Source organism: Neobacillus sp. YIM B06451 (assembly GCF_032667185.1).
Lineage (GTDB): Bacteria > Bacillota > Bacilli > Bacillales > Cytobacillaceae > Bacillus_D.
On sequence record NZ_JAVFKJ010000004.1, the window covers coordinates 173,015 to 230,685 of the forward strand.

Consider the following 57,671-nt stretch of genomic DNA (forward strand, 5'->3'; position numbering starts at 1 on the left):
CCCGGCAGGTGAAAGTCCGTATCCAATTCCATTTCGAAAACAGCATTTGCCGAGATATCCTTTGGCATATCAATCACAACCGGTCCCGGCCTGCCAGTCGAAGCAATGTGGAAGGCTTCTTTAATGATTCTCGGAAGATCGGCAATAGACCGGACCTGGTAATTATGTTTTGTAATCGGGGTGGTAATGCCGATGATATCCGCTTCCTGGAAAGCATCGGTTCCAATCACGCTGGTAGCGACCTGTCCCGTAAAGACAATGAGCGGCAAGGAGTCCATCATCGCATCCGCGATCCCTGTGATAAGGTTCGTTGCGCCAGGGCCGGATGTAGCAAGGACGACGCCGGGCCTTCCGGTTACGCGGGCATATCCCTCGGCGGCATGGATGGAACCCTGCTCATGCCGGAACAATAGGTGCCTGATTTGGCCTTTTGCCCTGTAAATCGCATCATATATTGGCAGCACGGCTCCTCCCGGATACCCGAAGATTGTATCGACCCCTTCATTCACCAATGATTCAATCAGGACATCGGCACCCGTTTTTGGTGTAACAGCCTGCTCCATCGCCGGCATTGTCTCCACTTTCACGTCAATCCCTCCATTTTTTAAAAGTAAGGCATAAATAATTGCCAGTTTGGCATAATTAATAGCTTTTTTGGCATTCATACCGTCAAGTTCGGCATTAATACGGTCCAGTTAGGCATAAATCCCGCTTTGTCATACGGCCTGGTTTGGCATTAAATACAAGTGTAATCGGCATAATTACTTGGAACTCGGAATGTCATAAATGGGCGCGGGACCTTTTTTTCCAATAAAAAAACCTTTTCTCCCGCGAACATCCCGCCGCTTGAAAGCAGCAGGATATTCGGGGAGAAAAGGCATCAGTCTTTCCTCGGTACCACCCGGATTCACGGCAGTCTTGCAACTGCCGCCTCATGAAGCGGAAAAATCCGCTCCGTTTTAGTAACGAGTGCCGAAAACACCCGATTAAGCCTAGTAGGGAGGACCGTTCAGCTTAATACTCAGGGACGATGTCAGAATAAGTAGTATTGCCGGCTTCCAGCTGCCCCGGCTCTCTGTGAATACTAGGCTCTTATTCCTTTGTTCCCGTCAACGATTTATCGCTATAAATCTTTTAAAATTTCATGATTCCGCCTGTACTTGCCGAAGTGACAAGTTTGGCGTACTTGGCTAGGTATCCGGTTTTGATTTTTGGCTCAGGTTTTATCCAGTTTTTTTGTCTTTCTTCTAAAACGTCCCTGTCGACGATCAAGTTGATTGAGCGAGACTCAAGGTCAATCATGATCAGGTCTCCGTCTTCAACAAAAGCAATCGGGCCGCCCTCGGCTGCTTCCGGGGAAATGTGCCCAACCGATATGCCGCGGCTTGCACCGGAAAAGCGGCCATCGGTAATCAAGGCAACTTCCTTTTCCAGCCCCCGGCCGGCAATCGCGGCGGTAGGGGCGAGCATTTCAGGCATTCCCGGCCCGCCTTTTGGCCCCTCATAACGGATGACCACGACATGGCCAGGCTTTACTTCTCCGCTGTCGATTCCTGCCTGGGCTTCTTCCTGTGATTCGAAAACAATCGCTTCACCGGTGAACCTCTTTATCGATGGATCAACTGCTCCGACTTTGATGACACCGCCATCGGGGGCAAGATTACCAAAAAGGATGGACAATCCGCCGACCGGGCTGTAAGGGTTATCCTTTCTCCTGATAACCTGGTCGTTTGTGATTTCTGCATCCTTTACGGTTTCGTAAAGGGTTTCTCCGGTAATGGTGATCGCGTCCTTGTGAATCAGGCCGTCAATCTTGCACAATTCGTGGATAATTGCACTCACTCCGCCAGCATGATGCACATCTTCCATGGAATAGTCAGAAGCAGGGCTTATTTTTGAAAGATATGGCACTTTTTCTGCAATCTGGTTAATTTCATGCAGGTCATAATCGATTCCCGCCTCGTGGGCAATGGCTAATGTATGCAGTACTGTGTTGGTGGAGCCGCCCATTGCCATATCAAGCGCGAAGGCATTGTCAAACGCTTCTTTCGTCATAATATCGCGTGGCTTGATATCTTTTTTGACCAAGTCGATTAAGTGTTTCGCTGCCCGTCGGATCAACTCATGCCGCGTATCGGAAGTGGCAACAATCGTTCCGTTGCCTGGCACTGTCATGCCGAGTACTTCCATGAGGCAGTTCATTGAATTTGCGGTGAACATGCCGGAGCATGAACCGCAGGTAGGGCATGCATTCGTTTCAATATCGAGCAATTCCTGCTGGGTGATGGTGCCTTTGTTGTAAGCGCCGACCCCTTCAAAAACAGAAACGAGTGAGAGCGGCTTTCCGGTCGAGGAAACGCCTGCTTCCATCGGCCCTCCAGATACAAACACGGAAGGGACATTCGTCCTTGCCGCTGCCATCAGCATCCCGGGGGTAATCTTGTCACAGTTCGGGATGTAAAAAACTCCGTCGAACCAATGGGCGTTGATAACCGTTTCCGCGCTGTCCGCGATGATTTCCCGGCTCGGAAGTGAATAGCGCATCCCGATATGGCCCATTGCAATTCCGTCGTCAACGCCTATTGTGTTGAACTCGAACGGTACGCCGCCCGCTTCCCGAATCGCTTCTTTCACCACTTCGGCAAAAACATTGAGGTGCTTATGCCCGGGGATGATGTCGATATAGGAGTTGCAGACGCCAATGAAAGGCTTGTCCAGGTCGCTTGTTTTAACGCCGGTTGCATAAAGCAGGCTCCGGTGCGGGGCCCGGTCAAATCCTTTTTTGATCATATCGCTTCGCATGCTTGCCCTCCTTTAACCTACGAACGCTTTCTCTTTGGTTTCCGGATAGCACTTAACACCATCCTCGGTAACGAGCTTCCTGAATTCAGCTAGAAGATGGTTCGTGATTGGCCCAGGCTTGCCATTGCCAATTTTACGGGTATCCACATCGATGACCGCGATAACCTCGACCGCAGTTCCTGTCAAGAACACTTCGTCAGCGACATACACATCATGCCGGGTAAATGGCCGTTCCTTCACTTCATAGCCATTCTGCTTCGCCAGGTCGATAATTGCGTTGCGGGTGATTCCTTCCAACGCGCCAAGGTAGACTGGAGGAGTGTAAATGACGCCGTTTTTCACAATGAAAATGTTGTCGGCGGATCCTTCTGTCACATAGCCTTGGTCATTCAGCATGAGCGCTTCATCGACACCAGCCTGGCTTGCTTCAAGTTTAACAAGAATGTTGTTTAAATAGTTGAGTGATTTAATCTGCGGGCTAAGGACATCAGGACGGTTCCGCCTAGTTGCAACCGAACCGACTTTCAGGCCGCGTTCATACAGCTCTTTCGGATAAAGCGCCAGCGGTTCCGCAATAACAATGACCCGTGGCTGGGAACAGGATGCCGGATCAAGGCCTAGATTCCCTTTTCCCCTTGAAACAACCACGCGTATGTAGGCACTCGATAATTCATTTTTGCGTACCGTATCAACGATGATTTGGGTCATTTCTTCAAATGTATAAGGAATTTGAAGCATGATTGAGTGGGCTGATTCGTATAGCCTTTTCAAGTGTGCATCTAGCCTGAATACGTTGCCGCTGTAAACACGAATGCCTTCAAATACCCCGTCGCCGTAGAGGAAGCCGTGGTCATATACCGAAACAACCGCATCCTCCTTCTTCACAAACTCACCGCCAAGAAATATATACTGGCTTTCCAAAAAAATCACTCCTCCTAAAAAATTGCCCTGTTAAAAAGATTCTATCGAAAGAAAAAATTAAAAGGTTTGACTCGGAAAAGCCCAATTTTGTATTTTAAAAAAATAGTACGTGAAATAAAATACGAACTTTTCTGAGATTTCCGTTAATGATACTCCCGTTTAATTAAATATTCAAGGGTAAAATAATAAAAATCTGACAACTTTAAATATTCGGTCCATTTGGTAGCGTTTACAATGTTGATAATTCAAGGATAATAATTTTTATAAAAAATTTTAAGAAGTTGGTTATTTAGTTAGCGTAGTTTGGAGTTAATTTACAGTATTTTCTTTTAAATGGAAGTAATGGGGTTGGTTGGTTTTTGGGAACAGAAGACGGCAAATCGTTGTTTCATTTAAAGTGGCGTATACTACATTCAAGTGAATTTTTTGAAGGCAGGGAGGTACTTGCTCTGGATAGTGGTTTTCCGGCGCAATGAACTAGATGGACAAACATGAACGGACATTGAGTGAAATGGCAGTACAAACATTCAAGAACGCCTTTACGGTGAGAAAAAACCCTTTCCCTTGGAGAAAGGCTTTTTGTGCGGGCCTTGCGGCATCATTGCCGATTGTGATCGGATTGCTCCTAGGGAATTTTCACTATGGCATTGCGGCGGGGATGGGGGGATTCGCCTATTTATACGTATTCAACCAGCCTTATGCACAGCGGGCAAAATTGATATTTTTTGTTGCTGCCGGCCTGGCTTTGTCCATGTTCCTCGGCATCCTTCTCTCCCCTTATCCTTTTGGGGTGGCCATTGGGATGGGAATGATAGGAGCAATTGCGACGTTTATGTTTGGCGCGCTAAGGATTACTGGCCCATCGGCAATTTTCTTTATACTTTGTTTTTCAATTGCGACTGGGATTCCGGCTAATCCAGCGGATGCCCCTCTACGTGGCGGGCTGGTTTTATTGGGTGGCGCTCTATCATGGGTGATCGGTATGTTTGGCTGGTTTTTCAATCCTCATGGACCGGAAATAAATGCTGTTAAAAAGGTATATTCTCAATTGGCCGCATTTGCCGATTCCGCCGGGGGAGCAGATTTGAATAATGCCCGGCATGAAACAGTCGCCGTGATAAAGGAAGCGGAGGAAACCATCCTGGCTGGCTATTCTTCTAGGACAGACACGGAATTGTTTAAAAGGCTGTATTTGCTGAACGACCATGCCAACCGTCTGTTTATCGATATTCTTAAATTGGCTGAAGAAAAGAAGAACGGGCTTCCCCCTGAGCTTGGCGATTCATTGCGGGCGTTGGCCAACACAATCGGGTCATCCAGAAAGAACAAGGCAAAAATCCTTCAACCTGACACAGATGATCTAAAAATTGCCGATTTATTCAGGAAAATATACGATGCGGATGCTATCCTGAATGAGCCGGCAGGAAAAATCCACCGCGATGTGAAAATAGCAAAGCCTTCAATCCGGATCAAGCTTTTAGGAGCGTTTGATAAAAACTCGATTGTTTTTCTTTCAGCTGTCCGATTTGGGGTTATCCTAATGGCAGCGTCCCTGATTTCATATGCGTTTCCGTTTGAAAGGCCATACTGGGTCCCCCTTTCCTGTGCGGCGGTTATGCTTGGATCGACAGTCATCTCCACAATTCATCGGGCAATCCAACGGACAATCGGCACATTGGGGGGGCTTTTGATTGCCGGGCTAATTTTGATGAATGTCCATAACGGTTTTGTTGTGGCTTTACTCATTCTATCCCTTTCATTTCTTACAGAGCTGTTCATCGTCCGCAATTATGCGATTGCCGTCCTGTTTATCACTCCGTCCGCTATGATTATCTCGGAATATTCTGCGGAGATACATAACTTTCCCTTTTTCGCAGCGGCGAGGGCGACAGATATCATTGCGGGAAGCATTATCGGGCTTTTGGGAGTTTGGCTTATTTGGCGCAGGACAGCCTCTAGAATGCTCAATCATTATATTGTGAAAACCCTCCGGAGCCAAGGCCAATATGTACTAGGCCTGTTTTCCGAAAACAATGAGAAAATGGAGTTCCATGAGAGCTGGGAACGGAGGAAAATGCACACAAACCTTGTTAACCTCCTAGCGGTCTACACAACAGCTTTGGGAGAATTGCCGAGTAAAAAGAAAAAACTTGAATTGTTCCGGCCGGTTATTTTCTCGATTGAGCAGCTGGGTTTTTACATGGATGCAGCGTTAAAATATGAAAAAAGGCCAGTCCTAAAAGATGAAGAGCTTTCAAGGCTCCTATATATTTTCGAAACGATGGCGAGGGCCGCCGGGCAAAACGAGCCGCCAGCTGAAAAATCTGTACCTGATTTACCTGGTTTTGAAAAAATACAGAATGAAATCATTGCCCTTCAGGCTTCGCTTCGTTTTGGGGAGGGAGCCCGCTAAATACAGTGTTGCGTGCACGGTGAGTTGCCAATCCTGTGCGTGGGCCTGCCCGGCGGTTAGCCGGGCATTTTTCCAAAAAGAGTGGTTCATACTAATACGGGTGATGAAAATGCCGTGTGAGTCGAACGAGGAGTTGAATGCGCTTGTGGAGGAGGCGCGGCCTTTTACGAAGCAGGGGAAGGTCGCGGATTATATTCCGGCGCTCGGTAAAGCGAATGCCGCTGAATTGTCGATTGCGATCCATTATCCGAATGGCGATTGTGTTGCGGCGGGGGAGGTCGAAAGAAAGATTACGCTGCAAAGCATATCAAAGGTGATCAGCCTTGCTCTGGTGTTGATGGACCGGGGGTACGATTATGTTTTTGAGCGGGTCGGGATGGAGCCGACGGGGGACCCGTTCAATTCGATTGCCAAATTGGAGGCTTTGGGTGTGGCAAAGCCGTTGAATCCGATGATTAATGCGGGTGCGCTCGTTGTGACGCACATGATTAAGGGCAGTTCGGTTGGGGAGCGGCTCGGGCGGCTGTTGGCCTTTATTCGGGAGTTGGCGGACAATGAGACGGTTGGGTTTAATGGGGAAGTAGCCCAATCCGAGTTTGAAACAGCCCATTTGAACCGGGCTTTGTGCTATTTTTTGAAGCAGCATGGGGTGATTACAGAGGATGTCGACACGCTGATTGAGTTGTATTCGAAGCAGTGTGCGATTGAGATGGATTGCCGGGATTTGGCTGATATAGGGCTGGTGTTCGCGATGGACGGGGTACACCCGCAAACGGGTAAGCGTGTCATGCCTAAGGATGTAGCAAGGATTTGCAAAACGTTCATGGTAACATGCGGCATGTACAATGCATCCGGTGAGTTTGCCATCAAAATTGGCATTCCGGCAAAGAGCGGCGTTTCGGGCGGAATCATGGGGTCGGTGCCCGGCAAATTTGGCATCGGGATATTCGGCCCCGCATTGGATGCAAAGGGAAACAGCATCGGCGGCATCAAACTCCTCGAACTATTAGCCGAAAAATACTCGCTGAGTATGTTTTAAAAACGCGAACAGTGCCTGTCACGCCCCGAATTTTCTTGTTTCACAAGATGTTTCACAGTCGAAAGGGGTGGACCGCTTCCTGCTCGGTTTCGCGCCATTTCAAGACCAATCAAAATGAACCGTTTGGTCACAACGACCAGATGGTTTTTTTATTGGGAAAATTACGTGGCCCCAATTAAAAGGACGTGTTTTAACAAATGGATTTGCAAGAATAAGCATTTAAATTTATATGTTTTTTAGACCGAGAGTGGGGTAGAAGGGGAGTGGGCTACAAATTTACTGAGGAGGATGATGAATGACAAAGGAGAATCGCGTTCCGAATGTGAATCAAAAGCAGGAACAGCTGGAGCAGTTTACGGTTGATGATCGTGGGAAGAAACTGACAACCAATCAAGGTGTGAAGGTTTCGGAGGATGAGTTTTCCCTGAAAGCCGGAGTGCGCGGGCCGACGTTGATGGAAGACTTTCATTTCCGGGAGAAGATGACGCATTTTGACCATGAGAGGATTCCGGAAAGGGTTGTTCATGCCCGTGGGTTTGCGGCTCATGGGGAGTTTCAGGTTTACGAGTCGATGAAGGAGTACACGATGGCGAAGTTCCTGCATGACCCAGCCAAGAAGACGCCGGTGTTTGTCCGTTTTTCGACGGTCCAGGGTTCGAAAGGCTCAGCTGAAACGGTCCGGGATGTGCGTGGATTCGCGACGAAGTTTTATACGGAAGAAGGGAACTATGATCTCGTTGGGAATAATATCCCGGTATTTTTCATTCAGGATGCAATAAAGTTTCCCGACTTTGTGCATGCGGTGAAGCCGGAGCCTCATAACGAAATGCCGCAGGGGGCATCCGCCCATGATACGTTCTATGACTTCATCGCCAATAATCAGGAGTCGGCACATATGGTGTTGTGGCAAATGTCGGACCGGGCAATCCCACGCAGTTTCCGTATGATGGAAGGCTTTGGCGTACATACGTTCAGATTCGTGAACGAGCAGGGTAAGGCCCATTTTGTCAAATTCCACTGGAAACCGGTGCTGGGCGTCCACTCACTTGTGTGGGACGAGGCCCAGAAGATAGCCGGCAAGGATCCGGACTTCCATCGCCGCGATTTGTACGAATCCATTGAAAGCGGGAATTTCCCAGAGTATGAGCTCGGTGTCCAGATGATTCCCGAGGAAGAAGAGTTCAGGTTTGATTTTGATATCCTTGATCCTACCAAACTATGGCCTGAGGAGGAAGTTCCGGTTAGGATTATCGGAAAAATGACCTTGAATCGGAATGTAGACAACGTGTTTGCCGAGACAGAGCAAGTTGCTTTCCATCCTGGCCATGTTGTTCCCGGAATTGATTTTACGAATGATCCGCTGCTGCAGGGCAGGCTGTTCTCTTATACGGACACGCAGCTGTTGCGCCTTGGCGGGCCAAACTTCCACGAGCTGCCGATCAACCGGCCTGTTTGCCCGTTCCACAACAACCAGCGGGACGGGTTTGGCCGCCAGACGATCAACCGGGGCCAGGTTAGCTACCATCGAAATTCCCTTGCCGAAAATACGCCTGCGACAGCTACTGCGGAGGAAGGCGGTTATGTCCATTATCAGGAGAAGGTGGATGGCCGTAAAATCCGGGCTCGCAGTGAGAGCTTCAAGGATCATTTCTCCCAGGCGTCCATGTTCTGGAACAGCATGAGCCCGCCCGAAAAGCAGCATATTATTGATGCATTATCGTTTGAACTCGGCAAAGTGAAATCACCGGATGTTCGCCAGCAGGTTGTTGATATGTTTGCCAATGTGAGCATGGAACTCATCACCCCGGTTGCCGAGGTGATTGGAGCGAGGGTGCCGGAGCCGAGGGAGCCTGCATCTTTAAAGTCATCGCCGGCACTTAGCATGGCTAACACTGTGAAGACAGCGAAAACGCGTAAGGTCGGTGTGCTTGTGGCCGATGGTTTTAGCGGAAATGAAGTTAAAACGATACTGGATGCACTCAAGGCGGAAGGCGCAATTACCGAATTCATTAGTGAAAAACTCGGGTCCGTACGAGGAACTGACAATTTCGAACTGCCAGTCCATCATTCGTTCCTCACCGCCGATTCAGTCCTCTTGGATGCAATCTATGTGGTTGGAGGGGGAGAGAACACCCCAAAATTTAAGAAGACTGCTCTCTATTTCCTTCAGGAAGCATTCGAGCATTACAAACCGATTGGCGCAACTCACGCAGGGGCCGAAATAGCTCAACAAGCAGGTATCATCGGTGCGCCGGGCGTTGTAGTCGCCAGCACACCTGAGGAATTTTCCGGGCAATTTGTTCAAGCCATCGCCGCCCACCGCCATTGGGACAGGCAGGTGCAATAATCTTTAAAGCTGGAAAATATAAATTATTTAAAACAAGAATCCGCGAGGCGAAACAAGTCTGCGGGTTCTTGTTTTTAGTAGTACCTCGCAAGGCTGAAAATAAGAATCCGGAAAAATTGGCCTATATCAATTCGAGAGGCTCCAGGTTAACAACGGACTAGGTTACTTTTCTATATTGGTAATCCAGTCTGTTGGTTTGGTTTGTTTGGTTGGATTTTTTTTGATAAAAATTTATTGACAATAAAAATAAATTTATGGTATTATAGTCTATTTGATTAAATCATCCGTGTATGTTACGATTAGAAGGTTAGCATATATGGAGGCGATTATATGTTTCAAGTTGGCGATAACATTATTTATCCAATGCATGGTGCAGGTAGAATTGTGGCCATTGAAGAAAGAGAATTCTCTGGAAAAAAACAAGATTATTTTGTCATCAAAATGTCAATCAGTAACATGCAAGTGATGATTCCAACGCGTAAAATTTCAAATTCAAGAATAAGGCCGGTTACCGATATACTTGCATTAAAACACATTATACACATTTTTCAGCATGGAGAATCAGATCGTTTACTGCCATGGAAGCAAAGGTATAAAGTAAACACAGAAAAAATAAGAACGGGTGAAATGAAAGAAGGTGCAGAAGTTGTACGTGATTTAATGCGTATGAAGAAAGAAAAAGCACTAAATGCTAGCGAAAAGAAAATGTTGGCTGATGCGTATGAATTTTTGATTAGTGAATTGCACTTAATAAAAGGGATTACCGAAAATCAATTAAATAGTTTTGGTTTATCCTGAATTTTCGAAAGTAAATCATCTTAAAGGCATCCTATTTCTTCAACAAATAACCCTCTCTTTGTGATTTCCACCATCTATTCCATTTTTTAAAAAAACTCACTATAGCCAAATGAGAAAAGCTGCACTCTTTAATGAAGGCGCTGAAAAGTTAATCATACAAAAACAAAAGGTATAATTCCTCATTATGTGAGGGAGTTATACCTCTTTTGTTGTGAGCGCAAGAAATAATTTTGGATGGATGGATCTTTAATTCTTTGGCACACTTCTTGCACCGTTACAGGGTGTGTGAGTGGATCGGACTCACTTCCACAAATAGATTTGGGGGTGTGTGAAAAATGAATAAGGTAATTTCGAAAGAGGATGCGGCTACGTTTTTTCGGGATGGGATGACACTGATGGCAGGCGGTTTTATGGGGGTCGGAACGCCACAGGAGCTTGTTGAGGTAATGCTCGAAAAGAACGTTAAGGATATCACGCTGATTGCGAATGACACTGCTTTTATCGAAACCGGAGTTGGCCCATTGATTGTCAACCATCGGGTTAAAAAGGTAATTGCCTCCCACATCGGAACGAATCCTGAAACAGGCAGGCAAATGATTGCCGGAGAAATGGAAGTTGAACTCGTTCCGCAGGGGACTCTGGCCGAACGCGTCCGGGCAGGCGGTTCAGGGCTTGGCGGGGTGCTGACCCCAACTGGAATTGGAACAGTGGTCGAAGATGGGAAACAGAAAATTACTGTTGACGGGCGGGAATTTCTGCTTGAAAAGCCGCTCCGGGCAGAAGTGGCAATCCTAAAGGCATATAAAGCTGACAAAGCCGGCAATCTTGTATATCACCGCTCGGCCCGCAACTTCAACCCATTAATGGCGCTAGCCGCCGACGTTGTAATCGCCCAGGTTGAAATGGTGGTAGAAGTCGGAGAGATCGACCCGGATGACGTAATGACCCCGGGAGTCCTTGTAGATAAAATTTTGGTTCAAGGAGGCTGTAAATAATGACAGCAACACTTGTTAGCCCTAAACAGCTCATTGCTTCACGTGTCGCAAAGGAATTAAGGGACGGAGATGTCGTGAATCTTGGTATTGGGCTTCCGACAATGGTCCCAAATTATTTGCCTGATAATGTGAACGTCATTCTTCAATCAGAAAATGGATATGTTGGGCTGAAGCCACTTGAAGGGGAAATTGATCCCGACCTCGTAAATGCCGGCGGGCAGCCAGCTGGAATTATTCCGGGAGGAGCATTTTTTGACAGCCTTTTTTCGTTTGAACTGATCCGCGGGGGCCATGTCGATGTTACAGTGCTCGGTGGGCTTGAGGTGGACGAAAAAGGAAACCTTGCGAATTGGATGGTTCCCGGCAAAATGGTTCCTGGGATGGGCGGTGCCATGGATTTAGTGACCGGAGCGAAAAAGGTTATCGTTGCAATGGAGCATTGTGCAAAAAGCGGATCTTCTAAAATCCTTAAGGATTGCCGCCTGCCCCTTACCGGTAAAGGGGTAGTCGATATGGTTGTCACCGAGCTTGCCGTCTTCCGTGTAACGCCATCAGGACTTGTCCTTGAGGAGCTACAGGAAGGGGCGACATTGGAATTGGTACGTGAGAAAACCGAAGCCTCGTTTAGTGTGAACCTGCTGACATAACACAGAGGTTGGATATACGAAGGATTGCCTGTTGTTTTGAAAAGAATTCGCACCAACATTCAAATTAAAAAGAGACGGAAAATTCCGTTATTCCGGAAAACCCACTTTCAGTTTTCCGGAATTCCGGAAAATAAAATCAATTTTTTCGTTTAGTTAGTGGTAAAAAGGGTAAATAGGTAAGTGTTTATTCAAAATTATTCGAAAATTATGTTTTGGCACGAAACTTGCATTCTTAAAGAATGTAAGCTTTATTTTGTAAACGCTTTCCTATGGGGATGGGATGGGCTTACAAAAAATCAAAGGGGGATTTATATGGAGTTATTCAGTATTCTTTTGGCGCTGGGCCTATTGATGTTTGTTGCCTATCGCGGTTTTTCAGTCATTCTTTTCGCACCGATCTGTGCACTTCTAGCTGTAGTCCTGATTGACCCAAGCCATGTGCTGCCATTCTTTTCAGGGGTTTTCATGGAAAAGATGGTTGGATTTATTAAATCTTATTTTCCAGTCTTTTTACTCGGTGCAATTTTCGGAAAGGTCGTTGAAATGTCCGGAATTGCAGAATCTATTGCCAAGACAATTGTTAGCTGGCTTGGCGCCAAGCGGGCCATTCTAACTATTGTTTTGCTCGGCGCAATTCTAACTTACAGCGGAGTAAGCTTGTTCGTTGCAGTTTTCGCCATCTATCCATTTGCCGCCCAAATGTTCAGGCAGGCGAACATCCCTAAACGGCTTATTCCCGGTACAATCGCACTGGGGGCATTTACGTTTACGATGGATGCGTTACCGGGCACACCACAAATTCAGAACGTTATCCCTGCCCCATTCTTTAAGACGGATATATATGCTGCTCCAACCCTGGGAATCATCGGCGCCATTTTCGTCTTTGCAATGGGAATGCTTTACTTGGAGTGGAGGAGGAAGAAGGCAGCAGCAGCGGGTGAAGGCTATTTTGGATTTGATACAGAAAATGCCGCGGCGCTGGAACAGGCTGAAGCGGAGAAGAATGTTGCCGTTCCAAATATGTCACTTGAGCAATCAAGAGCAAAGCAATTATTGGCATTCGTTCCACTTATCCTTGTTGGCGTTACGAACAAGCTGTTTATTACCCTAATTCCAAAATGGTATCCGGAAGGCTTTGACTTTGCGAAAATTGGGCTTAATGCCTTTACAGTCGATGTTTCAGCAGTAATGGCCATCTGGGCAGTTGAAATGGCGCTCGTAGTCGGAATCATTGCTACGCTTGCTTATGACTGGAATAGAGTAACAATTAATTTCAAGGAAGGCCTGAACCTTAGCATTGCAGGCGCGCTTCTTGCCACGATGAATACAGGTGCCGAGTATGGATTCGGTGGAGTTATCGCCGCTCTTCCAGGTTTTGCGAAAATAAGCGATGGCATTTCCAGCACGTTTACGAACCCGCTTGTAAACGGAGCGGTGACAACAACTACCTTAGCAGGTATTACAGGTTCTGCTTCAGGCGGTATGGGGATTGCGCTCAGTGCGATGGCTGATAAATACAATGCGGCAATCGCGGCGGCCAATATTCCGCCAGAGGTCATGCATCGAGTCGTATCCATGGCTTCAGGAGGAATGGATACCCTTCCTCACAACGGAGCGGTCATCACCCTTCTGGCTGTTACTGGCTTGACTCATAAACAGTCCTACCGTGACATTTTTGCCATCACGATCATCAAAACACTTGCTGTATTCGTCATTATTGGCATCTACTCATTGTTTGGCTGGGTTTAAACAAAGAGAGACTGTTAATCCAATAGGGAGGCTAATCTATGAATCTGTTAGAAGGAAAAGTAGCGTTTATTACCGGTTCTGCAAGTGGGATAGGATTGGAAATCGCAAAGACATTTGCTAAAGAAGGGGCAAAGGTTGTCATCTCTGATCTAAACGAGGAAAAATGCGGCCAGGTTGCGGAAACGCTACGTGGAGAAGGCTATGAAGCATTATCAGCCCCTTGTGATGTAACGAATGAGGAAGCCTATAAAAATGCCATCGGTCTAGCCACTGAAAAGTTCGGTAGAATCGATATCCTGATCAACAATGCCGGGCTTCAGTACGTATCACCTATTGAAGAATTCCCAACGGAAAAATTCGAGCTGCTTGTAAAAGTTATGCTGACCGCACCGTTCATTGGCATTAAGAATGTTTTCCCGATGATGAAAAAGCAGGGCTTCGGCCGTATTATCAACATGGCTTCAATTAACGGGGTCATCGGGTTTGCCGGCAAGGCCGCCTACAATAGCGCCAAGCACGGCGTAATCGGCCTGACCAAGGTGGCCGCTCTTGAAGGTGCCGCCGAAGGAATTACTGTCAATGCGCTTTGTCCTGGTTATGTCGATACCCCGCTCGTCAGAGGGCAGCTTGGCGACCTGGCCAAGACGCGAAATGTCCCTTTGGAAAGCGTATTGGAAGAGGTTATTTATCCGCTTGTTCCGCAAAAAAGGCTTTTATCGGTATCGGAAATTGCCGATTACGCAGTCTTTTTGGCAAGCGACAAAGGAAGAGGGATTACCGGACAGGCTGTCATCCTTGATGGGGGCTATACCGTGCAGTAAAGAGGCTGTTTTAAAAAAATCAAGAAGTCCCGCCTTATTCCCGGCGGGGCTTTTTCTTTATTTGGAAATAGTCAGAAATCTCCGTACATTTACAAACAAAATACTGATATAATAATCTTTAGTATTCCAAAAAGGTGGGGAAATGGTGAACGCACGAATCGATGATATTCCTTTAAACTGGCTCGAGGAAATATTGAACCTTTCTGCCGAGCGGATTGTTGTCACCGACCGTGACGGCATCATCATTTATATTAACGAAGCTTATTGTGAATTTCTTGGCACCACTGTGGATAAAGCAATGAAAAGGCCTGTCCAGGAGGTAATTGAAAATACGAGGATGCATATTGTATCCCGGACCGGACAAGCTGAAATCGCCGCTGTCCACCATATCAACGGGAGTGAAATGATTGCCAACAGATTTCCTCTCATTGTTTCCGGAGAACTGGTCGGGGCAGTGGGAACAGTCATGTTCAAGAATCCCGAGGAGCTTCATTTGTATAAAAGCAAAATCCAAAATCTCGTAGAAGAGTTGAAATACTATAAAACGAGAGAAGAGAGTGAATTTACAAGCAAGTATAGCTTTTCAGACCTGATTGGGATGAGCCGGCCTTTTATGGAGGCAAAAGCGCTTGCCGAAAGGATTTCTGTCAGCCAGTCTGCTGTCCTCTTGCTGGGTGAATCCGGAACGGGAAAGGAATTGTTCGCCCATTCGATTCATGCTAACAGCCTCCGTTCGGCGTATCCGTTTGTACCGATAAATTGCGCATCCATTCCAGAACATTTGTTGGAATCCGAACTGTTTGGCTATGAGGACGGTGCATTCACAGGGGCGAAAAAAGGAGGAAAGAAGGGTCATTTCCAGCTTGCTAATCGGGGGACCATCTTCCTTGATGAAATAGGCGACATGCCGCTTGCCATGCAAAGCAAACTGCTCCGTGTATTGCAGGACAAGGAAATCCAAGCCGTCGGAGGGCAAAAATCGATACCGGTCGATGTAAGGATTATTACGGCTACCAACCGTGACCTTGAAAAGATGGTAGACGAGGGCAAATTCCGCCAGGACCTTTATTACAGGCTAAATGTCATAAAAATCGAAATCCCCCCGCTCCGGAAAAGAAAAGAAGACATCGAGCAAATTGCCCTGAAACTGGTGGAAAAGCTTGAAAAGAGATTCCACCGGAAATCCGTTCGGCTGTCCCAGGAAGTCATCCGTCTGCTGCAGCAGCACTCCTGGCCAGGCAATATACGGGAACTCGAAAATGTCCTTGAACGGTGCATCAATGTGTTGGATGGGAATGTCGTTATGCCTAACCATCTTCCCTTATATTTACGGGACCAGGAAACAGCGTCATTTGATTCCGTTCCTCAACCTGCAAATCCAGCCGGAACAAAGATAAAGCCGTTAAAGGAAACAATAGCCGAAGCCGAAAAGCAGGCCATCCTCGCAGCCCTTGCCGCTGCCGAGGGAAACCGCCAGGAAGCAGCCAAACTCCTCGATATCGGAAAAACAAGCCTTTATGAAAAATGCAGAATTTATTCAATCAAATAAGGTGCCAGGCTTGATGAATTTCTATGCCTGGCACCTTTTTATGCCAACCGTGGACATTAGTTTTCTGTCAGCTCTGGAATTGGTTTCCCATCAATAAAGTCCGGTATATCAATTTGCATAAATTTATATAATGTAGGGGCAATGTCCAAAGTTGTAATTTCTGATTCAATCTCTCCCTGGGTTATTCCTTTCCCGGCTGCCATAAAGATAGGGATTAACTCTTTTCGGGCTGGGTCGCCCCCATGGTTGCCAAGATCATTAACCGTCATAACTTTGTTGCCATCGCCCTGGGCCATATAATAGCCTTTTTGGGCGACTAATAGAACATCACCTGTGTTTTCATGGCTGTTGCGGATTTTGATGACCTTTTCATATGGTGAGACTAGTTGCTTCACAGGAGAGAATAGTACAGTATTTTTTATGGCCTTTACGGATTTGGAAAAATCTTCTTTAATCGTAGTATCGTTGTCCGATAATTGAGCGGATACGAAGGACAAATAATTCCCGAGTTTGATTTTCTTTTTTTCAACTTTCGCATTCTCAAAAATATCAGCGATCCTTTTTTGGAGAGAGTCATAATCCCTTTGTTCGACAATCCCCTCTTTTTCCCGTCCTTTTAAGTTTATATAAACCTGCGCGATCGACCCACTGGCAACAGCAAACGCTTTTGATTTTTTGTAATCAATTTCCCCATCGCCATCCTTTACGAGTAACCCTTCCTTTTCCAATTCCTCATTTGGAGAAAGGCGAGAATGGACTGGCTCCATTCCGTGATCGGATACAAGATAAATGCGGTCATGTTTATTTAGCTTCGAAAGGACTTGTCCCAGCATTTCATCGGATAAGCGGTAAGACCAGCGGATATAATTCATATAGCGTTCGGACTTTTCCTTTGAATAGCCAGGCTGCCTCGGGTCAACAAGGAGGTAGTTGTGCGATTCATGGTCTACCTGTGGATAATAAAAGAACAGGATGTCCGGCTTGTAACGATCCTTAATATATAAAGATACATCTGTTGTCCATTGCGCGAAGCGCGTACTAATCTCCTCATATTCCTTCCGGGTAATCCAGTTGTTGTCCAATGCTTCGTCATCATCCTGGACTGGGAAGTAGCCGAACTTCCTATTGATGTCATTTTTAAAATCTCCCGGTCCCTCAATGATTGCTGACGTCACTGCCGTCCGATACATTTTGGCGTCGGAAAGATCTGGTTTATTCGCTTTTATTTTAAAAGAAAATCCCGCCAACTCGTTCGTTTTAGTCAAAAATGATAGAGAGCCCCATTTGTTCAATTTTACAGTCTGTGCATCTTTCATTTTTGGATCCAATGAAACGTGAAAGGTATCGTAATTTCCTTTCTGGCCCTTTGTGGATTTGAAAGCAACGATATAGATAGTACGTGTATCGTTTTTGCTCATTTTCAATGTAATACTGGCTTTTTGATTCGACTTCTTTGATTCCGTTTTGTGAAAATCAAGTTTGGCCAAATCGCTTTCAGCCCAAGTCTCCCCATAATAAATTGCGTAATCAGCTTGATAGTTGAATGTTGGATTTGAACCTGGAAAGAGGATCGTGGCAGTTGTCTTTCCTTTTTTACGAGCCACAGACCAAACGGGTTCGGAATCGAGCGGGGAAAAAAAGGCGCTGTCCCGGTTCGTCAATTTTTTATCTGGTTTATGGATTTCGTTGCTGACCATGCCGGATTCACTTGGCTTCGTTCCCGTTGCAATCGCAGCATGGGAGGCTGACGTTAACGAAGGAAAAATAGTTTGTATATTATTTGCATACATTCCTTTATCTTCTATCTTTTTAAAATTGGGCATGATCCCCTTCTTCATATAAGCTTCTAAAAAGTCCTGGCGCATCCCATCATACGAAATGACTACTTCAGTAGATTTGCTGTTTTCGCTCCCATAAGCATGGGAAGGAATGCTTGCCATCAGTAAAACCAAAAGACAAATAACCGATTTTCTCATATCATTCACACCTAGTTTCTTAAAGCATTTGTGATGATATTCCCTTTATTGGCTTTTGTAAAACGGATGGAAAGTAATACCGCACGGTAGCATGATAAAAACCTCTACGTACTACAAAAAGAGTCCGTAGCATATACAAATAATAGCCTAAAATGCAGGGGAGGGTCCCAGTTGAGGAAGATCAGAAGGAGCTATCGCAGGCGGGGACCGCTGCCATTAAGCCATGTTTTATTAATAACCTTTATAGTATTTGTTTTAGTCACGTATCAAAGCTTAAACATCATTAACAAACAAATTGAACCTAGATTAATAAAAATTGCCGAGACAAAGGCTAGAGAGTTTGCATCTCAGGCAGTAAACAAATCCATAGCTCAGTATGTTGTGGAAAATGTTGATGTAGAAGAACTAATTATCGTCCATAATAATTCCAATGAGGTAGGTTATAGCTTTAACCCCAAGGTATATACCCGGGTAATATCTGAGATAACCACAAGGATACAGCGATATTTAAACCTGCTCGAGTCAGGGAATATTGAAGAACTTGAGGCCTTCAAGGAATTTAACTCCGGAGAATCAAAGAAACAGCAAGGCTTAATATATGAAATCCCAATTGGAATGGCTACGGATAATACATTATTTTCAAATCTAGGCCCTAAAGTACCGGTCCGGTTTGAGATAATCGGTGATGTTACTGCCAATATTGAAACGAAAATAAGAGAAACAGGGATAAACAACACATACCTTGAGATTTACGTAAAAACCCATGTCCAAATGGGCGTCATTATCCCTTTGATCGGAAAAGAGATTGAGGTTACGAACTCAATTATGATAGGCGATCTTTTCTTGCCTGGAAAAGTGCCGCAATATTACAACGGCGGTGGCGGAAACGGGGGGAATGAAGTTAATCCGATAGTCATTCCTGATGGGGGTGGCTAAGCCCTGGGGGAATTTTAGTCCTGCAGGGTTTTTTACATATGGCTAAGCAACAAGGGCATCCTAACAATGGAGGTGCCAAATGAAAAAACTATTGATAATAGCCGGATTATTTTTGAGCATTATTTTGCCGCCGGAAGAAGCATCTGCAAAGCAAAGTCCTGATTGCAAAACACTCGAACAGATTTTTAAAGTAAAGGTGAAGGAAAAAGACGGAGTGTGTAAGGTTGATATAACCCGAAAAAACCTGGACGTCGCACTAATGGGGAACAAAATATCTCCGGAATCAATCGATCTCGCCTTTGATTTTGCTTTTGAAAAAGCGGACGGCCAGACAGCTGTTATGGGTGAAATGGCCCTGCTTGAAGAAGAAGTCAATCCTGTAATTGACGCACTAAGAAAAGGTGGATTGGAAGTAACCGCTCTTCATAACCACCATATGAATGAACGCCCCAGGATTATGTATCTCCATCTACAGGGGAAAGGCGACATGATTAAGCAAGCGAATACTTTAATCAACGCAATCGCTGCGACAAAGGAATTGAAACAACTTCAACAATCCACAGGGCCTCATTACTAAGAGGCTCTTTACATTGACAGATGTATAAATTCATGATAAATTTATCTCGAATTAAAGATATTTCTATTAAGGGTAAATTGACAGTAAGCGAAAAAACAAAGCACCTTATGGAGGTTTTTATAATGAATCGATTAAAAGGTATACACCATGTAACGGCCATTACTAGCAGCGCCGAAAAGAATTATGAGTTTTTTACGTATGTTCTGGGCATGCGGCTAGTCAAAAAAACAGTCAACCAGGATGACATCCAAACATATCATTTATTTTTCGCGGACGATGTTGGCAGCGCGGGAACAGATATGACTTTTTTTGACTTTCCTGGCATTCCAAAGGGCAGCCATGGCACGAATGAAATTTATAAAACATCCTTCCGGGTGCCAAGTGATGCAGCTATTGAGTACTGGTTAGAGCGTTTTGACAGGATGGGGGTCAGCCATAGCGGAATCAAGGAGCAATTTGGCAGAAAGACGCTGCCGTTTGTTGATTTTGACGACCAGCACTACCAGTTAGTTTCGGACGAAAACGTTAAAGGGGTTTCGCCAGGTACTCCATGGCAAAAAGGGCCTATCCCGCTTGAATATGCCATCACCGGCCTTGGACCAATATATGTACGTACGGCGCATTACGATTATTTTAAACAAGTAGTTGAAAAGGTAATGGAATTCAAAGAAGTTGCGCAGGACGGACCCCTCCACTTATTCGAAGTCGGTGAAGGAGGAAACGGCGCCGGAATTGTAGTCGAAGCAAACACAGTACTCCCGCAGGCGTTCCAAGGGTTTGGGACAGTCCATCATGCCGCATTCAGGGTGGAGGATGGATCGGTGCTTGAACATTGGATGAAACGGATGGAGAGCTTCGGCTTCCAGACATCCGGGCTGATTGACCGCTTTTTCTTCAAGTCGCTCTATGTAAGGGTCGCACCGCAAATTCTCTTTGAATTTGCGACGGATGGACCAGGCTTCATGGGTGATGAGCCATACGAAACACTTGGAGAAAAATTGTCTCTCCCACCATTTCTTGAACCGAAACGGGAACAAATTGAAGCAATGGTACGTCCAATAGATACAGTAAGAAGTACTATTGAATTTTCCAAGGAATAATTCGAAAAATGCAGGGGCCAAATTACTGGTCCCTGTTTTCTATTGTCCAAAAAATGCAAAGCATATTTCTTAAAGGTTTTCTGGAGGATTGCAATAGTGTGTTTTTATGGAGATAGGCTCGTTGGAAAAAGGAAAAAGTGAACTTTATTGGGGGAATGGGCATGAAAAAGGTTGGGTTTATTGTTTTTGAAGATTTTGCAATTTGGCAGGTGGCCCTCTTGCAAAAGTTTTTAAACAACAATGGGTATGAGATTGAGACTCTATCAATTGGGGGAGGGCTGGTACGGACTGATGGCGGTTTATACGTGGCATCCGAAGCATTGGAAGGACGGGATGCAAACGAGTTTGAGATGCTCCTTCTTCCCGGGGCAGGCGGTGCGATGCCCGAGTCGCTTCTTGAAAATAAGGAATTGCATCTTTTTCTTCAAACCTTTAAAGGGCTAATCGCGGCAAGCTGTGCTTCTACCATCATTATCGCTTCCGCAGGAATCTTTGATGGAGAGTATACAACCATGCCGCATATGAAAGACAGATTCTCAAGCTATTTTCCCGAAGATGGTTATTGTGATTGCGATGTAGTCTCCAGCGAAAAAATCATTTCTGCACGAGGATACGCCCATTATGATTTCATGATGGCTGTACTAGGGCGGCTTGGGATACTCGAGGCTGATCCAAGACTCGGGCGAATGGCGCTAAAACTATCAAAAAATCAGTGAAAATAATCAAGTATGAGCCAAGGAGGGCGACCTGTCATTCCATATTACTTGAAAGGGGTTATGACAGGTAAAGGAGTGAACCACATGAAAAAGATGCGCAGGTTTGCGGCATTCGCCGTTTTGATTATTGCCATGTTGGCGGGAGTGGGCTATTCAGCCTTTTACATAAATGGCCCGGATGTACACGCAAGGGCGGTGATTTTAATCGACTCGGAAACTAAGGATGTCCTGTTCGCAAAAAATGAGGACACGCCATTCCCCGCTGCTAGTATGACTAAGTTGATGACAGCCTATCTGGTCTTGGAGAAAATGCAGTTAGGTACATTCGGTTGGAATGATGAAGTAATAATCAGTGACAATGCAGCTAACAGTGAAGGGGTCGCGATTCCCGTGAAAGCAGGAGATACACTTACAGTACGGGATTTATTCATGGCAATGGAAATCGCCTCGGCCAACAATGCAGCTGTCGCCCTGGCTGAAAAGGCTGCAGGCACCGAAGCTGAATTCACAGAATGGATGAATCAAAAAGCAAGGGATATCGGGCTTTCGGAACATACCCGCTTTGTAAATGCGACCGGCCTTGCAAATCGGAACGGGCATGAATCTAAAATGACGGCCAGGGATGTTGCCATATTGGCGGGCAGACTTATAGCGGATTACCCCGATATCCTGGCCATTTCAAGCTTGCCGGATTACACACTCCAGTATGACGGGTCGGTTATTTTTACAACAAACTCGATGCTACATAATCTGGATTTTTCTTTTAAAGGCGTGGACGGGCTGAAAACCGGTTTTACAAATGCCGCTGGTTATTGTTTCGCGGGAACGGCGGAAAATGGCGGCACGAGGCTGATCAGTGTTGTCATGGGGGCGAACGATAGAGATGAGCGTTTCATTGAAACCAAAAAGCTTTTTGCCTATGGTTTTAAAAAGCCTTATTTCCCACCGGTAAAACAAGCGCTTGCCAAGGAGATAGGCCGGCTTGGCCTATAGCCTGACAGCTTTGAGAAAGCCATTATTTATCCATAGTGTATATGATAGAAAACTATTTTGAAAAAATTTCAATTATTTTAAATATGCTAATTTTGAAAAGAGGCATGATATAATAAAAGAAAAACAACAAGGAGCAGAAGCGATGCTAAGAGACTTGTTTATTGGACTTTCTAAAAACCAAATGCTAAACACGGCAGCTAAAAATTACGGACTGAAACTAGGCGCGCAAAACGTTGTCGCAGGGACAACGATTGAGGAAACAATCGAGAGCATTAAAGAGCTTAATAGACACGGGATTTCTGCAACCGTTGACAATCTTGGAGAATTCGTATTCAAAGAGGAAGAAGCGACTGAAGCCAAAGAGCAAATTTTAAAGGTTATTCAGGCTATCCAGGATCATCAAGTGGATGCGCATATCTCGCTTAAGCCTACCCAGGTCGGCCTTGATATCGACTTTGATTTCTGTGTGCAAAATGTACGGGAAATCGTTGCGAAAGCAAACGAGTATAGGATTTTTGTCAATATCGATATGGAGGATTCCGGCCATCTTGATGCGACTCTTGGACTCGTCGATCTTCTTTCGGCTGACTACGAAAATGTCGGGACCGTTATCCAGTCATATCTGCACGATGCGCAAGAGCAGGTTGAAAAATATAAGAACATGAGGATTCGCCTCGTAAAAGGCGCATACAAGGAGCCTGCAGACATCGCATACCAGGATAAAAAGGACATTGATGCTAACTATGTCCGCATCATTGAGTGGCACCTGTTGAACGGGAAATTCACTTCCATTGCCACCCATGACCATAACATCATCAACCATGTGAAGCGATTTGTTAAGGAACACAATATCCCGAATGACAAATTCGAATTCCAGATGCTGTACGGTTTCCGCCGCGAGCTTCAGCTTCAGCTTGCCAAAGAAGGCTACAACTTCTGCACATACGTGCCATTCGGGAAAGATTGGTACGGCTACTTTATGCGCCGCCTAGCCGAAAGGCCGCAGAACCTGAACCTTGTATTCAAGCAAGTGTTCAACAAAAAGACGAATACAATGCTTGGCCTGGCTGCGGGCGCATTCCTGGCAGGAAGGCTTTCAAAAGGAAACGGAAAGAAGAATAAAAGATAAAGAGTTGGATATCTAAAACTGGGCCAGTTTCTCCTAACGGAGGGAGCTGGCTTTATTTATTTGGAAATTAACACTTCACCTCCTTCCGCCGGTCGAGCCTCCTTTTAATAAGGCTAACCAAAAAGATAAACGGAATGTAGCCATAGAAAAAGGTGAGGCATACATAAGTGACTATATGATTAAGCTTCCTCCCGAACATGATGTCCTCAAGCCCAATATTTAATGCAAAATAGGCTATCATAATTCCAAATAGCGACCTGGAAGGCTTAAAGTTAAAAGTGATTTTTAACGTCCGCGTACTAGACCATACGAAGATGCAAACCGTCGAAACAATCACACCAAAAAACACAAAAATAAAAATGAACTCAAAGCTTTCCACGACAGTAAACGAAATGACCTTAATCATAGTTAAAGTCGCCCATTGGGTTCTTAGAAGCTTTCCCTGTGTGTAATATAAAAAAGTAATGATCGCAACGACGAAATACAGCATTGTTGTAGCTAATAAGCCAAAATGGGCCCATTTCGTTGATTTGATTCCATTTTTAATAAATGGCAAGTAAATAAACACACATTCGAAGCCTGTAAACATAAATGCACTTTCCTTGGCTGATTGCATGTAATCAATAAAGCCATGCGCGAAGATAGGCATGATGTTGCGTATTTGAAAGTATTGAAAAAGCATGGCGAAAGGGAGAAAAATGAAAATCGGGATAAGTACTCCCCAAAAAGCAAGCCCGGTAACAACCCTGAATCCACCCAAGACGATATAGTAAATTACAATGCAAACCCCGAATGAAAGCTCCCAAAGAGGAATTCTGTCAAACGCAAAGGTTTGGAGAACGTCAACATAGTTGTAGACGGTCAGGAAACCCATTAGCAGGAAATAAAAAACAAGTCCGGTATTCGCAAGCTTCCCGAAGAATTTTCCAAATGCCTCTAGCTGAAAAGAGGCCAAATCCCCCCCTGAACTTGTTTTGATTGCACGAAAGCCCAAGGCCAGAAGAATATTCAAGCTCGCTCCGACCGCGAGGATTGATACCCAGGCATCCTGTCCGGCCCCATCGGCTATTCTGGATTGGTAGTTTAACAACCCTACACCTACCTGTGAGCAATGGAGGAGGAAAAAAAGAAAAAACGGTGAAACCTTATTTCTTTCCTGGACCGCTATCATCATTCCACTCCTTTTCCGTCATCGCTTGATTCCAGCCTGGATGACAGTTGGTTCAATTTTGATGTTTACCTGCATTTTTTTATATTGTTCTTTATAAAATTCTTGTTCGTCCCAATTCCTATCGTGTGCCCTGAACCTGTCACCTAGCCCCAGCGGATCGACTCCATTTTCCTTGCAAATCCTGATTAACTTTGCAATTTCAGTTTTTAACTTTCTTTTAATGGCTTTCTCCAGGAAAGTAATGTCTTTTTGTTCGTGCAAATTAATCCAATCGGGGTATTCCCTTATGACGACAAAGACATTCAGGGACAAATCCAACTTGGGCTCAGGCCCAGGATTAATATTTAGCCACTCAGGTTTGTTTTTCATCGTGCGTATGACAAAGGTTCCTTTCTTGGAGCCTTTCTTAATGGGAAGTTCATAATATCCGGAATGTTTGTATTCATCCAGGAGTCCAAGGAAAAAGACCTGTTTATTGTCCAATAAGACTTTGTATTGATCGTCCTTGAAAAGCGCTACTCCATCCACGTAGACGTTTGATTCACTGCCGTGTTTCAAAAAGGGCATATATGGGTCCCTCCCGTGTCCATAATAATTGTTTAAAAAAATATGAAGGTTGGACCGGGGCAGCGAGGAAGTATTATAGTTTTGATTAATTGTATCTGCAATCGTAAGGGAACCGTTTTTTTTGACTGTCTCCAAATATTTGCTTGCCGACGGAGTGACAACAGCTACCTGGATATCGGTGGCAATCATTGGATTGTTAAAAACCGTATCGACTATATGCCCAATCCCTTTTTTCGCAAAGTCTTCCCCAAAAACAATGGCCTGTGTTTTAGACAACTCAATTGGATTTTTTGACTGTGCATTTGTCCGCTGTATCAGCACAGTTGATGTATTTCCTCGTGTCTTCCTTATTTGCAGATTTTCCTGGCTTTTGCTTTTTGTATAATCGGGATAAAGGGAAGTTGCCCTTAGCTGGCCGTCTTCCTGGGTGTCGAATCCTATTGTATTGACTATGCTCAATTGGTCGACAATCTTCGTTCTCTCGCATGCCGCTATGAGCATCGAGAGAAGGCTTAGAACAACGAGCGTTTTCCGATTCATAGGTTCCCGCCTTTTCTTATTCCGTATTGATATCTTTTTCCCTATCCCTACTCTCCGAGGGTGAAAAACGTTTGTCTTTCTGAGTCCGTAAGTAACTTGGGCGTTTGTTTGTTTTGTAGTAAGGCAATCGAATAAAGGCATCACCAATGCCAGCGGCTCTGAATGGGAACAATGGGACCATGTAAGGGATTCCAAGTGATTTAAGCCGTAAAAGATGGCCGAGAAGCAGGACGACCCCTACTGCAAGGCCGTATCCGCCCCAAATTGCGGCGATGAAAATAAACGGGAACCGTAAGAGCCTGATCGTATTGGACATTTTGTAAATTGGCGTTGTAAACGATGACAATGCCGCTAAAGCGACAATAATGAGAAGGATATTACTTGTAAGAGCTGCTTCCACTGTTGCCTGGCCAATGACGATACCGCCGACGATTCCTAGTGTCTGGCCGATTTTGCTTGGCAGCCTTGCCCCCGCTTCCCTAAGGAGTTCAATTGTTATTTCAAGAAAGAGTACTTCCAGGAATGGCGGGAAAGGAACATTTGCCCTGGAAAAAATAATTGGGCCAAGCAAGTCTTCCGGTATGATTTCATAATGGAAAGTCAGGACGGCTACATAAATGGGAGTGGCGAAAACAGAAAAAGACACTCCGAAAAAGCGGATAAGCCTGAAAAAAGAACCCTGAAACCATGATAAATAATAATCTTCGGGAGAATTGAAGAATTCAACGATTGAAACAGGAGCGGTAATCGCGTAACAGGAACCTTCCGCCAATATAACAATCTGGCCGAGTATCAGGGAGTGTGCGGCCTTGTCCACTCTTTCCGTTGATAAAAATGGCGGAAATGGTGTGGACGTATTGTCTGATATCAATTGTTCAACAATCGTGTTGTCATGAATGACCTCAAAATCTAGGTTTTTAACCCGTTCCCTTGCTGTCTGGACAAACTCGGGATTGGTTGTTCCGTTCAAATAAACGATGGCAACGCGGGTTTTGGAGATGCTTCCCACCTCGTGTTCTTCTACAACCAGGTCAGTCGTTCCAAGCTGTCTCCGCAATAGATGCAAATTGGTATCCAGATTTTCGATAAATCCTAGTTTAGGCCCAATCACACTAAACTCATTATCAGTTTTATTGTTTTGGCGCACGCCTTTCATTGGGTTGGCGATGTTGATAAGCGCGAACTTACCGCCCCCCTTTAACTGGAGGATAGCGTGCCCCTGGTTAAGTTTTTTCTCTGCTTCACTCGTATCTTCGGTAATTTCAATTCCTTCCAAGGGAACGATGTTTTTCAAATCGCGTAGATCGCTGAGCAAGTCGGAATTCTTCTGGATGGCAGGAAGAAGCACACGGTGCAGCATCTTCTCATCTATTAATGTCGTATAGCAGCTAATTGTAATCTGGCTGTTATCCAGAGGAGAGAACGATTTAAAGTCTGCTGACCGTTTAGCGGCTTCAAGAATATCAGCCAGCTTCTTTTCGCTTTTCTCCTGTTTTTTTTGTGAACTCGTCCGCTTCCATTTGAACATAGTGGCCCACCAATTTCCTTATTAGGTAATCTTGTTATTCCCTTATTATGTATTTTTGCCTGATAAGTATGTATGCGATTGGGGCTGCGATCGGTTTGAAATTGCAAAACCGTAGAAATAAAAAAAGCTTCCGGATGGAATCCGAAAGCAAATCATAAGTTTAATGGCCTTTTTCAAACGGGGGTGAAAGGATGAGGGATGCAAGCCCTTCAAGTTTTTCAAGCTTAGCCATGTACGGAATGGCCTTTTCGTCCGGCGCGGCAGCCTTAAGGGAGTTTAACACACTTTCAATCAGGAACCCCCTTGGCTCCTTGGAGTGGAGGAGTTCTTCTTCAATAAAATCCAATAGCTCATAATATTTTTGAAAGTCATTGGTTTCATGCAGCGCTTTTTTCATCGAAATAATTATATGGTGGAGATTTTGCTCGAATTCCATGTTTTCTTTCATACTGCCCGGAAGCCACTGTTCCAGTAGGGATGGATCAAGCAATTTGTCATCCGCTTCTGATACTTCCTGAACAATGTTGACGATTCGATTAACACTGTATCGGACGATTTCGTGGACCCCCAGCCTAGTGCCAAACGCCATGGAATTAAACTTTAAATTTAATTGGAGCATGCCAATGAACATGATGGAGCAATCAAGAAGATAAGGCTTTTTTTCATCGCCAAAAATATCCGTGAACCGCCGGAAAACCCAGTGGACATTCCTCAGATGATTCTGCTTGAGAAATTCCTTTAGGTCGGAATCATTTAACATCATGACTTCTTCAAATAAGGATAGCAGTTTGTTCGCACGGTTCGTTTTCAAATGCAGTTCGACCTGTTTAATGAAAATGCCGATATCCGAGCGATTTTTCCCAATCAGCAACTCATTCCGGTCTGTTTCCAGCTGCTTGTAAATGGATTTGATTAACTCGATTAATAGCTCATTCTTTGAGGAAAAGTAGTTGTAAAATGTTCCTTTTGAAATTCCGCTAGAATCAAGGATATCCTGGATGGAAGTGGACTGGAATCCTTTTTCAATAAATAGATGATGCGCGGTAGCAATAACATGTTGTTTTCTATCGTTCATTTATATCACCCGGTCTTATTATACTGCCTGTACAAAAAGTATACTATACTTTTAAAAAATAGTGTAAAAGACCAGTAATAGAGCGGGATTTTATTATTGAATATTTTAGACCGATGGTATATGATAAAGTGCATGTGTAACGATGGTCTAGCACAATGAACCGCTAGTATACAGGAGGAACAACAATGGACCAAACAATAAATAAGCACGGCAGGCCGCCTTACGGAATTCTAGCCGTTCTAATGATTGGCGCCTTTATCGCATTTTTGAATAATACATTGCTGAATATCGCACTTCCTTCCATAATGAGCGATTTAAAGGTCGAGCCGCCGACCGTCCAATGGCTGACGACAGGATTTATGCTTGTCAACGGAATCCTTATTCCAGCCACAGCTTTCCTGATTCAGAAATACTCGGTCAGACGGCTGTTCCTAGCGGCGATGAGCCTGTTCGCAATCGGAACCATCGTCGCAGGGACCGCGCATGTTTTCCCGGTTTTGCTGACAGGGAGGATGCTGCAGGCTTCGGGCTCGGCAATCCTTATGCCTCTATTGATGAATGTCATGCTAATCAGCTTCCCGATTGAAAAACGCGGAACCGCCATGGGGGTCTTTGGTTTAATCCTCATGTTTGCGCCCGCAATTGGACCAACTTTATCAGGCTGGATTATTGAACATTACGACTGGCGGATGCTCTTCCATTTTGTAACGCCAATCGCGATTGCGATCCTCCTGGTAGGTTTTTTCCTCCTTCGTGATAAAAAAGAAAAGGTCGATCTACGGCTTGAAACTCCTTCGCTCGTGTTGTCGAGCATTGGATTTGGAGGCCTCCTGTACGGGTTCAGCTCGGCAGGAAGCAAAGGCTGGGACAGCCCTTATGTTTATGGAACGATCATTATAGGAGTCCTGTCCCTGATAATATTTATCTTGCGCCAGCTCAAGCTTGAAAAACCGTTCCTTAACTTCCGGGTTTACCGCTATCCTGCGTTTGCCCTTGCATCTGTTATTTCGATGATTGTGAATATGGCACTTTTTTCAGGAATGATCCTTCTGCCTATCTATGTACAGAATTTAAGAGGCATTTCCCCAATGGATGCAGGTTTGCTGCTCATGCCAGGAGCGATTTTGATGGCGATTATGTCGCCGATTACCGGCCGCCTTTTTGATAAAGTCGGCGGGAGGATGCTTGCCATTATCGGACTGGCTATTATTGTCATTACAACGTATGACTTCAGCCGGCTTACATTGGAAACCTCTTATACGCATCTCCTCATTTTGTATTCAGTGCGCAGCATTGGGATGTCGATGGTCATGATGCCTGTTTCCACAAACGGACTGAACCAACTGCCACCCCGCCTTTATCCACATGGAACCGCGATGAACAATACAATGAACCAGGTTTCCGGCGCAATTGGTACAGCCCTGCTGGTCACCATTATGACAAACCGGACAGAATCCCAGGCGAAGGAAGCGATGGAGAAGTTGGCCGAACAAGCAACTCCAGAAGTCCTTGCCCAGATGAAGCAGCAAGTTTTGACTGAGGCAATGCTTCACGGCATTAACTTCTCGTTCCTGATCGCAACATTCATCGCCGCTGTCGCGCTAGTCCTTGCATTTTTCATTAAACGTGCCACGCAGGCGGAAGATCCGCTCCAGGAAGAGGCAAATGGAAGGCAACCTGCATAATTTCATAAACTATTTGAAGGCAACCGGCTGTGGTTGCCTTTTTACTTACTCCATGAAGATTTTAGAGGCTGAATTTAAAAAGCGACTTTTGTGGTTCTTTTTTCCATAGATTGAAACTTTAAGGGGTTACGATGTATGATGACTGGAAATATGCTACAATTATTGAGATTTTTATTTTAGATATTTCTAAACTAGATATATACTATTTTCTTTATTCTGAGGTGTGGAAATGGGCAAAAAGTGGTGGAAAGAGAGTGTCGCTTACCAAGTGTATCCCCGCAGCTTTATGGACAGCAATGGCGATGGGATTGGCGACCTGCAAGGGGCCATTCTAAAGCTTGATTACCTGAAGGAACTAGGGATTGATGTCATTTGGCTATCCCCGATGTATAAATCGCCGAATGATGATAACGGCTATGATATTTCAGATTACCAGGATATTATGGAAGAATTCGGAACGCTGGATGATTTTGATAAATTACTGGAGGAAGTCCATAAGCGGGGAATGAAACTGATTCTTGATTTGGTCATTAATCACACAAGTGATGAACATCCATGGTTTATTGAGTCCCGGTCCTCAAAGGAGAATCCAAAGCGGGATTGGTATATTTGGCGGGACGGAAAAGACGGGAAAGAGCCGAACAACTGGGAATCGATTTTCAGTGGCTCCGCTTGGAAATATGATGGGCAAACCGGACAGTATTTTATGCATCTCTTTTCCGAGAAGCAGCCTGACCTGAATTGGGAAAATCCCGAAGTCAGGGAAGCGTTGTACGACATGGTGAATTGGTGGCTGGATAAAGGGATTGACGGCTTCCGGGTCGATGCTATCTCCCATATTAAAAAAAGGCCGGGCCTACCTGATATGCCAAACCCGAACAAGCTTGACTATGTGCCGTGCTTTGGCTATATGATGAACGTAAATGGGATCGATGAGCTCCTATCCGAGTTTTCGGCAAGGACGATTAAGAACTACGATGTTATGACAGTAGGAGAGGCAAACGGGGTAAGAGTGGTAGACGCCGATAAATGGGTCGGTGAGGAAAATGGCCATTTCAATATGATTTTCCAATTCGAATTCCTTGAACTTTGGGATAAAAAAGCCAAGGATTCAGTGGATGTGAAAGCGCTTAAGCGCGTTCTAACAAAATGGCAAAAAGGCCTTGAGGGCAGGGGCTGGAACGCACTCTTTATTGAAAACCATGACCAGCCGCGCCGTGTTTCGACGTGGGGGGATGACGGGAGGTATTGGAAGGAAAGCGCCAAAATGATGGCCGCCATGTACTTCTTGATGAAAGGAACGCCTTTTATTTACCAAGGCCAGGAAATCGGGATGACAAACGTCAAATTTCCTACCATCGACGAGTATGACGATGTCGGCATGATTAATTATTACAAACTGGAAACAGCTAAGGGCCGCCCGCACGAAGAAATCATGGACATCATCTGGAAACGCGGACGTGACAATGCGAGAACCCCTATGCAATGGAATGATTCCCACATGGCGGGATTCACGACAGGGCCAAAAACCTGGCTCGGGATAAACCCGAATTACCGGGAAATCAATGTTGAAAGCCAGCTTTCCGATGAAGATTCAATTCTTTCTTTTTATAAAAAGCTCATCCGCCTTCGAAAGGAGAATCCGCTATTTGTTTACGGAAGATATGAGCTGTATCATCCAAACCATCCAAAGCTTTTCGTTTACACGCGGACATTGGGGAGGAAAAATGCTATCATTATTTGTAATTTCCACGGGACACCGACCCGATTCAAGATCCCTGCTTCCATCCAGTATGAAACGAGCAGGCTTGCGATAAGCAACTATTCTATTCATGAAAGCAAGTTAAAGAAGGAGTTTACGCTAAAACCGTTTGAGGCGAGAGTTTACTTTTTGGATTAATATGGTCCCTATTGGGAGGAGGAACGACAGGACATGAAGGTGATATACTGGGAAATTTTTGAGAATGAATCTTTGCCTTTGCTGCTTGCGGCCACGGAAAAGGGACTGTGTTATGCGGGATCACCGGGAAGTGGTGACAGCGAATGCGAGGCGCTTATCCAAAAAAGGTATCCTGGCGCGAGGCTGGTCAAAATGGAAGAGCCTCTAAAGCCTTATATAACGGAGTTCTCCGAGTATCTTGAAGGGCGGAGAATGGGTTTTACCATGCAGCTGGATAGTAGTGGGACAGCCTTTCAGGAAGGTGTCTGGGAAGCACTGAGGCAAATTCCTTACGGTGAGACAGTTTGTTACAGCGATATTGCCAACATGATAGGCAAGCCAACCGCTGTACGGGCAGTTGGTTCAGCAATCGGCGCCAACCCGGTGTTGATTGTTGTTCCCTGCCATAGAGTGGTCGGTAAAGACGGCAGCATGACCGGGTTCCGAGAAGGCTTGGATATGAAGAGATTTTTGCTTGATTTGGAAAAGAAGAATAATTTGGCGATAGTATAAGAATTCGTGCAGGAACTATCTGAAGTTCCTGCTTTTTTAATGAGCGGCATTTTTGGTTTACGGGACACAGGCCTCTCCGAAAACGTGCTCTGAGTCTCGACTCCTGAGTTTACGGGACAGAGACGAATCTAAAAACGTACTCGAAGTCCCGATTCAATTATACCAGACGTTTAATCCTATACCTAAAAGCCGGATTCTCACTAAGACCTAAGCCGTATAGAAAAATATGGCACGGGGCTGTATTCGAAACCCAGCAACTATATTAATATGAAACTATAACGTAGGTGGGGGAATAAAGGATGAAAAAGTTGTTGGTCGTTTTACTAATCGCAACCGTTCTAGGTTTTACGGCAAAGTACGCAATGGGGGCCATTTTTGGCGGAGGCAAAGAAAAAGATTTCCTTGTTGAAAAGGATAAGGCGAAAAGCCTCGAGGTTGAAATGAATTTAGGCGTTGGCAAACTTGAAGTAACCGGTGGCGCGGATGAATGGCTTGAAGGAACAGTTGTTGAGAACAAAAAGTTCAAGCCTGAGCTTTCCTACCGTCTTTCCGGAAAAAAAGGAAAGGCAGTCATTGAGCAGCAAAAGAATGGATTTTGGAATTTCAGCTTTGGCAAAGCGGAAAACAATTGGAAGATTGCCTTAACAGATGAGGTACCGGTCGACCTGCAGGTAAATGCCGGCGTATCCGATGCAAAGCTTGATTTGCGGGATGTTGAATTGTCCAATCTTGAAGTTGACGGCGGCATTGGGGATATTGAAATAAACCTTGGCGGCAAGCGGGAAAAAGGCTTCCATACGGTATTGAATCTCGGAGTTGGCAAAACGACAGTCATTTTGCCAAAGGACGTCGGGGTTAAACTCACCACAGATAAAGGAATTGGCAAAGTCGATATGGAGGGTTTTACCAAAAAAAGCAGCAATGTTTATGTGAACAAGGCATTTGAGGAATCTGACACTGTGATTGTAATCGATTCGAATTTGGGGATTGGCGAAGTCACTTTTAAAGAAGAGTAATGGGAGGGCAGGCCACAATTGGTCCTGCCCTTTTTTCAATATAAAGCTACTATAAAAGTGATTCCGCACCGTCGATGTAAATCTCGGTCCCGGTAATATGGCTAGAAAGTGAGGAAGCAAGGAAATATACAAGGTCGGCAACCTGCTCGGGTTTCCCCGGGCCATTTTCGAGCGGTTGGCTCCCTTCCGGGTATTCAACCGGAATCTTGATTTCCTCCAGCTCATCCTCTATCGGGAACGTATTTTTATCAATGTTTGTTTCAATGGCTCCTGGACAAATGGTGTTTACACGGATTTTGTATTTTGCAAGTTCAAGGGCAGCCATCCTTCCGAATCCGGTCTGGCCGATTTTTGAAGTGCTATAGGCGGAAAAACCAAAATTTTTATAAATGCGGTTGCCATTAATCGAACTTGTGATAATAATGCTTCCGCCCTCGCCTTTCAAGTAGGGAATCGCATATTTGACGGTCAGGAAGGTGCCTTTCAAATTTGTGGTAATTGTCTCGTCCCAATCTTCGGGGGCGAGTGTCTCGATTGGAGCGATTACGCCATTGATGCCGGCATTCGCAAAGACAATATCAAGCCTTCCGAACTCGTCCAGTGTTTTTTTGTATGCGGCTTCCACATCATCCGGCTTTGAAACATCGCATTCCACGGTAATCGCGCTGCCGCCTTTTTTTTCTATGATGCCTTTAACCTCATCACCGTTTTCCGCTTTTACGTCAACTAGCGCGACTTTTGCGCCTTCTTCGGCAAGCTTAATTGCGGCGGCGCGCCCTATGCCAGAACTTGCCCCTGTAATAAAGGCCACTTTGTCATCCAATAATCCCATTTCTGCCCCTCCTTTTAATAAATTGCTTCCTTATTTCTTATCCCCATCTAAGCGGAAAAGAAACATTGGGTGAGAAAGCTGGACCCGTTATTTTAAGCAGTAATTTTATCTTGTTTGCCCGAGTATACATTTAAAGCAGCCAGTACAAACAAGGAAAGAATTCAGTACGGGCAAACGAGGAAAAGGGTGGGGAACATGGCGGAGTTTGTAAAGAGGGATGGTCTTCTTTTTTATTTGTTTTTTTCACTACTATTCATGGAATTCGTTTTTAGGGAAGGGGTCTTTCGGGAAATCCAACTCAGGGATTTTTTGTTGGCGGCCATTTTCTTGCTTGGTATAGCCTTCTTTCTTTATTTTATTGTCGGTTTTATGGAAGGGAGAGTGGGGTTTGCAGTTTCGTCTCTTTTGATAGGACTTGTTTCCCTTTTGTACGTATCGCAATTTATTTACTTCAAGTTTTTTAAAACCTTTTATACAGTCTACTCGGCGGGGAATGGCGGACAGATTGCAGAGTTTTGGAAGGACATCGGAACACTGGCATGGAAAAATGGGTTATGGCTGACCTTATTGGTTATGCCCGCCATCCTCTTTCTTTTTTTAGGGCGTTATTTATCTTTTCAAAAGCAGGACAAGTTGAACAGGATATCCATTGTAGCCTGCATAGTAATGGTCCAATTGGCCGGAATTGGCACGCTAAAGGCCAGCGGGAAAGGGATAAATTCAGCTTATGACCTTTACTACCAAAGCAGCATGCCTCTCCTTTCGGTGGATCGGCTTGGGCTTCTTACCACCATGAGGCTTGACATGCAGAGGCAGCTGTCCGGCTGGGAGCCAAAGCTAGCAGTTTCAACAAAAAATCCCCCAGGAGCTTCAGGAAACTGGCCAACTTCAAAAAGTCCTTCATGGGAAAATGAGGCCAGGGGTTACAATGTAATGGATATAGATTTTCAACAACTCGCGGCTAAAGAAACGAATAAAGAATTGAAGGATATGTATAAGTATTTCAGCATGGTTGAACCGACTGAAAAAAACCGTTATACAGGAAAATTCAAAGGATATAATTTAATTTTTATTACTGCTGAGAGTTTTTCGCCCTACGCTGTGAACAAGGAGGTTACCCCCACTTTGTATAAGCTTGTCCATGAGGGATATAATTTCACAAACTTTTATAATCCAGTATGGGGAGTAAGCACATCCGATGGGGAATATGTTGCTTGTATAGGGCTGATTCCAAAAAGCGGCATATGGAGCTTTAAGGCGTCAGGCCGGAATTATATGCCCTTTACAATGGGAAACCAGCTAAAGAAACTGGGCTACGAAACAAGGGCCTACCATAACCACACGTATTCATACTACGGAAGAGATGTATCGCATCCAAATATGGGCTATGAATACAAAGCCGTCGGCAACGGGCTTGATGTGAAGGTGACTTGGCCGGAATCAGACCTTGAAATGATAGAAAAGACAGTACCGGATTATATCGGTAACGAGCCGTTCCACACCTATTACATGACAGTTAGCGGGCATATGCAATATAACTTTTCCGGGAATTATATTGCCTGGAAAAATAAAAAAAAGGTTGAAGGGCTTCCTCTATCGACTGAGGCTAAGGCTTATTTGGCCACTCAGATTGAACTAGACCGGGCGCTTGAACAATTACTCGAAAGGCTGGAAGAAAAAGGGGTAGCGGATCGTACCCTAATTGCGCTGAGTGCTGACCACTATCCATATGGACTTTCTGCTGAAACAATTGATGAATTGGCCGGACACAAAGTTGATAAAACGTTTGAACTGTACAAAAGTCCCTTCATCTTATATGCAAAAGGAATGAAGCCGGAAAAAATTGATAAGCCTGCATCCAGCCTTGATATCATTCCAACCCTATCAAACTTGCTGGGGCTCGAATATGATTCGCGCCTGCTGATGGGAAGGGACATTTTTTCCAACTCGGAACCGTTGGTCATGTTTGTTGATAAAAGCTTCATAACGGACCGGGGAAAGTACAATTCAGTTACGAGGGAATTTACTCCGGCGGGCAACACTTCTGTTGATGAAAAGTATATTCAATCCGTTTCATCCATTATCCAGGCAAAATTCCACTTCTCTGCGAAAATCCTTGATACGGATTTTTACCGGAAAGTTCTTCAGCGGTAACACATAGATAATGATTTTAGGTAATTTGTCTTATCAATTGTAAGAAGGGAAGGAAAGTGCCAAAAAACCGGAATACGGCTTTGAGGCACTTTTTATTTTTAGTGTCCCCTGCGGATTATCGACAATATGGCACCACTTTGGTTAGAATGGAATTAAATTGAATTGCTGATTATCCAAAAAACGCGAGGTGCCGTTCCAATACAGGCCACCGCCTCTTTGTGGATTGTAGTTTCAACTATTAGGAGGAAAATGCCATGTCCAAAAGCTACCCTATTTTCGGAAAAAAGAACGGAATGATGAATATTGACTCCGAAAAATTGGCCGACCTGTTCTTCACCTGCACCCCGGATGGCTTTATTATTTTGGACATGGACAACCAGTTTGTAAGGGTTAATCCGATGTATACGGCTATTTTTGGATATGAGGAACATGAATTGCTTGGAAAAAATTTTGATGAATTTGGCTATCCGGGAAGGGATACCGAAATTTTGGAGCAGGTAAAGCAGGGGCTGACATTCACCAACCTAAGAACGGAAGGCTACCACAAAAACGGTACTATTCTTGATCTTGCCGCCTCCTTTTCCCCTTTTAAGGACTCAAACGGAGATGTTGCGGCGGTAATTGGAATTTTCCGTGATATTTCCGAATCAATAAAACTCGAAAGGGAACTGAAAAAAAGCAGGGAGCTATACAGGGTAATCATTGAAAATACGACCGACCTGATTAGTATTTTTAAAAACAACCGAAAGAAAACTTTCCTTTTTGCCTCCCCTTCGCATGAAAAGTGGTTTGGAAGGCCGCCGGAACAAATTGTTGGACGGAGCCTTTATGATTTTATTTCGGATGAAGAAGCGGCTTCCTTTAGTGTCCTTCTTCAGCAATTTGAAAGGACTGGAGAGCCAATCTTATTTGAAAAAGAAATGAGGACTGTCCAGGGCGACACAATTTATCTCGAATATAATGTTTCGCCGATCTATAATGACAGCAATGAGATTGAAACGTTCCTTGCAATTGCCAGGAATATTACAGACCGTGTCCGCAATGAAGCTGCGCTAAGGAATCTTGACCGGCTTTCCATCATCGGCCAACTTGCGGCCGGCGTTGCCCATGAAATTAGGAATCCTCTTACCTCATTGAAGGGCTTTTCGAAACTCCTTCACGGAGGAACTTCCGCGGAAAAGCAAGAAGAATATTTGGACATCATCCAGAATGAGCTTGAACGGATTGATATCATTGTGAATGAGTTCATGTCATTGGCCAAGCCCCAGGCAATCGTGTTTAAAAGGGCGCAACTGTACTCGATCATTGAAAGTACGATTAACATCCTCCAGCCGCAGGCTTTGCTCCACAATGTCCAGGTCAAGACGAATTATCCGGCTACAAACATCGAGATGATGTGTAGCGAGAATCAGTTGAAACAGGTATTTGTAAATTTCCTTAAAAATGCCATTGAAGCGATGCCGGATGGTGGAAATGTGTATATTAAGGTTCAACTCGTCAAAAAAAACCGGGTCCTTATCAAGTTCAAGGACGAAGGCATTGGCATTGACCCCGAGATTATCGGGTATCTCGGGACTCCTTTTTATACGACGAAGGACAAGGGGATTGGGCTCGGCCTCACGGTAAGCAATAAAATCCTTCAGGAGCATGGGGGAAAGATGAAAATTGACAGCCAGGCGGGAATCGGCACGACAGTCAGCGTTGAATTGGAATGCTTGTAATAATCTAAAATAAGTTTTAATAGAAGAAGGCGTACGGAAAATCCCGTACGCCATCATTTTTTTAGTTTTAACGACCTTCATGTCCATCATAAGACTTTTCAAGTTCATCAATCAGAGAGCCAACATAAGCGACCGCATCTTTGATTGGCTGAGGCGTGGACATATCGACGCCCGCATGCTTCATCAGTTCAAGTGGCTTCATTGTACCGCCCGCACGAAGGACCTCAAGCCAGCGGTCAACGGCAGGCTGGCCTTCTTCTTTTATAAGTTTCGCTACAGCTGTTGAGGCGGTCAAGCCGGCTGAATACGTATAAGGGTAGAGTCCCATGTAATAGTGTGGCTGGCGCATCCATGTCAGGCTAGCGCCTTCATCAAGAACAACGCTGTCTCCCCAGAATTCCGAAAGGACGTCTCCCTTTATTTCGGTTAGCTTTTTCGCGGTCAGTGCGCCGCCTTTTTCGGCGAACGCATACACACGGCGCTGGTATTCACCTTCAAGCAGATGTGTCACGAAGTTATGGTAGTAGGTTCCGAGCAATTGCAGGACGACCCAGCGGCGCATCCGCGCATCTTCGGTTTTGTCCATTAGGTGCTGGGCAAGCAGCATCTCGTTCATCGTGGACGGCGCTTCGACAAAATACATGGAAGGGCGGGTGTTCATGATGCGCTGCTCTTTATTCGCAAGGTAAAAATGGCCTGCGTGGCCGAATTCATGGGCGAGCGTGAACGCGCCGCGCATATTGTTCTGCCATGTAATAAGAATGTAAGGGTGGGCTCCGTAAGGGCTTGAGCAAAACGCCCCGGTCGACTTTCCGATGTTGTCGGCGAGATCGACCCATCTTTCTTCAAAACCGCGCTTAATAATTTCGCTGTATTCAGGCCCCATTACTTTAAGCGATTCCATGATAATTTCGCTTGCTTCTTCATAGGTCGTTTCCGGATTAAACTCAGGATCGAAAGGAGCCTTCAGATCGCAAAATCTTAATTCATCCAGGCCAAGGACTTCCTTCTTCAATTTCGCGTAGCGTCGCATATGCGGAGCCAGCTCTTTGAAAATGATGTCTAGCTGGTTGTTGTACATTTCAATCGTCACTTTTTGCGACTCAAGGAGCATATGAGTAACGGATTCATAGTTCCGGAGACGCGCGAGAGTAACCTGCTTCTTGACCTCGGTAGCATATGTTCCGGCAATTGTGTTCTTGTATTGCTTCAATGTTTTTACAAAAGAATCATAGGCCTTCCTGCGAAGGTCGGTATCCGAGGAGAACTCATACCTGTTTTCAAATAAGGCAAATGAAACAGGCAATTCATTCCCGTCCTTATCCTTGATAGGCGAAAACTCCATATCAGCCAGCTTGCTCAGGTTATAAATCGTATAAGGAGCTAAATGGACCTCCCCCAGAGCGGCAAGCGTTTCCTCGGTTTCCGGTGAAAGCCTGTGCTTCTTTGCCTCAAGGAGTTCTAGAAGGTTTTTCCGGAAGGCTTCAAGTCCTGGTTCCTCATTTATGTATGCTTCAATGACACCTTCAGGGAGGGAAAGGATTTCGGAATCAATAAACGAAAGTGCTGCATTTGCCTCCGTCCTAACCTGGGCGGCCCGTGCGGAATTTGCCTGGTTGAGCGGATCCGTTCCGTCGGCTGATTGGTTCAGGCTTGCATAGGTCATAACTTTGATTAGCTTCATAGCCAGGCGTTCCTGTGCTGTCAGGCATTCCAAAAGGACAGATGCGCCGGTTCCAAGCTTTTCTTTATATTGTCCAAAAGCTTTCAGGTCTTCCCTTACGCTTTCAAGTTCAGCTTCCCAGGCATCCATGCTTGAAAAAAGGCTGGACAAATCCCAAGTTAATTCTTCGGGAACCTCGGATCGGGTAAGGCGTTTTTCAATTGTTTTGTTCATTTAACATCCCTCCATATTATTTCGTGCCTCTAAACATATCTTATAATATGGGAAAGTTCTGTCAACTGTTATTTACCATTCAAAAGATAAAAAAATAGTCAACTTTTTTTAAAAAAGTAGGTTGACCTTTACGCTGCGTTAACGTGTACAGTAAAAGCAAGGAGGTGGCGGAATGGAATATTCGGTCCAAAAGCTGGCAAAGTTGGCGGGAATCAGTTCAAGGGCGTTAAGGTATTATGATGAAATCGGCCTACTCAAGCCGGCAAGGATTAATTCTTCCGGATACAGGATCTATGGGGAGACCGAGGTAAATAAGCTGCAGCAAATCCTGTTCTACAGGGAGCTTGATGTTTCCCTCGATACCATAAAAGAAATTTTACATTCACCGGAGTTTGACAACGTCGGGGCACTAAGGGACCACCGCCAAAAGCTCCTTGACAGAAGGCGCCAGCTGGATCTTTTGCTGAAAAATGTGGATAAGACAATTGAAATGGCGGAAGGAGGTGCAAAGATGAGCGACAAGGAAAAATTCGAAGGCTTCAAACAAAAAATGATTGAAGATAATGAGCAAAAATACGGAAAAGAAATCCGTGAAAAATATGGGGAAGAATCAGTTGAACAATCGTATGCAAAGGTCAGGGGGATGACAGAGGAACAGCATCGCGAGGCGGGAAGGCTGGCGGAACAAATCATGCTTCTACTGTCGGAAGCCATTGCCACGGGCGGCGATCCCGCCGGCGAACTTGCGCAACAAGCGGCCGGCCTGCATAAAAAATGGCTGATGCATTACTGGGGGAGCTACAACGCCGAAGCCCATGCCAACCTTGCCCAAATGTATGTCGACGATGAACGGTTCCGTCAATATTATGACAAGGATCAGCCGGGAACAGCAGAATTCCTTCGCGATGCAATCCATATTTACACGGGAATGAAAAAGTAAGAGTTGTGTTACATTCTTCATCATTCAAAGGACCGTTGTCGATCCTTCGGGCGTTAAAAGAGGATTTAAAGCCCGAACAGCTTTGTTCAGCGGTTCCTTCGGTCGTTAAAAGCAGATTTAAAGCCGAACGGCATTGGCCAGCGGTTCCTTCGGTAGTTAAAAGAAGATTTAAAGCCCGAACGGCATTGGCCAGCGTTGGCCAGCGGGTCCTTCGGTAGTTAAAAGAAGATTTAAAGCCCGAACAGCTTTCACCAGCCGCTCCTTTGGTCACTAAAAGAAGATTAATGCCCTTCCTCATTCAAGACCGCTTGTTAATAAAAAGAAATCCCTTGAAAATTCTGAAAGGTTAGGGGAACATGAACCTATACAGAGGATAAAAGGGGGAACAACAGGTGAACGCGGAACAATTGGCTTTGCCGCACGTCAGGGGGAAGGGAATTGCCCTTGTGCTTATTGGTGCGACGCTATGGGGAATATCGGGAACGGTTGCCCAATATTTATTTCAAAGGCAGGGCTTCAGTCCAGCTTGGCTTGTTGATATCAGGCTCCTTCTCGCCGGTTCAATTTTGCTGGCCATTGGCAGGGCGAAGGATTCAGCCAGAATAATGGGCATTTGGAAAAGCAGGCGCGATGCCGGAGCCCTCCTTTTATTCAGTATTCTTGGAATGCTTGCAGTACAGTATACATACTTTTCGGCAATTGACCATTCTAATGCCGCGGCGGCGACTGTCCTGCAATATCTTGCCCCAACGATGATTGCGGCATATTTGGCGATGAAGGGAAAAAAACTCCCTACCGGTTGGGAGATTTCGGCGATTATTCTCGCGCTCGGGGGAACTCTTCTCCTTGTGACTAAGGGAAATATCGGGACGTTGTCGATTTCAGGCCTGGCCGTCTTTTGGGGGATCGCATCTGCGGTGGCGCTTGCCTTCTATACGCTTCAGCCCAGGGAGCTACTTGCTAAATGGGGATCCGTCACCGTAACAGGATGGGGTATGGTCATAGGTGGACTATTTTTCAGTTTCATTAACCCTCCCTGGATGTTTGAAGGAACTATTTCATTCCAATCTTTGCTTGCTGTGGTGTTCGTTGTTATTTTCGGAACGCTGATTGCCTTCTATTGTTATTTGGAAAGCCTGAAATACATAAGCGCTTCCGAAACAAGCTTGCTTGCTTCCGTTGAGCCTCTTTCCGCGGCATTTGTATCCGTGATTTGGTTGAGCGTCCCGTTTGGCCTGGAAGAATGGCTCGGAACTTTCTGTATTATCAGCACAATTGCGATTTTATCCAAAAAACGAGGATAATTGCCTAACTTTATGACCGACCTTAGACCAATCCACCAAAAAAAAACCTAACATTCAGGTCTTATGGCTGTTTTAAAATAAAATCTTCATAAAAAAAGCGGGCGGCGCCTATTATGCCGCCCGCCCTTTTTTACCTTCCAAAAATTCCACGCATTGTTCCTGTAAAGTCGTTAAACAGGCCGTCACGGTTTCTGCCATCATTGATATCATTGGCATAACCGTTCATCGTGTCATAAAAATCAGGGTTGAAGGAAATATAGACCCTATGGATGTCCCTGTCAGCCTTCCGGACCTGGTCCGCAATTTTCTGTTCAAACTTGGTATTGACGCTTGTATAGTTCGGGTCGCTGATAACATCCCGGTTATTGTCGTTCCCAAAGCCGCGATTGTTATTATTTCCGTTGTTATTACCAAATTCCCCCGCCAATCCGTCTCCGTTGCCGATTCCTACAGTTCCATCACGGTTTCCGTCATTTCTATTCCCGAAAATTCCGTCATTGCCGTTACGGTTTTTGTTTCCGGCATCGCCTTTGCCATTGATGATACCGTCATCGCCATGCTGATTAATACGGCCGTTGTCCAGCATATCGTTGTTGTCATTGCGATTTCCGTTGTTAAACGTTCCAGCACCATTCCGTCCATTATTGTCATTCATTCGTACTGCGACATAGGCATTGTTGTTGGAAATGATAACATGAGCCCTGTCGACCTCGTTCATCCGTTCAACAGCCCGTGCCGCCCGGTCGGATACCCGAAGTTGCTGGTTATCGCCAACATTATTAATCCTTGCCCTGTTTGTCTGCACCCTGTTATCGTTATTGTCAGCGCCGCAACCAGCCAATCCGAGAAGCAATAAAGCTGAAAGCAATACCTTGGTACTCTTTTTCACAAAACTCACTCCTTTTATGTTTGTTCGGGAATTAGTTTGTGTGATTGGGGTTTTGTGTATTCATTTCAGCCTTTTGGAAAAAAACTCCTCCTATAATGGGAGGGATTTTAAAACTTAATGTAGAAACTTTTTTCTTTTCCATTAACCCGCCTGGCTTTCTTTATGGCTTGTGTCTGCTTCATATTCTTTTTTGAAGCCCAGAAAGACCACTTTCCTAAAAGAATTGTGATGCTGGTACAAGGAAAGGCTCGACAATGAATGTATCGAGAAGGGTGCCTTTGGCTGTAGTCTTCCGAAAGTGAACAAGTATTCAGATAAGCAGGTTGCCCGCCTTCCTCTTTTTCCTCCAGGAGTATGCCGCAGTTTTTTACTCATAGTTTCCTTCCGGTTCTATCAATTGGTTAACAAATCAATGCAATCAACCGTCCATGTAGAACCCATTTTCAATTTTTTATTATAGCGTGAATTATGTTGGGAAAATTTTTAGATGTTTGACAAATTTAGACACACATAGGAAAATCTAAATGTCATAATAGTTTATAAATTTAGTAAAATTAAAATATTCTATTAAAATTGCGTAGTTAAGGCGGAGGCGGCAAAAATGGAGAAAGATGCGATTTTAAAAATAAATAATTTAAAAGTGTCCTTCGAAACCGGGAAAAGGCTGCTTCCTGCCGTTGACGGCATCAGCTTTGAAGTGAAAAAGGGAGAAATACTTGGCATTGTCGGCGAGTCTGGGAGTGGAAAAAGTGTGACATCCCTTGCCGCTATGGGGTTAATCCCTTCCCCGCCAGGCAAAATAGAGCATGGGGAAATTGTTTTTGAAGGAAGGGACCTTACCGGACTCCCAGAGAGAGAGTGGAGGAAAATCCGTGGAAATCAAATCTCAATGATTTTCCAGGAACCGATGACCTCATTAAATCCCTTATTCACAATTGGAAACCAACTGGCCGAAGCGATCCGACTTCATACGAACCTTTCAAAGGCGGAAGCGAAGGTACGCTGTATCCAGTTGCTGCAATTAGTAGGAATACCGCGTGCGGATGGCATCTTGAAGGAATACCCCCATCAGCTTTCGGGAGGAATGCGCCAACGCGTCATGATTGCGATGGCGATGGCCTGCAACCCGAAGGTTTTAATCGCGGATGAACCCACCACCGCGCTGGATGTAACGATCCAAGCCCAGATTCTTGCCTTGATGAAGGATTTAAACGAAAAAACAGATACAACCGTTATCCTGATTACCCATGACCTCGGCGTTGTAGCGGAGATTTGTGAGCGCGTCATCGTCATGTACTCGGGACAAATTGTTGAAGAAGGCGATGTCAGGACAATTTTAAAAAACCCGAAGCATCCGTATACGCGGGGACTCCTGAAGTCGGTTCCTGACTTGAGGATAAAAAAAGAACGGCTGTACAGCATTCCTGGCAACGTGCCAAGGCCGGGTACGATTACGAATACATGCAGATTCGCCCCGCGGTGCGCTGAGGTGTTTGGGAGATGCCTGGAAGAGACGCCAGGCTTGTATAAAATGGGACAGCCAGGGCATGAAGTCCGCTGCTTTTTATATGAAACGAGTGAGAGGAGCGGGGAAAATGCAAGAGTTACTTCTTGAAGTAAACGGCCTGAAAAAATATTTCCCAATAACCGGTGGCCTGTTCGGACGGAAGGTCGGCGAGGTAAAAGCGGTCGATGATGTGTCCTTTTATGTAAGGAAGGGAGAGACACTCGGGATTGTCGGGGAGAGCGGCTGCGGAAAATCGACGACAGGCCGCCTGCTCATGCGATTGATTGAGGCGAGTGACGGGTCGATTCTTTTTGAAGATAAAGAGATTACGAGAATGACACAGTCAGAATTAAGAAAAGTGCGCAGGGACATTCAGATGGTATTCCAGGATCCGTACGCATCTTTGAATCCACGCCATTCAGTTGAAGAAATTTTGGAAGAGCCTTTGATTGTCCATGGAATTGGTTCAAAGGAGGAACGGAGGAAACTGGTGAAGGAAATGCTCGAGGTCGTTGGGCTCAGTAGCTTTCATGCCAGGCGCTATCCGCACCAGTTCAGCGGCGGGCAAAGACAGCGGATTGGCATTGCGAAGGCGCTTATGACAAAGCCGAAACTTATTATTGCCGATGAGCCGGTTTCCGCCTTGGATGTTTCAATCCAGGCGCAAGTATTGAATTTAATGAAAGATATCCAAAAAGAATTCGGCCTTACATATATATTTATTGCGCATGACTTGGGAGTCGTCCGCCATATCAGTGACAGGGTCGGGGTTATGTACCTTGGCCGCCTTATTGAACTCGCGGGAAGCGAGGAATTGTACGAAAATCCGATGCACCCGTATACGAAGGCGCTTTTGTCCGCCGTACCGGTTCCGGATCCGGATTTGAAGAAAGAAACCATTTTGATTGAAGGGGAGCTGCCAAGCCCCGCCAATCCTCCGTCCGGCTGCGCGTTCCATACAAGATGTTCGGCCTGTATGGAAGTTTGCACAAGAGTCCGGCCGGAAGGTATTACGAATGATGGTCATTACGTTGCATGCCACCTTTATGGCTAAGGAAATGCGGCGGGAGTGATAAATTCAAAATTAGAAAAAGGGGGTAACAAAGCTATGAACAAAAATCTTAAGGTGCTCTTGATTGCACTGCTGGCGGTTGGGTTGTTGCTGGCTGGCTGCAGCAGCGGGGGAGGAACAAAGAAATCCTCAACCGGAAAGGAAAAATCCTCGGGCGAAACAACGCCGAAACAGGATACGCTTGTTTATGCGCGCGGTGGCGACTCGGTAACGCTTGACCCGATTACAACAACGGAAGGCGAGACCTTTAAAGTAACGGAAAATATTTATGACACCCTGGTCAGCTTTGGCGACAGCGATACTTCCACCCAGCCTGGATTGGCGGCGGATTGGAAAATATCCGATGATTCTCTTACCTATACGTTCAACCTGCAACAAGGCGTGAAATTCCATGATGGCACCGACTTCAATGCCGAGGCGGTAAAATACAATTTTGACCGCTGGGCGGGAGGAAATGAAGACCAATTCCCTTACTATACAATGTTTGGTGGATATAAGGGAGACGAAGGCCATGTCATCCAAGAAATTAAGGTTGTGGATGAGCATACAATCGAGTTCATTCTAAAAAGGCCACAGGCAACCTTCCTTGTAAACCTTGCGATGTCATGTTTCGGGATTGCTAGTCCCGCAGCCCTTGAAAAGCACGGTGAAGATTACCGGAAAAACCCGATTGGAACCGGCCCATTCAAGTTTGTTGAATGGAAAGAGAATGACACTATTACCCTTGAAAAGAATGAAAACTACTGGAGAAAAGGCTTCCCGAAATTGAACAAGGTCATTTATCGGGTTATCCCTGAAAATACTGCCCGCCTTAATGCACTGGCCAATGGGGAAATCGATATGATGGACGGCTTGAACTATTCGGAAGTTGCCCAGGTTGAAGGCAATGAGAAACTTCAGCTGATTGAACGTCCATCCATGAACGTCGGCTACCTTGGTTTTACGACCACAAGGAAACCGTTTGACAACAAGCTTGTCCGCCAGGCGCTGAACCATGCGATCGATAAGGAGTCCATTATCGAGGCTTTCTATGCCGGTATGGCTGAGCCTGCTAAAAACCCGATGCCTCCGTCAATCAAGGGGTACAACGAAGAGATTGAAGCGTATCCTTATGATCTGGAGAAAGCAAAGGAACTGCTGAAGGAAGCTGGTTATGAGAAAGGCTTTAAAATGGAACTTTGGGCCATGCCGGTAGCGCGCCTTTATATGCCGGAAGGGCAAAAGGTGGCCGAGATTATCCAGGAAAGCTTCAGCAAAATTGGCGTCCAGGCGGAAATTAAGTCTGTTGACTGGCCAACATATCTAGACAAAGCGAAAAAAGGCGAATTTGACGCGTTCATGCTTGGATGGACAGGCGATAACGGCGATGCCGACAACTTCCTGTATACACTTCTTGATAAGGACAGCATTGGAGGAAGCAACTATTCCCGTTATGCGAATGACGAGCTTCACGATATTTTAATCCAGGCCCAATCCGAGACAGATGAGGAAAAGCGGGCGGAGCTTTACAAGCAGGCCCAAGTTATTCTCCACGAGGATGCCCCGTGGGTGCCGCTTGTCCACTCAAGGCCACTTTCGGCAGCTGTTAAAGAGGTTTCCGGCTATGTTCCTCACCCAACAGGATCTGAATCACTCATGAAAGTCGAGTTTAAATAAGTTGGCGGCTAAAAGGGGAGTTTACTCCCCTTTTGGCCTTAAATGGAGGAGTAAAGAGGTTTTACACAATGTCTAAGTTAGTTCCTAGCCCGATATGAATCAGCTTGAAAGAAACGGCAAGAACCTTTTTGGAAAAAAGAAAAGAGGAGGTGCGGAAGGATGTTGACATATTCCATAAGGCGAATCGTATCACTCATTCCCGTCCTTATCGGAATGACCCTTATCGTTTTTGCAATCATACATGCTATTCCAGGTGATCCTGCCCAGGTCATTCTTGGGCAAAGGGCGACTAAGGAATCCATTGAAGCGCTGACTGCCCAGCTTGGATTGGACCGGCCATGGTACATACAGTATTTTGACTATCTTAAATCCCTCTTCCAGGGGGATTTGGGGACTTCACTAAGGACAAGGGGCCCGATTAACCAGGAGATTTGGCCATATCTTGCCGCAACCGCAGAGCTGGCGTTCGCGGCGATGGTCATCGCGGTCATTATAGGGGTGAATGCAGGCATTGTTTCCGCCTGGTACTCGAATTCATGGTTTGATTATGCGGCGATGGTGATTGCGCTTGTCGGTGTGTCTATGCCCATTTTCTGGCTTGGCTTGATGGGGCAATGGCTTTTTTCAATCGAACTCGGGTGGCTTCCGACAACCGGCAGGGAAAATGTAAGGGATCCAATAACGGCAATAACGAATTTTTATTTGCTGGATACATTGCTCCAAGGGCGGTTCGACCAATTTGTTGTGGCGGCAAGGCATCTTATGTTGCCGAGTATGGCACTTGCAACCATTCCGATGGCTATCATTGCAAGGATGACAAGGTCTTCGATGCTTGAAGTGATGAAATCGGATTACATCCGTACGGCCAGGGCTAAGGGATTGCCAATGTTTTGGGTCGTCTACAAGCATTCCTTGAAAAATGCCGTCATTCCGGTAATGACGATTATCGGGCTTCAGACAGGACTTTTGCTTGGTGGCGCCATCCTGACAGAAACGATATTCGGCTGGCCGGGAATAGGACGTTATTTATACGATGCAATCAGTTATCGCGATTACCCTGTCATCCAATCCGGGATTTTGATTATCGCCGGGATCTTTGTATTGATCAATCTAATCGTCGATCTTTTATACGCATTTGTTGATCCGCGCATCAAATACAATTAAGGATGGGAGGGAAAGAACGTGGCAGAACTGGCAAAACATACGGGCAACATGCCGCCTCAAGCATTTGAAGAGGATGTGGCATCCCCCTGGAAGGAAGCGTGGCATTCGTTCCGGAAAAACAGGCTCGCGCTTATAGGGCTTTTTATTGTACTATTCTTTATTGTCATTGCGGCTTTCGCCCCTTTAATTGCTCCATACAGTTTCCGGGATCAAGTTCTGGCGGACAGGTTTTTGCCTCCATCCGGAAAACACTGGTTCGGGACGGATGACTTTGGAAGGGATATCTTTTCGAGGATTGTTTATGGTGCACGGATTTCCTTGTGGGTTGGCTTTTTCTCCGTATTGGCCTCGGCGATAATTGGAACATTTTTAGGAATCATCGCCGGATATTATGGGCGCTGGGTGGATGGGCTAATCTCCCGCTTATTTGATATCCTGCTTGCATTTCCGAGTATCCTTTTGGCAATCGCGATTGTCGCAATCCTTGGCCCGTCGCTCCGGAACGCGCTTATAGCGATTGCAGTCATCAACATTCCCAATTTCGGGAGGCTTGTCCGGTCGAAGGTACTCAGTGTAAAACAGGAGGAATATATCATGTCGGCAAAGGCGGTCGGGATGAAGGACAGCCGCATCTTGTTCAGGCATATCCTGCCAAACAGTGTGACGCCTGTAATCGTCCAGGCAACACTTGCGATTGCGACCGCTATCATTGAAGCGGCAGCGCTTGGCTTCCTTGGATTGGGAGCTCAGCCGCCGGCACCAGAATGGGGAAGAATGCTTGCGGATTCGAAAAACTATTTAATGCATGCTCCCTGGACCTTGTTTTTCCCCGGTATGGCAATCATGCTGACTGTCCTTGGCTTTAACCTTATGGGGGACGGGCTTCGCGATGTACTTGATCCGAAAATGAAAAATTGATGCTGGAGGCCATATTAACGGCCTCCTTTTTCATGGTTAAGGAAGCTTTAATGCGATTGGGGGAAGTTTTTTCCAACAGGTTTCGTTCACAATGGTGTTGCATGTGGGTTGCGGAGGGGCCAGCTATGTTTAAAAGCGTGTGCAGCGATTTGGGCGAGGTTTTTTCCAGCCGGGTTTTCATTCACAAATGGTTTTGCATGCGGGTTGCCGAAGGGCCGGCTGGATTGAAGAGCGTGTGCAGTGATTTGGGCGAGGTTTTTTCCAACAGGGTTTTCGTTCACAAGGGTGTAGCTTGCGAGTTGCCGAAGAGCCAGCCAGTATAATTGGCAGATGCCCTTTTTGGAAGTGATTGGTCTTAAAAAACTGCAGTTCGTTCACCTGTTGCCACCTTGGCAGTGTGGTTAACCAAGAGGCGGCCTGCTGTAAATGTGGCTGAAAAGTGACAGTTTTCGATATCCAGGCTGAAATTTTCGATAAGTACAAAAAAGTGGGGGATAAATTCAATAAATTTTCGATAAGTGGTCCGAAACTTTCGATAACTTTTCCAAAACGCAAATCCGCAAAAATATTTCATCACCCGACAGTCAAATTCGGCAGGTTTTTACAAAAAATGCTAGAATAGGAACAGATAGAAAGGAGGAAACGAGGTTGATTGCATTGGAAAGAGTAATTCCACTTATTATTTTGATGCTAGAGGCACTATTAAGGAGGCTGCCGAGCGGCCATTCAAGGAGAAAGGAGGTTGAGGAGTCGTTACGGACCCAAAAAGCGGGGTACAACGGTGAAAAATCGGTTGATTATTACCTTAATTTCCTCGACAAGGAGAAATTCATGATTTTTAAAGGATTACGCCTCAAAAACAACGGTTTCTCTTTTCAAATTGACACGCTTTTAATTACACCGTTCTTCGTGTTGATCCTGGAAATCAAGAATTGGGGCGGCGAAATCCATTTTGATAAGAATTTTTGCCAGGTTTTTCAGGAGAAGGAGGGTAAAACAACCTTATATACTAATCCGATTTCCCAAGCCAGACTGCAGACACTAAGATTAAGAGAATGGCTCAAAAAAAATAATTTCTCCGACATTCCCATCGAATTTCTGGTCGTTATGAGCAACAATTCCTCAAAGTTAAAAGCAGATCCGGGTTACTACGAAGTTTTCAAAAAAGTCATTCATGAAATACGCCTGGTTGAAAAAGTTTCTGAAATCGAAAAGCAGCATAGGGAAGAATATTTATCATTAAATGAATTCAAAAAGCTTAAAAAGAACATCCTCTCAAAGCACACACCACACCGTCCTGACATTCTTAAAAACTTCACTATATCCACTACAGAAATCCTTCCTGGAATCCATTGCTCCACATGCCTTTCATTTTCAATGAAGCTTCATTACGGGAGATGCCATTGCAGTCAATGCGGGAATACCTCGGTAACGGCTCATCTGGAAGCAATTAAGGACTACTTCCTATTAATTTCACCAAATTTAACAAATTCCGAATTGCAGCGATTTTTAAAGCTGGATAACGATAAAAAAGCATACTGGATCCTCACCTCCATGAATCTCCCCTATACCGGCACAAAAAGAGGCCGCGTCTACCACGAGCCCCCAAAATGGCAAGCCAACACCAAGTCCCACAAAGTGATTAAAAGTTCCCAAAATGGCAGAGAACAATATAGTAGATTGCCTTGAAAGGAGATGAAACATGCTGAATAACATGCGGGTTAAGAGATGTATTTCATCAATTTAAAGCGGAAGTAAAGTACAGGGAAAAAGAAAGGAGCCCCCTCACGGTCAGAGGATGGCTCCTTCATTTTTGTTGTAATCCGGTTCGGCTTCTTCAGCAAACATCACATCGATTTCGATAATCTCCGAGCGGCTCCCCAGCCTAAGGGGCGGGCCCCAAAAGCCAAATCCCGATGAGACAATCGTATGCATGTCCCCTTTTCGCAAATAGCCCCAGTCAATCTCAAATAATTTTCTCGTTATGTAATGGTTGGGTGCCATCTGGCCCCGGTGCGTATGGCCGCATAGCAGAAGATCGACGCCATTTTTGGCTGCGATTGAAACCTCGGCTGGTTGATGGTCCATCATAATAATTGGCATGGACGGGTCTGCTGTGGCCAAAAGGTCATTCAGTTTTTGGCGAAATTTATCAGTTTTATCCTTCCTGCCGGCAAGGAAAAATGATTCATCAATTTCTACAACTTCGTCCTGAAGGATTTGAATGCCGGACTTGTCCATTTCCCGAACAAACTCCGGGATGGCCCTTCCATAATATTCATGGTTGCCAAGTACTCCGTAAACGCCAAGTGGGGCGGATAACTCCTTTATCACTTCACCCATTTTTTTGCGGATGAAAGGTTCCGGGTCATCCTCAATAATGTCACCAGGCAAAAGGATAATATCCGGCTTGATCCCATTCGCTTTTTCAACTAGCCTACGGAGATGGGCAATCCCGGATAAATTGCCAAAATGCATATCCGAAGCCATGGCGATTTTCAGCTTTTTGCGCCCACCGGCCTGTTTTGGAATGGTAATGGAATACTTTCTGACAACCGGGCTGTAGGCGTTAAAAGTGCCGTAGACGAAAATGGCTGAAAAGGCAGCAAGCACAAATAGGCCTGTCCAAAAAATAGCCTTACTGGAGGGAAGGCCAGTTTCAATTAGAATATATCCAGCAAGGTTCGCGGGCGGCAACAGGAGAAGCGCATATTGCAAGATGCCAAACCAGTAAGAACCAATTATTGTGAAAATCGGCATCCTGAACTTCGCCCTTCCCAAGAGATAGGAGAAAGCCAGTATGAAAACAATTGCACCATACAGCGGGGCGGGAAGCATTGGCGATCCGGCTGAATCAAGCCAAATCCAGCCATTCCAGCCGATATATAAAACTAGCAAGGAATAGATGATAAAAAAGATTGCAAAACCAGCAATCATCCTAAACTTCATGAAGCCGCTCCTTTCTTAGGGGAAAACTCTAAAGCTAGTATACTCATTATTGCCTGAAAAAGCTTCCTCAACATGACCGGAAATACATCTATGCAGAAATGGCGTTTAGGTATATAATTGGTGAAATTAATTTGGAAGAAATTAACCGGAAGGACAAGTATGAAAGGAAGCGAGAGGCATGGTCCCTATTTTAAAAGAGTTTCCCTGCGAATTTGAGACTGAGAGATTACTGATTAGGCTGCCGAAACCTGGTGACGGAAAGGCGGTATTTGACGCAATTCAGGCATCTATTCAGGAATTAAAGCCATGGATGCCGTTTGCCAAAATTGAACAAACCGAAGAGGATGTGGAAGCCAACATCCGGGAGGCATACGCAAAATTCATCAAAAGGGAAGACCTGAGGCTGCTCGTGTTCGACAAGCAATCTGGAGTGCTAATAGGTTCATCCGGCCTTCACAGGATTGATTGGAGTGTTCCGAAATTCGAAATTGGCTACTGGATTGACAGTCGGTACAGCGGAAAAGGTTATATGACAGAAGCTGTCCAGGGAATTTTTGATTTTGCTGTTTCACAACTTTCCGCTAAAAGGATTGAAATTCGTTGTGATTCCCGGAATGTGAAAAGCAGGGCGATTCCTGAACGATTGGGTTTTCAATTGGAAGGAATCCTGAGAAACGACGTTCTTTCCGTTGACGGGGATTTACGTGACACATGCGTATTCGCCAAAATAATGTAGCCACTTTATGATGCCACTCCTGTATGCTATACTGCTTGAGAAACATTTGAACGGGAGGTTACAGTGATGAGAAGTGCAAGCCCATATGTTCTAGTAGATAACTGCCAAGAGGCAATCGAGTTTTATCAGGGGATTCTTGGCGGAGAAGTAAAAGTGCTGAACGAACACGCAGGAAACCTACTCCACGCCGAGCTTCATTTTGGAAACGGCTCTTACATCCATTTTGCATTCAAATTCAAGCAGGAACCAGTTTCTGGCGATATGGTTAGGATTATTCTTACCTGTGATTCAGAGGAAGAAATCAAAAATGTCTATGCTGCTTTAAGTGAAGGCGGGAAAGTAACGGTTGAACTGCAGGATACTTTCTTTGGCGCGCTCCATGCCCAGGTAACCGATAAAATCGGTATCAACTGGGCAATGAACTATTTTAAACAGCAGGGGTAAGATTGATGAAGGCATTGTCCAGTTGGCTGGCAATGCCTTTTTTCTAAGGGGGATTTTATGAAGAAGCGCAAGGCTGGAAGGCGAATGGCCATTTTTTTGGCGATACTGTTTCTTTTCATTTTCATAAACAATACATCCATCTTCAGTGGCAATAAAATAGGGAAATCAAAGCTCCTTGCCCACAGGGGGGTGGCCCAGACGTTTGATATGGCTGGCATCACGAATGAGACGTGCACGGCAGAACGGATCTACCCGCCCGAGCATAGATACCTGGAAAACACAATCCCTTCAATGGAAGCTGCTTTTAAAAACGGTGCCGATGTAGTTGAACTGGATATCCATCCAACGAAGGATGGAAAGTTTGCAGTGTTCCATGACTGGGAGCTGGACTGCAGGACGGACGGGGCAGGCGTGACAAGGGATTTTACAATGGAAGAGCTGAAAAAGCTGGACATCGGCTATGGCTACACTGCTGACGGTGGAAAAACTTTTCCATTCAGAGGGAAGGGCATTGGGCTAATGCCCTCGCTAGATGAAGTGTTAAAACAGTTTCCAGATAAAGATTTACTGATTCATATCAAGAGCAATGATCCTGAGGAAGGGAAAATGCTCGCCGATTATTTGCGGAGTTTTCCAGAGGGAAGGTTTGGGCAGCTAACGGTATATGGAGGGGACGAACCGATTGCTTCTCTTAAAGAAGAGATCCCTGATTTGAGAGTTATGTCTAAGGCTACAATGAAAAGCTGTCTTCTTCCTTATATAGCGGTTGGCTGGACAGGCTATGTACCGAAAACATGCGAGCGGACACAGGTTCACATCCCTGAAAAAATCGCGCCATGGCTTTGGGGCTGGCCTGGGAAATTTGCGAGCCGAATGGAAGATGCAGGAACGAGGGTTGTCCTTGTAGCCGGCGATGGAGGTTTTTCGGAGGGATTTGATACACAGGAAGATATGGAACGGATACCGGACAGTTTTCGGGGCTGGATTTGGACAAACAGGGTTGATACGGTTACGAAGTTTTTAAAATAGCAATATTCTAGAAGGAACGGGCTGCGAATTGGCGGCCTGTTTTTTTGTGTCGGCTTTACTCGTAAAGGTCAAATTTATATATTTTTATACAATGAAATGAATATTACTTATCCTTCATATCCAATTATTAGGGATAAACGCCCATTTATCAGAAAGATTTTAATTTTTTTCAAAAGACTACTTGCATAATTATGAATATGTAATTATAATAATTCAGTATTGGAGGGATGAAGTGTGAAAGCAGCGATTATTGGTGGAACGGGATACAGTGCACTTGAATTGATTCGGCTCATAAACAAACATCCGCATTTGGAGTTGGGGCCGATCGTTTCCAGTTCGAATGCAGGAACTGTATTCAGCGAAGTTTTTCCGCATGCAGCAGGAACAATTGACAACAGGATGACAAGTTTTGATGCGGAAAAGATTAGCAAGGAAGCAGAAATTGTGTTTCTTGCAGTCCCATCAGGCATCAGCAAAACACTCGTCCCAGAACTTACGGCATACGGGGTCCGGTGCATTGATTTATCTGGGGACCTCAGGCTTACTTCACCGGATGCCTACGAAAAGTGGTACGGCCATTCACCCGCTGGCGAGGAAATAATCGGCCAGGCGGTTTATGGATTAAGCGAAATTTATAGCGATAATATAAAGAATTCGAGAATCATAGCAAATCCAGGCTGTTACCCGACGGCTTCCCTATTAGGGCTGCTGCCTATTATAAAAAGTGGGCTTGCGGACTTGCAGTCTATCATTATTGATGCAAAATCGGGTGTTTCAGGAGCGGGAAGGGGCGTATCACTTGGCACACATTTTTCCGAGGTGAACGAAAACATTAAAGCTTACAAGCTTGGTTCCCATCAGCATATTCCTGAAATTGAGCAAATCCTTTCGAAAGAGGTAGGTACGCCGGTACTAGTAACATTCACCGCACATCTCGCCCCGATGACGAGAGGCATACTTGCGACGTTATACGTTAATCTGACGGAATCCATCTCATTGGATGAAGTTAGGAATCTTTATACTGAGTACTACGGCAGCCATCCTTTTGTACGGGTACGGCCTGAAGGGAATGTTCCGTCGACGAAAGAAGTGGCCGGAAGCAATTTTTGTGATATCGGGCTTTATTTAGATGAAAGGACGAACAGGCTGACCATTGTCTCTGCAATCGACAATCTCATGAAAGGGGCCGCGGGCCAGGCCATTCAAAATGCGAACCTGATGAATGGCTGGGATGTCCGGGCTGGCCTTGAAGATATTTCGTTTTATCCGTAAAGAAACCATGAAACAACGGAAAAAACCATTTTATTAAAAAAATTCCGAATGGAAAGAGGGGAACAAGCAAGTGCAGGCAACAGTGAGCGGGAAAATGGGTTCGGAAGAAAAGGGCATTTTTCTTTTGCCCAAAGGATTTAAGGCAGGAGGACTGCACTGCGGCATCAAGAGGAAGCGCCACGATTTAGGCTACATTGTATCGGAGGTCCCTGCTGTTGCAGCAGGCGTTTATACAACGAATAGTTTCCAGGCGGCGCCTCTTGCGGTTACGCAACGAAGCATTGCTATTGAAAACAAAATCCAGGCGCTAATCGTGAATTCAGGGAATGCCAATGCTTGCACAGGGAATCAGGGAATGCAGGATGCGTATGAAATGCAGCAGCTGTTCGCTGGAAAGCTCGGCATCGGGAGCCATCTCGTCGCTGTTACATCAACAGGGGTCATCGGCGAGCTGCTTCCAATGGATTGCATCCGCAAAGGTATAGATACAATCCTTAATCCGGAATTTGAAGGGCCGGCAGAGTTTCAAAAAGCGATTTTAACAACAGACACATGCGTGAAGAGTGCTGCTGTAGAAATTAATATAAACGGTAAAACCGTTACAATCAGCGGGGCGGCAAAGGGCTCGGGAATGGTCCATCCGAATATGGCCACGATGCTCGCCTTCGTCACTACCGATGCCAATATTGAACAGGCAGCTTTGCTATCAGCTTTGAAGGATACATCGAATAAAACATTCAATATGATAACGGTCGATGGGGACTCCAGCACGAATGACATGGTCCTCGTCATGGCAAACGGCCTAGCGGGGAATGAAGCCCTGAATGAGGCACACCTCGACTGGCTGGCATTTGCCGACGGCCTGAAGGTAGTTTGTGAATCGCTCGCAAAACAAATCGCCCGCGATGGCGAGGGGGCGACTAAGCTTGTTGAGGTAAAAGTGGTTGGTGCAAAGAGCCTTGAAGATGCAAGGGCAGTGGGCAAAACAATCATCTCATCGAACCTTGTAAAGACGGCGATTTACGGCCAGGATGCAAACTGGGGAAGGATTGTCGCGGCAATCGGCTATAGCGGCGTTCCAGTGATCCCGGAAAATGTTGCAGTCTCAATCGGTTCTTACCCTGTTTTCGCAAACGGCTTGCCGCTTCCTTTTTCAGAAGAGGAGGTAAAGGCGTATCTCGGCGGAACCGAAGTTGATATTTTGGTCGATCTGAACCAGGGTGATGCGGTAGCGTCGGCTTGGGGATGCGACCTTACGTATGATTATGTGAAAATTAACGCATCGTACCGGACCTGATGTCCAGACTGGAATTTTGCGAAAAAATGGGGGAAAAGGATGGGCTTCTTGGTAATTAAGTGTGGCGGAAGCATTATGGAAGATATGCCGCAAACATTTTATGAAGATATTGTCGCGTTAAAGCAGTCGGGCGAATGGTCGCCAATCATTGTGCATGGCGGCGGCCCACTGATTACGTCACTTCTCGCGAAATTGGATATCAAAACCGAATTTGCAGAGGGCTTAAGGATTACGAGCAACGAGGTGTTGGATGTAGCCGAAATGGCGCTGAGCGGATTGGCCAATAAACAACTAGTCCGGAACATTGGAATCGCCGGCGGCAGGGCAATCGGAATCAGCGGTACGGAC

The 57,671-nt window shown here is 45.4% G+C and carries 47 protein-coding genes and 1 pseudogene (2 of these 48 running past the window's edge); 35 read left to right on the plus strand and 13 right to left on the minus strand.

Annotation, left to right across the window (positions count from 1 at the left end):
- From ilvB to ilvE, 3 genes are all read right to left on the minus strand, one after another.
- A protein-coding gene (gene ilvB / locus RB160_RS10585; protein WP_316570399.1) for an acetolactate synthase large subunit crosses the window boundary here: on the minus strand, nucleotides 1–572 show its start. 1,138 nt of this gene lie to the left of the window's left edge; the window shows 572 of its 1,710 coding nt (coding positions 1–572); it begins with the start codon at nucleotides 570–572; its stop codon lies off the left edge, out of view.
- 562 nt (nucleotides 573–1,134) lie between these two features.
- Nucleotides 1,135–2,802 carry a dihydroxy-acid dehydratase gene (ilvD, locus tag RB160_RS10590; RefSeq protein ID WP_316570243.1) on the minus strand — a complete coding sequence of 556 codons (1,668 nt, stop codon included), beginning with the start codon at nucleotides 2,800–2,802 and terminating at the stop codon, nucleotides 1,135–1,137.
- A gap of 12 nt (nucleotides 2,803–2,814) precedes the next feature.
- The gene (gene ilvE, locus RB160_RS10595; protein ID WP_316570245.1) at nucleotides 2,815–3,723 is read right to left on the minus strand and encodes a branched-chain-amino-acid transaminase; all 909 of its coding nucleotides are present in this window, start codon (nucleotides 3,721–3,723) and stop codon (nucleotides 2,815–2,817) included.
- Between the two features lie 481 nt (nucleotides 3,724–4,204).
- Here ilvE and RB160_RS10600 point away from each other — a divergent pair, with 481 nt between their 5' ends.
- From RB160_RS10600 to RB160_RS10640, 9 genes are all read left to right on the plus strand, one after another.
- Nucleotides 4,205–6,136 (plus strand): FUSC family protein, encoded by a 1,932-nt coding sequence (locus RB160_RS10600; protein WP_316570246.1) that lies wholly within the window; start codon nucleotides 4,205–4,207, stop codon nucleotides 6,134–6,136.
- A gap of 109 nt (nucleotides 6,137–6,245) precedes the next feature.
- Nucleotides 6,246–7,175 (plus strand): glutaminase A, encoded by a 930-nt coding sequence (glsA, locus tag RB160_RS10605; protein ID WP_316570247.1) that lies wholly within the window; start codon nucleotides 6,246–6,248, stop codon nucleotides 7,173–7,175.
- Nucleotides 7,176–7,470: 295 nt separating this feature from the next.
- Nucleotides 7,471–9,522: a catalase gene (locus RB160_RS10610; RefSeq protein WP_316570249.1), complete on the plus strand. Its 2,052-nt coding sequence runs from the start codon at nucleotides 7,471–7,473 to the stop codon at nucleotides 9,520–9,522.
- A gap of 330 nt (nucleotides 9,523–9,852) precedes the next feature.
- Nucleotides 9,853–10,320 carry a CarD family transcriptional regulator gene (locus tag RB160_RS10615; protein WP_316570250.1) on the plus strand — a complete coding sequence of 156 codons (468 nt, stop codon included), beginning with the start codon at nucleotides 9,853–9,855 and terminating at the stop codon, nucleotides 10,318–10,320.
- A gap of 335 nt (nucleotides 10,321–10,655) precedes the next feature.
- On the plus strand, nucleotides 10,656–11,315 hold the full coding sequence (gene atoD, locus RB160_RS10620) for an acetate CoA-transferase subunit alpha (RefSeq protein ID WP_316570251.1): 660 nt from the start codon (nucleotides 10,656–10,658) through the stop codon (nucleotides 11,313–11,315).
- The gene (locus tag RB160_RS10625; protein ID WP_316570252.1) at nucleotides 11,315–11,962 is read left to right on the plus strand and encodes a 3-oxoacid CoA-transferase subunit B; all 648 of its coding nucleotides are present in this window, start codon (nucleotides 11,315–11,317) and stop codon (nucleotides 11,960–11,962) included. The genes atoD and RB160_RS10625 overlap by 1 nt, the downstream gene beginning before the upstream one ends.
- A 312-nt stretch (nucleotides 11,963–12,274) precedes the next feature.
- Entirely contained in the window at nucleotides 12,275–13,711 is a 1,437-nt protein-coding gene (locus RB160_RS10630; RefSeq protein WP_316570253.1) for a GntP family permease, read from the plus strand.
- A 38-nt stretch (nucleotides 13,712–13,749) separates the two neighbouring features.
- Complete coding sequence (locus tag RB160_RS10635; protein WP_316570254.1) at nucleotides 13,750–14,532, plus strand: 3-hydroxybutyrate dehydrogenase; 783 nt, start codon at nucleotides 13,750–13,752, stop codon at nucleotides 14,530–14,532.
- A 142-nt stretch (nucleotides 14,533–14,674) separates the two neighbouring features.
- The gene (locus tag RB160_RS10640) at nucleotides 14,675–16,081 is read left to right on the plus strand and encodes a sigma-54 interaction domain-containing protein (protein ID WP_316570255.1); all 1,407 of its coding nucleotides are present in this window, start codon (nucleotides 14,675–14,677) and stop codon (nucleotides 16,079–16,081) included.
- A gap of 56 nt (nucleotides 16,082–16,137) precedes the next feature.
- Here RB160_RS10640 and RB160_RS10645 read toward each other — a convergent pair whose 3' ends face one another.
- On the minus strand, nucleotides 16,138–18,057 hold the full coding sequence (locus tag RB160_RS10645; protein ID WP_316570256.1) for an alkaline phosphatase family protein: 1,920 nt from the start codon (nucleotides 18,055–18,057) through the stop codon (nucleotides 16,138–16,140).
- Nucleotides 18,058–18,228: 171 nt separating this feature from the next.
- Between RB160_RS10645 and yunB the strand changes: the two genes are divergently transcribed.
- The 6 genes from yunB (at nucleotide 18,229) to RB160_RS10675 (ending at nucleotide 23,508) form a co-directional block, all read left to right on the plus strand.
- Complete coding sequence (gene yunB, locus RB160_RS10650) at nucleotides 18,229–18,993, plus strand: sporulation protein YunB (protein WP_316570257.1); 765 nt, start codon at nucleotides 18,229–18,231, stop codon at nucleotides 18,991–18,993.
- Between the two features lie 79 nt (nucleotides 18,994–19,072).
- The gene (locus RB160_RS10655) at nucleotides 19,073–19,570 is read left to right on the plus strand and encodes a DUF1259 domain-containing protein (protein ID WP_316570258.1); all 498 of its coding nucleotides are present in this window, start codon (nucleotides 19,073–19,075) and stop codon (nucleotides 19,568–19,570) included.
- A 122-nt stretch (nucleotides 19,571–19,692) separates the two neighbouring features.
- The gene (locus RB160_RS10660) at nucleotides 19,693–20,670 is read left to right on the plus strand and encodes a ring-cleaving dioxygenase (protein ID WP_396954704.1); all 978 of its coding nucleotides are present in this window, start codon (nucleotides 19,693–19,695) and stop codon (nucleotides 20,668–20,670) included.
- A 161-nt stretch (nucleotides 20,671–20,831) separates the two neighbouring features.
- Nucleotides 20,832–21,386, plus strand: a complete 555-nt coding sequence (locus RB160_RS10665; protein WP_316570259.1) for a DJ-1/PfpI family protein — start codon at nucleotides 20,832–20,834, stop codon at nucleotides 21,384–21,386.
- Between the two features lie 84 nt (nucleotides 21,387–21,470).
- Nucleotides 21,471–22,379 carry a D-alanyl-D-alanine carboxypeptidase family protein gene (locus RB160_RS10670; RefSeq protein WP_316570260.1) on the plus strand — a complete coding sequence of 303 codons (909 nt, stop codon included), beginning with the start codon at nucleotides 21,471–21,473 and terminating at the stop codon, nucleotides 22,377–22,379.
- A gap of 142 nt (nucleotides 22,380–22,521) precedes the next feature.
- On the plus strand, nucleotides 22,522–23,508 hold the full coding sequence (locus tag RB160_RS10675; protein WP_316570261.1) for a proline dehydrogenase family protein: 987 nt from the start codon (nucleotides 22,522–22,524) through the stop codon (nucleotides 23,506–23,508).
- Between the two features lie 67 nt (nucleotides 23,509–23,575).
- On the opposite strand, the gene RB160_RS10680 is transcribed toward RB160_RS10675, so the two are convergent.
- The 4 genes from RB160_RS10680 to RB160_RS10695 all read right to left on the minus strand — a co-directional run bounded on the left by RB160_RS10680 (nucleotide 23,576) and on the right by RB160_RS10695 (nucleotide 28,389).
- On the minus strand, nucleotides 23,576–24,682 hold the full coding sequence (locus tag RB160_RS10680) for a GerAB/ArcD/ProY family transporter (RefSeq protein ID WP_316570262.1): 1,107 nt from the start codon (nucleotides 24,680–24,682) through the stop codon (nucleotides 23,576–23,578).
- 15 nt (nucleotides 24,683–24,697) lie between these two features.
- Nucleotides 24,698–25,786 carry a Ger(x)C family spore germination protein gene (locus tag RB160_RS10685; RefSeq protein ID WP_316570263.1) on the minus strand — a complete coding sequence of 363 codons (1,089 nt, stop codon included), beginning with the start codon at nucleotides 25,784–25,786 and terminating at the stop codon, nucleotides 24,698–24,700.
- Between the two features lie 16 nt (nucleotides 25,787–25,802).
- Nucleotides 25,803–27,314, minus strand: a complete 1,512-nt coding sequence (locus RB160_RS10690) for a spore germination protein (protein ID WP_316570264.1) — start codon at nucleotides 27,312–27,314, stop codon at nucleotides 25,803–25,805.
- A gap of 160 nt (nucleotides 27,315–27,474) precedes the next feature.
- The gene (locus RB160_RS10695) at nucleotides 27,475–28,389 is read right to left on the minus strand and encodes a TetR/AcrR family transcriptional regulator (protein WP_316570265.1); all 915 of its coding nucleotides are present in this window, start codon (nucleotides 28,387–28,389) and stop codon (nucleotides 27,475–27,477) included.
- Nucleotides 28,390–28,574: 185 nt separating this feature from the next.
- Between RB160_RS10695 and RB160_RS10700 the strand changes: the two genes are divergently transcribed.
- The 4 genes from RB160_RS10700 to RB160_RS10715 all read left to right on the plus strand — a co-directional run bounded on the left by RB160_RS10700 (nucleotide 28,575) and on the right by RB160_RS10715 (nucleotide 33,542).
- Nucleotides 28,575–30,074 (plus strand): DHA2 family efflux MFS transporter permease subunit, encoded by a 1,500-nt coding sequence (locus RB160_RS10700; RefSeq protein ID WP_316570266.1) that lies wholly within the window; start codon nucleotides 28,575–28,577, stop codon nucleotides 30,072–30,074.
- Between the two features lie 229 nt (nucleotides 30,075–30,303).
- Nucleotides 30,304–31,974: a glycoside hydrolase family 13 protein gene (locus RB160_RS10705; protein ID WP_316570267.1), complete on the plus strand. Its 1,671-nt coding sequence runs from the start codon at nucleotides 30,304–30,306 to the stop codon at nucleotides 31,972–31,974.
- Nucleotides 31,975–32,007: 33 nt separating this feature from the next.
- Entirely contained in the window at nucleotides 32,008–32,526 is a 519-nt protein-coding gene (locus RB160_RS10710) for a methylated-DNA--[protein]-cysteine S-methyltransferase (protein ID WP_316570268.1), read from the plus strand.
- Between the two features lie 299 nt (nucleotides 32,527–32,825).
- The gene (locus RB160_RS10715; RefSeq protein WP_316570269.1) at nucleotides 32,826–33,542 is read left to right on the plus strand and encodes a toast rack family protein; all 717 of its coding nucleotides are present in this window, start codon (nucleotides 32,826–32,828) and stop codon (nucleotides 33,540–33,542) included.
- A gap of 49 nt (nucleotides 33,543–33,591) precedes the next feature.
- Here the strand turns inward: RB160_RS10715 and RB160_RS10720 are convergent, their stop codons facing one another.
- Complete coding sequence (locus RB160_RS10720) at nucleotides 33,592–34,374, minus strand: SDR family oxidoreductase (protein WP_316570270.1); 783 nt, start codon at nucleotides 34,372–34,374, stop codon at nucleotides 33,592–33,594.
- A gap of 195 nt (nucleotides 34,375–34,569) precedes the next feature.
- Here RB160_RS10720 and RB160_RS10725 point away from each other — a divergent pair, with 195 nt between their 5' ends.
- Together RB160_RS10725 and RB160_RS10730 are read left to right on the plus strand one after the other, a co-directional pair.
- Entirely contained in the window at nucleotides 34,570–36,528 is a 1,959-nt protein-coding gene (locus tag RB160_RS10725) for an LTA synthase family protein (RefSeq protein WP_316570271.1), read from the plus strand.
- Between the two features lie 254 nt (nucleotides 36,529–36,782).
- Complete coding sequence (locus RB160_RS10730; RefSeq protein WP_316570272.1) at nucleotides 36,783–38,249, plus strand: PAS domain-containing sensor histidine kinase; 1,467 nt, start codon at nucleotides 36,783–36,785, stop codon at nucleotides 38,247–38,249.
- A 67-nt stretch (nucleotides 38,250–38,316) separates the two neighbouring features.
- Here the strand turns inward: RB160_RS10730 and pepF are convergent, their stop codons facing one another.
- On the minus strand, nucleotides 38,317–40,146 hold the full coding sequence (gene pepF / locus RB160_RS10735; RefSeq protein ID WP_316570273.1) for an oligoendopeptidase F: 1,830 nt from the start codon (nucleotides 40,144–40,146) through the stop codon (nucleotides 38,317–38,319).
- A 172-nt stretch (nucleotides 40,147–40,318) separates the two neighbouring features.
- Here pepF and RB160_RS10740 point away from each other — a divergent pair, with 172 nt between their 5' ends.
- Nucleotides 40,319–41,086, plus strand: coding sequence for a MerR family transcriptional regulator (locus RB160_RS10740; RefSeq protein ID WP_316570274.1), 768 nt, complete (start codon nucleotides 40,319–40,321; stop codon nucleotides 41,084–41,086).
- A gap of 392 nt (nucleotides 41,087–41,478) precedes the next feature.
- On the plus strand, nucleotides 41,479–42,390 hold the full coding sequence (locus tag RB160_RS10745) for an EamA family transporter (RefSeq protein WP_316570275.1): 912 nt from the start codon (nucleotides 41,479–41,481) through the stop codon (nucleotides 42,388–42,390).
- Between the two features lie 130 nt (nucleotides 42,391–42,520).
- Here RB160_RS10745 and RB160_RS10750 read toward each other — a convergent pair whose 3' ends face one another.
- Nucleotides 42,521–43,279, minus strand: coding sequence for a YhcN/YlaJ family sporulation lipoprotein (locus RB160_RS10750; RefSeq protein WP_316570276.1), 759 nt, complete (start codon nucleotides 43,277–43,279; stop codon nucleotides 42,521–42,523).
- A 107-nt stretch (nucleotides 43,280–43,386) separates the two neighbouring features.
- Nucleotides 43,387–43,589, minus strand: a pseudogene (locus tag RB160_RS10755) (hypothetical protein); the annotation flags it as partial.
- A 291-nt stretch (nucleotides 43,590–43,880) separates the two neighbouring features.
- On the opposite strand from RB160_RS10755, the gene RB160_RS10760 reads away from it, so the two are divergent.
- From RB160_RS10760 to RB160_RS10785, 6 genes are all read left to right on the plus strand, one after another.
- Nucleotides 43,881–44,894, plus strand: coding sequence for an ABC transporter ATP-binding protein (locus RB160_RS10760; RefSeq protein WP_316570277.1), 1,014 nt, complete (start codon nucleotides 43,881–43,883; stop codon nucleotides 44,892–44,894).
- Nucleotides 44,875–45,840, plus strand: a complete 966-nt coding sequence (locus RB160_RS10765) for an ABC transporter ATP-binding protein (RefSeq protein ID WP_316570279.1) — start codon at nucleotides 44,875–44,877, stop codon at nucleotides 45,838–45,840. Before RB160_RS10760 ends, RB160_RS10765 begins: the two co-directional genes overlap by 20 nt.
- 54 nt (nucleotides 45,841–45,894) lie before the next feature.
- The gene (locus tag RB160_RS10770) at nucleotides 45,895–47,514 is read left to right on the plus strand and encodes an ABC transporter substrate-binding protein (RefSeq protein ID WP_316570280.1); all 1,620 of its coding nucleotides are present in this window, start codon (nucleotides 45,895–45,897) and stop codon (nucleotides 47,512–47,514) included.
- Between the two features lie 159 nt (nucleotides 47,515–47,673).
- Nucleotides 47,674–48,678: an ABC transporter permease gene (locus tag RB160_RS10775; protein WP_316570281.1), complete on the plus strand. Its 1,005-nt coding sequence runs from the start codon at nucleotides 47,674–47,676 to the stop codon at nucleotides 48,676–48,678.
- An 18-nt stretch (nucleotides 48,679–48,696) separates the two neighbouring features.
- Complete coding sequence (gene nikC / locus RB160_RS10780) at nucleotides 48,697–49,596, plus strand: nickel transporter permease (protein WP_316570282.1); 900 nt, start codon at nucleotides 48,697–48,699, stop codon at nucleotides 49,594–49,596.
- Between the two features lie 648 nt (nucleotides 49,597–50,244).
- A complete protein-coding gene (locus RB160_RS10785; RefSeq protein ID WP_316570283.1) occupies nucleotides 50,245–51,285 on the plus strand; it encodes a nuclease-related domain-containing protein in 1,041 nt (346 codons plus the stop codon).
- A 102-nt stretch (nucleotides 51,286–51,387) separates the two neighbouring features.
- Here the strand turns inward: RB160_RS10785 and RB160_RS10790 are convergent, their stop codons facing one another.
- On the minus strand, nucleotides 51,388–52,545 hold the full coding sequence (locus tag RB160_RS10790; RefSeq protein ID WP_316570284.1) for a metallophosphoesterase: 1,158 nt from the start codon (nucleotides 52,543–52,545) through the stop codon (nucleotides 51,388–51,390).
- A 178-nt stretch (nucleotides 52,546–52,723) separates the two neighbouring features.
- Here RB160_RS10790 and RB160_RS10795 point away from each other — a divergent pair, with 178 nt between their 5' ends.
- From RB160_RS10795 to argB, 6 genes are all read left to right on the plus strand, one after another.
- Complete coding sequence (locus RB160_RS10795) at nucleotides 52,724–53,281, plus strand: GNAT family N-acetyltransferase (protein WP_316570285.1); 558 nt, start codon at nucleotides 52,724–52,726, stop codon at nucleotides 53,279–53,281.
- A gap of 66 nt (nucleotides 53,282–53,347) precedes the next feature.
- Nucleotides 53,348–53,725: a VOC family protein gene (locus RB160_RS10800; RefSeq protein WP_316570286.1), complete on the plus strand. Its 378-nt coding sequence runs from the start codon at nucleotides 53,348–53,350 to the stop codon at nucleotides 53,723–53,725.
- A 57-nt stretch (nucleotides 53,726–53,782) separates the two neighbouring features.
- Entirely contained in the window at nucleotides 53,783–54,754 is a 972-nt protein-coding gene (locus RB160_RS10805) for a glycerophosphodiester phosphodiesterase family protein (protein WP_316570287.1), read from the plus strand.
- A gap of 234 nt (nucleotides 54,755–54,988) precedes the next feature.
- Nucleotides 54,989–56,026 (plus strand): N-acetyl-gamma-glutamyl-phosphate reductase, encoded by a 1,038-nt coding sequence (gene argC, locus RB160_RS10810; RefSeq protein WP_316570288.1) that lies wholly within the window; start codon nucleotides 54,989–54,991, stop codon nucleotides 56,024–56,026.
- A gap of 94 nt (nucleotides 56,027–56,120) precedes the next feature.
- Nucleotides 56,121–57,323 carry a bifunctional ornithine acetyltransferase/N-acetylglutamate synthase gene (gene argJ / locus RB160_RS10815; protein ID WP_316570401.1) on the plus strand — a complete coding sequence of 401 codons (1,203 nt, stop codon included), beginning with the start codon at nucleotides 56,121–56,123 and terminating at the stop codon, nucleotides 57,321–57,323.
- Between the two features lie 39 nt (nucleotides 57,324–57,362).
- A protein-coding gene (gene argB / locus RB160_RS10820; RefSeq protein WP_316570289.1) for an acetylglutamate kinase crosses the window boundary here: on the plus strand, nucleotides 57,363–57,671 show its start. It continues 498 nt past the right edge of the window; 309 of the gene's 807 nt are visible here — the first part of the coding sequence; it begins with the start codon at nucleotides 57,363–57,365; its stop codon lies beyond the right edge, outside the window.

Excerpts from the sequence above, each read along its gene's own strand:
- ilvD (WP_316570243.1), bottom strand. The coding sequence starts at position 2,802 with ATGCGAAGCGATATGATCAAAAAAGGATTTGACCGGGCCCCGCACCGG.
- RB160_RS10600 (WP_316570246.1), top strand. The coding sequence starts at position 4,205 with ATGGACAAACATGAACGGACATTGAGTGAAATGGCAGTACAAACATTC.
- glsA (WP_316570247.1), top strand. The coding sequence starts at position 6,246 with ATGCCGTGTGAGTCGAACGAGGAGTTGAATGCGCTTGTGGAGGAGGCG.
- RB160_RS10610 (WP_316570249.1), top strand. The coding sequence starts at position 7,471 with ATGACAAAGGAGAATCGCGTTCCGAATGTGAATCAAAAGCAGGAACAG.
- RB160_RS10615 (WP_316570250.1), top strand. The coding sequence starts at position 9,853 with ATGTTTCAAGTTGGCGATAACATTATTTATCCAATGCATGGTGCAGGT.
- atoD (WP_316570251.1), top strand. The coding sequence starts at position 10,656 with ATGAATAAGGTAATTTCGAAAGAGGATGCGGCTACGTTTTTTCGGGAT.
- RB160_RS10625 (WP_316570252.1), top strand. The coding sequence starts at position 11,315 with ATGACAGCAACACTTGTTAGCCCTAAACAGCTCATTGCTTCACGTGTC.
- RB160_RS10630 (WP_316570253.1), top strand. The coding sequence starts at position 12,275 with ATGGAGTTATTCAGTATTCTTTTGGCGCTGGGCCTATTGATGTTTGTT.
- RB160_RS10635 (WP_316570254.1), top strand. The coding sequence starts at position 13,750 with ATGAATCTGTTAGAAGGAAAAGTAGCGTTTATTACCGGTTCTGCAAGT.
- RB160_RS10640 (WP_316570255.1), top strand. The coding sequence starts at position 14,675 with ATGGTGAACGCACGAATCGATGATATTCCTTTAAACTGGCTCGAGGAA.
- RB160_RS10645 (WP_316570256.1), bottom strand. The coding sequence starts at position 18,057 with ATGAGAAAATCGGTTATTTGTCTTTTGGTTTTACTGATGGCAAGCATT.
- RB160_RS10655 (WP_316570258.1), top strand. The coding sequence starts at position 19,073 with ATGAAAAAACTATTGATAATAGCCGGATTATTTTTGAGCATTATTTTG.
- RB160_RS10660 (WP_396954704.1), top strand. The coding sequence starts at position 19,693 with ATGAATCGATTAAAAGGTATACACCATGTAACGGCCATTACTAGCAGC.
- RB160_RS10665 (WP_316570259.1), top strand. The coding sequence starts at position 20,832 with ATGAAAAAGGTTGGGTTTATTGTTTTTGAAGATTTTGCAATTTGGCAG.
- RB160_RS10670 (WP_316570260.1), top strand. The coding sequence starts at position 21,471 with ATGAAAAAGATGCGCAGGTTTGCGGCATTCGCCGTTTTGATTATTGCC.
- RB160_RS10675 (WP_316570261.1), top strand. The coding sequence starts at position 22,522 with ATGCTAAGAGACTTGTTTATTGGACTTTCTAAAAACCAAATGCTAAAC.
- RB160_RS10680 (WP_316570262.1), bottom strand. The coding sequence starts at position 24,682 with ATGATGATAGCGGTCCAGGAAAGAAATAAGGTTTCACCGTTTTTTCTT.
- RB160_RS10685 (WP_316570263.1), bottom strand. The coding sequence starts at position 25,786 with ATGAATCGGAAAACGCTCGTTGTTCTAAGCCTTCTCTCGATGCTCATA.
- RB160_RS10690 (WP_316570264.1), bottom strand. The coding sequence starts at position 27,314 with ATGTTCAAATGGAAGCGGACGAGTTCACAAAAAAAACAGGAGAAAAGC.
- RB160_RS10695 (WP_316570265.1), bottom strand. The coding sequence starts at position 28,389 with ATGAACGATAGAAAACAACATGTTATTGCTACCGCGCATCATCTATTT.
- RB160_RS10700 (WP_316570266.1), top strand. The coding sequence starts at position 28,575 with ATGGACCAAACAATAAATAAGCACGGCAGGCCGCCTTACGGAATTCTA.
- RB160_RS10705 (WP_316570267.1), top strand. The coding sequence starts at position 30,304 with ATGGGCAAAAAGTGGTGGAAAGAGAGTGTCGCTTACCAAGTGTATCCC.
- RB160_RS10710 (WP_316570268.1), top strand. The coding sequence starts at position 32,008 with ATGAAGGTGATATACTGGGAAATTTTTGAGAATGAATCTTTGCCTTTG.
- RB160_RS10715 (WP_316570269.1), top strand. The coding sequence starts at position 32,826 with ATGAAAAAGTTGTTGGTCGTTTTACTAATCGCAACCGTTCTAGGTTTT.
- RB160_RS10720 (WP_316570270.1), bottom strand. The coding sequence starts at position 34,374 with ATGGGATTATTGGATGACAAAGTGGCCTTTATTACAGGGGCAAGTTCT.
- RB160_RS10725 (WP_316570271.1), top strand. The coding sequence starts at position 34,570 with ATGGCGGAGTTTGTAAAGAGGGATGGTCTTCTTTTTTATTTGTTTTTT.
- RB160_RS10730 (WP_316570272.1), top strand. The coding sequence starts at position 36,783 with ATGTCCAAAAGCTACCCTATTTTCGGAAAAAAGAACGGAATGATGAAT.
- pepF (WP_316570273.1), bottom strand. The coding sequence starts at position 40,146 with ATGAACAAAACAATTGAAAAACGCCTTACCCGATCCGAGGTTCCCGAA.
- RB160_RS10740 (WP_316570274.1), top strand. The coding sequence starts at position 40,319 with ATGGAATATTCGGTCCAAAAGCTGGCAAAGTTGGCGGGAATCAGTTCA.
- RB160_RS10760 (WP_316570277.1), top strand. The coding sequence starts at position 43,881 with ATGGAGAAAGATGCGATTTTAAAAATAAATAATTTAAAAGTGTCCTTC.
- RB160_RS10765 (WP_316570279.1), top strand. The coding sequence starts at position 44,875 with ATGCAAGAGTTACTTCTTGAAGTAAACGGCCTGAAAAAATATTTCCCA.
- RB160_RS10770 (WP_316570280.1), top strand. The coding sequence starts at position 45,895 with ATGAACAAAAATCTTAAGGTGCTCTTGATTGCACTGCTGGCGGTTGGG.
- RB160_RS10775 (WP_316570281.1), top strand. The coding sequence starts at position 47,674 with ATGTTGACATATTCCATAAGGCGAATCGTATCACTCATTCCCGTCCTT.
- RB160_RS10790 (WP_316570284.1), bottom strand. The coding sequence starts at position 52,545 with ATGAAGTTTAGGATGATTGCTGGTTTTGCAATCTTTTTTATCATCTAT.
- RB160_RS10795 (WP_316570285.1), top strand. The coding sequence starts at position 52,724 with ATGGTCCCTATTTTAAAAGAGTTTCCCTGCGAATTTGAGACTGAGAGA.
- RB160_RS10800 (WP_316570286.1), top strand. The coding sequence starts at position 53,348 with ATGAGAAGTGCAAGCCCATATGTTCTAGTAGATAACTGCCAAGAGGCA.
- RB160_RS10805 (WP_316570287.1), top strand. The coding sequence starts at position 53,783 with ATGAAGAAGCGCAAGGCTGGAAGGCGAATGGCCATTTTTTTGGCGATA.
- argJ (WP_316570401.1), top strand. The coding sequence starts at position 56,121 with ATGGGTTCGGAAGAAAAGGGCATTTTTCTTTTGCCCAAAGGATTTAAG.